Genomic DNA, 42392 nt, shown 5'->3' on the forward strand with positions numbered 1-42392 from the left:
TATTAAATTATTTATAATTTATTTTATCTTATTAAATATTAATATAAATTATAAATAATAAATATTTTAATAAATATTTTATTATTTTATTATTTAATATTATTTTATTATATAATTATAATTTTATTTTATAATAATTATAATTTTATATTTTTTTGAATAAAAATTGAATTATCATGAATTATTTTATATAATTCATCTATAAATTTTTTAAAATTTTCTGAATAACCTAAAATTTCTTTTAAATCATTAAAATTATTAATAATTTTTTCCCATCTTTTAGATTGAATAATATTAATATTATTTCTTTTTTTAAATTTACCTATATTTTTAGAAACATTACTTCTTTCATATAATAAAGATATTATATTTTCATCTATTTCATCAATTTGATATCTAAATAAATCTAAAATTTTATATTTTTTTTCTTGATTTAATTCTATTTTCAATAATTCAACTATTTCTGAAACTTTTTCTGGAATAATTTGTTGATTAGCATCACTTAAAGCTTTAGAAGGATTACAATGGCTTTCTATCATTAAACCATTAAAACCAAAATCAATAATAGCTTTTTTTGATAATTCATATATATATTTTTTATTTCCAGAAATATGAGAAGGATCACAAATAATAGGAATGTTAGGAAGATTTTTTTTAAATTCTAAAGCTATTTTCCAATAAGGATTATTTCTATATTTTGATTTTCCAAAATTAGAAAAACCTCTATGTATAACACCTATATTATTAATATTTTTATTAATTAATCTTTCTAAAGAACCTATCCATAATTCTAAATCAGGATTAATTGGATTTTTTACTAAAACAATTTTATCAGTACCAGATAAAGATTCTGCTATTTCTTGAACAGTAAATGGATTAACTGTACTTCTTGCTCCTATCCAAAAAATATCTACAACATTATGTTTTAAAGCTATTTCAACATGTTTTGAATTAGCAATTTCAATTGCTATTAAAAATTTAAATTTTTCTTTAACTTTTTTTAACCAATTAAAACCAATTTCTCCAATTCCTTCAAAATTATTTGGCCTTGTTCTAGGTTTCCAAATTCCTGATCTAAATACTTGAACATATTTTTTATCAATTCTTTTTGCAGTTTCTAAAACTTGTTTTTCATTTTCAGCACTACAAGGTCCAGAAATAATTAATAAATTATTAAATTTTTTTATCCAAGATTGTGATTTTGTATATAATAAATTTTTTTTCATAAAAATATTTTAATAATAATTATAATATTTTAATAATAATTATAAATAAAGTTTTAATAATAATTATAATTTTTAATAATAAAAAATATTATAATTTTTAAATTTTGTTAAAAATACTTTAATAAAAATACTTTAATATAATAAATAAAAAATATGATAAATAAAATAATAAAACTAAAAAAAATAATTAAGTATTTATCTTTACATAATAAAGAAGATTTATATTTTTTTAAAATTAAATATTTAGGAAAAAAAGGAATATTAAATTCTTTATTTAAAGATTTTAAAAAAATACATTCTAAATATGAAAAAAAAAAAATAGGAAAAATTTTAAATGAATTAAAAAAAAATATTTTAGAAAAAATTAATAATAATAAAAAAATTAATAAAAGTAATAATACAGATATTAATTTTAATACAGATATTACTTTACCTGGAAAAAAAATTAATTATGGATCTATACATCCAATTTCTATAATAGAAAAAAAAATTTTAAAAATATTTAATAATATAGGATTTAATTTTATTTCAGGACAAGAAATTGAAGATGATTGGCATAATTTTACAGCATTAAATTTTGAAAAAGATCATCCATCTAGAGATATGCAGGATACATTTTTTTTTAAAAAAAATAATTCTTTTTTATTAAGAACTCATACATCTTCAGTTCAAATAAGATATATGAAAAAAAATACACCTCCTATTAGAATTATTTCTTCAGGAAAAGTTTATAGAAATGAAACAATTTCAGCAAAATCAAATTGTATGTTTCATCAAATTGAAGGTCTTTGTGTAGATAAAAAAATTTCATTTTTAGATTTAAAAAAAAATATAGAATATTTTATAAAAAATTTATTTGGTAATAAAAAAATTAGAATAAGACCATCTTATTTTCCATTTACAGAACCTAGTTTAGAAATTGATGTTTTATTAGGAAAAAAAAAAAAAAATCATATAAAAATGACAAAAGGTACTGGATGGTTAGAAATTATGGGTTGTGGTATGGTAGATCCAAATGTTTTAAAAAATGTAAACATAGATCCAAATATTTATTCTGGATATGCTTTTGGTTTAGGAATAGAAAGAATAGCTATTTTATATTATGAAATAGATGATATTCGTATGTTTTTAGAAAATGATTTACGTTTTTTAAAACAATTTAATTTTTTAAATTATTAATTTTTTTATTTTAATCTTTGTTTATAAATTTCATATAAAACAATTCCACAAGTAACAGATACATTTAAAGATAATATTTTATTATTTATAGGAATTCTAATTTTATTATCTGATAATAATAAATAATCATTTAATATACCTTTTTCTTCATTTCCTAATATAATAGCCATTGGACATTTAAAATTTTCTTTATAAAGTAAAGTATTTCCTTTTTCTGTTATAGAAAAAATTTTTATTCCATAATTTTTTAAAAATAAAATAGTTTTTAATAAATTATTTTCTTTACAAATTGGAATGTGAAATATTGCACCGCAAGAACTTTTTACAATTTCTGAATTAATAGATGCAATATTTTTTTTAGGAATTATTATAGAATCTACATTATTACAAACAGATGTTCTAATAATTGCTCCAAAATTTTTTATATCAGTTATACTATCTAAAATTAATAAAAGAGGAATTTTACCTTTTTCATAAATTAAAGGAATTATATTTTCAATTTTATAAAAATTAATATTAGAAATAAAAGCAATAAATCCTTGATGATTTTTTTTTGTAAAGTAATTAATCTTTTTTAAAGAAACAAAAAAAAGTGGAATTTTTTTTTTTTTTGCAAGTAAAATTAATTTATTTTTATTTTTTTTTTTAGAGTAATTTTTATTAATAAATATTTTATAAATTTTTTTTCCAGATTTTATTCCTTCAATAATAGGATGAATTCCATAAATATAAAAAAATTTTTTTTTCATTAATTTTTTTTATTCGTTATAAAATTTTTTTTGTTAGTTATAAAATATAAAATAAATTTTATACTAGGATAAGTTTTTTTAAAAATTTTTTTTATGTTTTTTTTATATATCCAACATATTTTTTCAATATTTTCTTCTTTTTGTGGAATAAATTTATTAAATTTATTTTTCATTATCATTTTATACCATATAACATCTTTTAATATATAATTTTTTTTATTTTTATATAAATAATAAATATTATTAATTTTTTTTATAATTTTAATATTTTTTTTTATTATTCCACATTCTTCTATAATTTCTCTTATAGCTGCTTTTTTTGAAGTTTCATTTTTTTCAATTTTTCCTTTTGGAAAATCCCATTTATTATTTCTATAAATAAATAATATATATTCTTCTTTTTTATCAAAAATAATTCCTCCAGAAGATCTTATAATTTTATAATTTTTAAAAATTAAAAACCATATTTTTTTTATATTTTTATGATATATATTAATAATTTTTTTTTTATAATTCCATAATTCATTAATAATATAATTAATATTAATATGTGAAATATGGTAATAATTATTTTTTATAATTGGATAATTACTAAATAAAATTACACCATTATTTACAAAAATTGGTATAATCATTATATTTAAATTAAATAATATATATTTTTATTTTATAATATTTTTTATAAAATATTTAATATAAATAAATTTTATATTTTATAATAAATTATTTTTTTTTCAAAAAAAAATTAATAGGAAATAAATCGTATATATAAAATACTTTTATATTTTTTTTATTAAAATTTTTTAATTCATTTTTTAAATTTCCTCCTTTAAAAGAAAAAATACCATTTTTAAAAACATTTTTAGATTTTAATATAAATTTATTTTTAACTAATTTAACTAATAAAGGCATTTTCATCACAAATCTATTAATAATAAAATCAAATTTATATTCTATATTTTCAGCTCTTATAGAATAAGCATATACATTTTTTAAATTTAATTCATTTATAATTTCTTTAACAATAGAAATTTTTTTTTTAATAGAATCAATTAAAAAAAAATAACTTTTTTCAAAAAAAATAGATAAAGGAATCCCAGGAAATCCTCCTCCAGTACCTAAATCCATTATTATTGTTTTTGGTACGAATGTAATAATTTTTGCTATACTTAAAGAATGTAAAACATGTATAATATAAAAATTATTTAAAGATTTTTTAGAAATTATATTTATTTTATTATTCCAAAAATTATATATTTCTTTCATTAAAGAAAATTTTTCTATTTGATTTTTTGTTAAATAAGGAAAAAATTCTTTTATTAAATGCATTTATTAAAGTTTTGGGTGGATGACCGGATTCGAACCGGCGACTATCAGAACCACAATCTGATGCTCTAACCTACTGAGCTACATCCACCATATTAAAATTAATAATTTAAATTAAAAAATTAATATGATATTTCATCTTTAATAATTTTTTTACAAAATATTATTAATTCGTTTTTTATAAATAATAAAATTTTTTTTTTTTCTGAATAAGGATATATAACATGAATGTTAGGTCCTGCATCTAATGTAAAATAAATTAATATATTATTTTTTTTTCTAAAATTCCATATTTTATAAATTATTTCTAATGTATTTGGTTTTATTAACATATAATATGGAATAGAACACATCATCATAGCATGTAAATTTAAAGCTTCATATTCAATAATATTTCCAAAATTTTTAAAATCTCCGTTTTCTAAAAATTTAAATAAATTATCTAAATTTTTATTAGATAATAAAAATTTAGTTTTTGAATAAGGATTTTTTTTCATTAAAATATGTCCTTCTGAACTAGATATAATTTTTTTTTTATTATCAATAATTAATATTGTATTTTGTAATTTTTTATATATATTATGTATTTTTTTATTATATGGAATAGCATAATAATTACTGCTATTTTTTATATTTTTTTTTTTACCCCAAATAACAAATCCTGGATAAATAGATCTACAAGCACTTCCAGATCCAATTCTAGATAATAAAGAAACTTTTTTTAAAAAAAAATTAGATTTTTTATAATTAATTCCTTTTATATTATATTCTAATTTTATTATGCATAAACAAATAGAACTAATTAATGAAGAAGAATATGCTAAACCAACTCCATATGGAAAATTAGTTTTTATATAAAAAAATAAATCGAATTTATTTAAATAATTACAATATGGTAAAATATCATTAATAAAACTTTTAATTGTATAATATAAATTATTATTTTTTTCTATTCCTTTTTCAAATACTTTAATAGAAATTTCTTCTTTATAATTTTTTCTTTTTTTATAAAATAATTTTGTTTTTGAATAACATTTCTTTAATCTAAAACTTATAGATGGATTAGAAGGCGTTTGTCTATAATTTTTTCCCCAATATTTTATTAAAGCAATATTAGGATTACTTATTGAAGTTATTAAATCCATACCATATAATTAATATTATTAATATTAAATAATTATAAATATTAAATATTATAAATAAATTAATAAATTAAATAAATATTATAAATAAATTAAATAAATATTATAAATAAATTAAATTTTTTTTTAAAAAAATGAAAAAATATATAATTACTGCTGCATTACCATATGCAAATGGTCCTATTCATATTGGTCATCTTTCTGGTGTTTATATTCCATCTGATATATATTCTAGATATTTAAGATGCATTGATAAAAATGTAGTTTTTATTTGTGGTTCTGATGAAAATGGAGCAGCTATATCTATAAAAGCAAAAAAAGAAAATACTACACCAAAAAAAATTATAAATAAATATCATTCAATTATAAAAAAAAGTTTTTTAAAATTTGGTATTTCTTTTGATAATTATTCTAGAACATCTTCTAAAATTCATCATAAAACTGCTTCTAATTTTTTTAAAAAATTATTAAAAAAAGACATTTTAATTAATGAAAAATCTAAACAATATTATGATGAGTATGCAAAACAATTTTTAGCTGATAGATATATTATAGGTACTTGCCCTTTTTGTAACAATGATAAATCATATGGTGATCAATGTGAAAAATGTGGTAGTTATTTAAATAATAAAGATTTAAAAAATGTAAAATCAATTATTAGTGATAAAAAACCTATTTTAAAAGAAACTAATAATTGGTTTATTAAATTATATAAATATAATAATTTTATAAAAAAATGGTTTTTTTCAAAAAAATGGAAAGATAATGTTTATGGACAAGTAAAATCTTGGATAAAAAAAGGATTAAAAAAAAGATCTATAACAAGAGATTTATATTGGGGAGTTCCTGTACCTAATGAAAAAAATAAAGTTTTATATGTTTGGTTTGAAGCACCTATAGGATATATATCTTCTACAATTGAATGGGCTAAAAAAAATAAAAAAAATTGGAAAGATTATTGGATGGTAGATAATACAGAATTAATTCATTTTATAGGAAAAGATAATATTGTTTTTCATTGTATTTTATTTCCAATTATGTTAAAAGCTCATGGAAATTTTATTATACCAAAAAAAATTATAGCAAATGAATTTATGAATTTAGAAAATAAAAAAATTTCTACATCTAAAAATTGGGCTATTTGGATTAATGATTTTATTAAATATTTTCCTAATAATATTGATTCTTTACGTTATTTTTTAATTATTAATATGCCAGAAAAAAAAGATAGTAATTTTACTTGGAAAAAATTTAAAAAACATAATAATAATGAATTAATAGCAATTTTAGGTAATTTTATATATAGAATTATGATTTTAACAAAAAAAAAATTTAACCAAAAAATTCCTAAACCAAATTTATTAAGAAAAAAAGATTATTATATAATTGATAAAATTAAATTTTTTCAAAAAGAAATTGAAAAAAATATTAAATTATTCAAATTTAAAAATGGAATGAAATTGATTATATATATTGCAAAAATTGGAAATAAATATTTAACTGAGGAAGAACCTTGGAAAAAAGAAAATTATTTAAAAAATATAATATATACTTCTTTTCAAATAATAGGATTAATAACTCATTTATTATATCCTTTTTTACCAAAAACATCTGAAAAATTATATAAATTTCTTAATATAAAAAAAATAAATTGGAAAAAAATAAAAAAAATAAAACATATAATTAAACCTGGACATTTAATAGGTAAACCCTTTTGTTTATTTAAAAAAATAGAAAATAAAGAATTAGAAAAAAAAATTAAAAAAATGAATAAAATTAAAAATGTTAATTTTTAATTTAATTTTTTTCTAAAAATAATTCCTTTTTCTTTAAAATAATCTAATAAAATAATACTATTTTTTTTAATTTCTTCTTTTAAAATTTTTTTAGATAATTTATTTATTATATCATTTTTAATATATCTTTTTATAGGACGTGCTCCAAAATAAGGATTATATCCTTTTTTTGCTAAATATTCAATTGAATCAATTGTATATTTCATTATAATTCCTTTTTTTTCTAAAAAATTTACTAAATTATTTAATTGTAATTTTACAATTTCTTTTATATCTTTTTTATTTAATGGTTTAAATAAAATTATATCATCAATTCTATTTAAAAATTCTGGTTTTAAAAAAGTTTTTAATAAATTAATTAATTTATTTTTTGTATTATTAATAATTATTTTTTCATCTTCAAATTCATTCATTTTATCAAAAAAATTTTGATTAATAATATTAAATCCAATATTAGATGTCATTATAATTATTGTATTTTTAAAATTAACAATTCTTCCTTTATTATCAGTTAATCTTCCATCATCTAATAATTGTAATAAAATATTAAAAATATCTTTATGAGCTTTTTCTATTTCATCTAATAAAATTACAGAATAAGGTTTTCTTCTTACTAATTCTGTTAATTGTCCTCCTTCATCATATCCAATATATCCAGGAGGAGATCCTATAAATTTACTTATTGAATTTTTTTCTTGATATTCACTCATATCTATACGAATAAGATTCTTTTCATTCTCAAATAAATATTCTGATAAAGATTTTGCTAATTCTGTTTTTCCAACACCTGTAGTACCCATAAATAAAAAAGAACCAATTATTTTTTTTTCATCTTGTAATCCAGCTCTAGATATTATTATAGAATCAGATATTGATTTAATTGCTTGTTTTTGTCCAATAACTTTTTTTCCTAATTCATTTTCTAAATTTAATATTTTTTTTTTTTCACTTTTAACCATTTTATTAACAGGAATTCCAGTCCATTTTGACACTATTTCAGCTATGTCATATTTATTTACCTCTTCTTTTATAATATTTTTTACTTTATTTTCATTTATTTTATTTTTTAACATTTTTAATTTATATTCTTCTTCTTTAATTATTCCATATCTTAATTCAGATACTTTACCATATTCTCCTAATATTTCTAATTTATATGATTTAATTTGTAAATCTTCTATTTTTTTCTTTGTTTTTTGTATTTTGTTATATATTTTTTTTTCAAATTTCCATCTTTTATTTAAATCATTTCTTTCCTTTATTTTTTTTAATAATTTTTTTTTTAATGATTTTATTTTATTATATTCAATTTGAATTTCTAATTTAATAATTTCCCTATCTAATTTTTCAATTAATTCTGGTTTATAATTTCTTTCAATTATAATTTTAGAAGCAGCTTCATCAATTAAATCAATGGCTTTATCAGGTAAAAATCTATCTGTAATATATCTATTAGAAAATTCTACAGATGATACAATAGCTTCATCTTTTATTTTAATGTTATGATATTTTTCATATTTTTTTTTTATACCTCTTAAAATATAAATAGAAGAAATAATATCTGGTTCAGAAATGTAAACTTTTTGAAATCTTCTTTCTAAAGCTTTATCTTTTTCGAAAAATTTTTGATATTCATTTAAAGTAGTTGCTCCTATAACTCTTACTTCTCCTTTTGATAAATAAGGTTTAAAAATATTTGATGCATCAATTGATCCTTCCCCACCACCTGCACCTACTAAAGTATGAATTTCATCAATAAATAATATAATTTTTCCTTTTAAAAAAATTATTTCTTGAATAATAGATTTTAATCTATCTTCAAATTCTCCTTTATATCTTGCACCTGCTATTACACTAGATAGTTCTAAAGACAAAATTTGTTTATTTTTCAAGTTTGTTGGTACATCTCCATTTATTATTCTATGTGCTAAACCTTCAGCAATAGCTGTTTTTCCTACTCCTGGTTCTCCTATTAATATTGGATTATTTTTATTTCTTCTAGATAAAATCTGTAAAACTCTTCTAATTTCTGAATTTCTTCCTATAATAGGATCTAAATTACCTTCATTAGCAAGGTGATTAAGATTTTTTGTATATTTTTCCAAAGCATTATAAATATTTTCGTATTTTTGATAAATAATATTTCCATTTATTTTTTTAAAAATATTAATAATTTTTTCTATTTCTTTATAATTAATTTTATATTTATTTTTTAATAAATTAGAAATTTTATTTTCTGTTTTAAACATTGATAAAAATATATGTTCAATTTAAATAAAATTATCATTAATATTTTTTTAATAAATATTTGCGTGTTTTAAAATGCAAATAATTTCATTACTAAGATGTTTATTAATTTTATTAACAAATTTTGGATAACTAAATATTATTTTTTTAATTTCTTCTATAATAACTTTAATTTTTATTTTTTTTTTCTAAAAAAAAAAATAAAATCATCTTTAATTTCTAATAATCCTAAAATTAAATGTCCTATTTCTATATATTGATTTTTATTTTTTTTAGAAATTTTTTTTGCTATTTTAATAGCTTTTTTAGATTTAATAGTAAAATTATTAAAATTTAAATTCATAATTAAAAAAAATTTATTTAAATATTTTTTTTTTGTTTAAATATTTTGTTAAAAAATTATCAATATTTCCATTAAGAAAATATTCTACATTAGATGTTTCCATTCCAGTTCTTAAATCTTTAATTAATTTATATGGATGCATTATATAATTTCTTATTTGTGATCCCCATTCATTTTTTTTCTTTTTTAATTCAATTTCATTTTTTTTTTCATTTTTTTTTTTAATTTCTTTTTCATATAATTTACATTTTAAAATTTTTAAAGCTTTTTCTTTATTTTTTATTTGAGAACGAGATTCTGTATTTTCTACAATAATTCCAGTTTTTTTATGATATAATCTTACTCCTGTTTCTACTTTATTAACATGTTGTCCTCCAGAACCACCTGATCTAAAAGTTTGCCAATAAATATCAGATTGATTAATATTAATTTTAATATTATCATCTATTAAAGGATAAACATATACTGATACAAATGAAGTATGTCTTTTAGAATTATTATCAAAAGGAGAAATACGAACTAATCTATGAATTCCATTTTCTCCTTTTAAAAATCCAAAAACATATTTTCCTTTTATTTCTAAAATAATAGATTTAATTCCTGTAATTTCGCCATAAGTACAATGAATTTTTTTTACTTTATATTTTTTTTTTTCAGCCCACATTAAATACATTCTCATTATAATACTAGCCCAATCACAACTATCAGTTCCTCCAGAACCAGCATTAATTTGAATCATAGCATTCATTTCATCTTCTTTTTGTAAGAAAAGATTTTTTTCTTCAATATAAGAAATTTTTTTTTTAAATTTATTTAAATAATATTTTATTTCTTTTTCTGATATTGTTTTTTCATTACAAAAATGAAGTAAAATATTTAAATCTTCAATATAAGATATAATATATTCATATTCTTTAATTTTTTTTTTCTTTTTTTTTAAATTTATTAAAAATTTTTTATATTTTTTTTTATTATTCCAAAAAGATGATAATAAAAGTTTTTCTTCATATAAAAAAACTTTTTTTTTTTCTTTATCAAAATTAAAATTTTTATAAATTAAATTATAACGTTTAATTATTTTTTTAATTTCATTTTTTATATTTTTCATATTTAATTAAAATTAATTAAAATAATAATTATTTGTATATTTGTATTTTTTGTAAAAATGTATTTTTGTAGTGTTGTAGTTATGTATTTGTAATAAATGAATAAATGTTTGTTTATTTAGGTTATTTATATATATGGATGGATTAACATTATATATAACATGCATATATATGGACTACATATAATATTTACTACATATAATAATCATACATAAAATAATATAATAATAAAAATGTTCATTTATATTAATTAATTGTTATTTATAACTGTTTATATTATATATTTTATTTTTAATAAAATGAAAAAACTAAAAAAAATATTAAAATTTTCTTCTTATACATTAGGGTGTAAATTAAATTTTTCTGAAACATCTACTATAATAAGAAAAGTATCTAAATTAAAAAATTTTAAAAAAGTTGATTTTAATAAATTTTCTGATTTATGTATAATAAATACATGTTCTGTTACAGAAAAACCTGAAAAAGAATTAATTAAAATAATTAATTCTTTAAAAAAAAAAAATTCTAAAATTTTTATTATTGTTATTGGTTGTTATGCTCAACTTCAACCAAAAAAAATATCTAAAATAAAAGAAGTAGATTTAATTTTAGGTAATAAAGAAAAATTTTATTTAGATAATTATATTAATAATTTTTTTTTAAAAAAAAAAAAAATTAATAAAAAATTTTTTTGTGACAAATATGAGTTTAAAAAATATGAAAATTCTTATTCTATAAATGATAGAACTAGATCTTTTTTAAAAATTCAAGATGGATGTAATTATAAATGTAGTTATTGTACTATTCCATTTGCTAGAGGCCTTTCTAGATCAGATAAAATTGAAAATGTTATTAATAATATTAAAAAAATAGTAAAAAATGGAGTTAAAGAAATTGTGCTAACAGGAATTAATATAGGAGATTATAATTACGTTGAAAATAAAATTAAATATAATTTTTTAGACTTAATAAATAAAATAGAAAATATTAAAGAAATAGTAAGGATAAGAGTTTCTTCTATTGAACCTAATTTATTTAGTGATGAAATAATTAATTTTTTTCATAAAAGTAAAAAATTTGTTCAACATTTTCATATTCCTTTACAATCTGGTAGTGATGAGATTCTTAAAAAAATGCAAAGAAGATATTTAAGCAAATTTTATTTTAAAAAAATAGAAAAAATAAAAAAATTGATGCCAAATTCATGTATTGGTGCTGATGTTATAGTAGGATTTCCAGGAGAAACAAAAGAAAATTTTTTAGAAACATATAATTTTATTAAAAATTTACCAATATCTTATTTACATGTTTTTTCTTTTTCTTACAGAAAAAAAACTAAAGCAGAAAAATTATATAATAATAATGTTAATAATGTTTTAGAAAAATATAAAAAAGAAAGAAGAAAAATGTTACAAATACTTTCAGAAAAAAAAAAAAGATTTTTTTATGAAAAACAATTAAATAAAATGCATAATGTTTTATTTGAAAAAGAAAATAAAAAAGGATGGATATATGGTTATACTGAAAATTTTATTAGAGTAAAAAGTATATGGAAAAAAGAAAAAGTTAATAAAATAAAATATAATATTAAATTAAATAAAATAGATAAAGATGGTATTATGATATTATAATAAATAAAATATTAATTATGTATATATATATAAATAAATTATATATATATAAATAAATTATATATGTATGTATATATAAATAAAAATTAAAATTATATTTTATTTATTAATTTTATCATAATAATATTTATTAATTTTATCATAATAATTAATTAAATTAATTATTTTTTATTTATTAATTATTTTATTATTAATTCTTTTATTTTTAAAAAATAAGTTAATTAAAGAAGTACATTTTTTTTCTAAAACACCTGATACAAAATTAATACTAAATTTTTTTTCTAATCCAAAATTAGAAAATCCATTTTTACTTTTTGAACCAAAAACTATTTTTTTTATTTTAGACAATACAATAGCCCCAAAACACATAATACAAGGTTCTAATGTTACAAAAACTATACAATTATTTAAATATTTATCATTTAAATATATAGATGCTTTATTTATTGCTTTAATTTCCGCATGTGCAGTACAATCATTTAATGTTTGTGTTAAATTATGTGCTTTTGATAAAATTTTTTTTTTATATAAAATAATTGAACCTATTGGAATTTCATTTTTTTTAAAAGCATATTTAGCTTCTTTTAAAGCTATATTCATCCATTTTTTATAATATTCATCCATTTTTTTAAAATTTTTAATAATTTTTAAGAAGTTGATTTATCTAAATTTTCTTCTTCTTTTAATTTTTCTTCTTGTTTCTTATATAAAGTAACAGATAAAATTGCAAGGTTATATGGATGTAATATTTTATATTCTTTTTTATTATAAATAATATCTTTAACTAAAAAACTATCTCCAATATCTAAATTAGATATATCTATTTTTATTGATTTAGGCATTTTTTTTGGAATAGATTCAATTCTTAATTTTTTTATAGTAAAATTAATTTTTCCTCCTTTAATAACTCCTATAGATTTTCCAATTATTTTTATTGGAATATCCAATATTATATTTTTTTTATAATCTATCTCATAAAAATCAATATGAATAATTTTATCTGAAACAGGATGATATTGAATTTCTTTTATAATAACATCAAAATTTTTTTTTAAAATATTTTTTGAATCAATTGAATCAATAAGTTCAATATTTATAAAAAAATTTTTTTTTTTAAAATTTATAATTATTTTATGAATTTCTTTAATAGATAAATAAAAAATTATATTTTTATTTTTTACACCATATAAAACACAAGGAATTTTATTTTTTTTTCTAATATAATTAGAATAATATTTTCCTTTTTTATTTCTAATTTTTCCTATTAAATTAATAATTTCCATTTTTATTAAATATTTTTAAATTTTTTAATTAATAATTTTTAATATTTTTAACAATTTTTAATTCTATATCTTTTTTTTGTAAATTAACTTTAATTAATTTTACATATACTTTTTTTCCAATAAAAAATTTTTTATTTTTATAAATTTTAACAAATCCATCAATTTTTAAAAATAATAATTCTACATAAACATATCTATCAGTTATCCATGAAATAATTCCTTTAAAAATATTTCCAATAAATTTTGATAAATAAATAATTTGTATAGACTTAATATAATTCCTTTCTGCTTCTAATAAAATTTTTTCTTTATTACTACAATGATTACTTTTTTTTTCATATCTAATTAAAGATTCTGATTTTTTATTCATAATAAATTTTTCTAATAATCTATGTGCTATAATATCTGGATATCTTCTAATTGGAGAAGTAAAATGTGTATAATAGGAAAAAGATAATCCATAATGACCAATATTTTCTGTAGAATATTTTGCTTTAGTCATCATTCTCATTAACAAATTATCTATTATATTTTTTTCTTTTTTTTTTTTAGAAATTTTTAATAAATTATTTATTTCTTTTTTATCAAATTTATTTATTTTATAACCTAATAATTTAATAAAACTTTTTACTTCTTTTATTTTTTTTAAACATGGTTTATCATGAATTCTATATATGTATGTAAAATTAGATGGTTTTCCATTTTTATTTAAACTAACAAATTCAGAAATTTTTTTATTAGTCAGTAACATAAATTCTTCTATTAAAAAATTAGAATTTTTTGAATCTTCTAATTTAATTTTTTTTGGATAATTTTTTTTATCTAAAAAAATTTTTAAATCATATGTATTCATAAGAATAGATCCATTTATTAATCTTTTTAATTTTAATTTTTTAGATAAATGATATAAAATTAATATTTCTTTACAAAAAGGACCTTTCTTTTTTTTTAAAATTTCTTGAACTTCTTCATAATTAAATCTTTTATCTGAACGAATAATAGTTTTTCCTATCCAAAAATCTAATATTTCTGCTTTTTTATTCATTTTAAAAATAACAGAAAAACTTAATCTTTCTTCATTAGGTACTAAAGAACAAAGGTTATTAGATAATTTTTCAGGTAACATTGGAATTACATCATTTACTAAATAAAGAGATGCTCCTCTTTTATATGCTTCTTTATCAATATAAGTACCTTCTTTAACATAATGAGTTACATCAGATATATGAATTCCTATTTCAAAAATATCATCATTAATTTCTTTTATTGAAATAGCATCATCAAAATCTTTAGCATTAAATGGATCTATAGTAATAGTTTTTACATATCTCATATCTTTTCTTTTAAAAATTTCTTTTTTATCAATTTTTATAGGAATTTTTTTTAATTCTTTTATTACTTTTTTAGAAAAAAAATTATTAATTTTATATTCTTCTATTATTGAATTTTTTTCTGTAATAGGATTTCCAGTTTTTCCTAAATTTTTTAAAATTTTTCCAATTGGATTAGATAAATTTTTTTTCCAATTTAATATTTTAATAAGAACTTTATCTTTAAAAGATATTTTTATTTTTTTATTAGATTTAGATATTATTATATGTATATCAACATGAAATTCATTTGTATTTACAATAATTTTATTTTTATTTATTTTTTTAACTATTCCAATTATATTATTATTTTTTTTTCTTTTAATTATTTTTTTTATTATTCCTATAATTTTATTATTTTCAATTTTTTTTATTTTAACAATTACTTCATCTCCATTTAAAGAATTTTTAGTATTTACTTTTGGAATAAAAATTTTTTTATAATTATTATTATTATTAATAAATACAAAACCATGTCCAAATTTGTTAATTTTAATTATTCCTTTTAATTTTTTTTTACTATTTTTACTAATTAATTGTTTTTTACTTTTTTTTAATTTTTTTTTAATTTTTTTTTTACTTTGTTTTTTACTAAAAAAATACATTTTTAATTAATTTTTAAAAATTTTTAAATTTAAAATTGTATAAAAATTTTAAAATTTATTAAAAATAATAAAATATAAAATTTATTAAAAATAATAAAATATAAAAATGAAATATTATACTTCTTTTCCTATAAAATATAGACCAAATACATTTGAAGATATAATTGGTCAAAAAAATATTATACAAAGTATTAAAAATTATATTAAAAATAAAAAATTACCTCATACTATACTTTTTTATGGACAAAAAGGAGTAGGAAAAACAACATTAGCAAGAATATTATCTAAAAAAATTAATTATAAAATTCATAATTATGAATTTAATATTCTAGAATTAGATGCTGCTTCTTATAATTCAGTTGAAAATATAAGAAATATTATTGATCAAGCTAAATATTCACCACCATTTGGATATAAAATTTATATAATAGATGAAGTACATATGTTATCTACATCTGCTTTTAATGCATTTTTAAAAATTTTGGAAGAACCACCTATACATGTTTATTTTATATTAATTACTACAGAAAAAAATAAAATTCCAGAAACTATTTTATCAAGATGTATAATTTATAAATTTAAAAAAATTTCTATTGAAGAAATACAATTTTTTTTAAAAAAAATTTCAATAAAAGAAAATATTAAATATGATGAAGAGTCTTTATTTATGATAGCAAAAAATTCGTATGGTTCTATAAGAGATGCATTATATTTATTTGATAAAATTTCTTCTTTATCAAATGGAAAAATTTATAAAAAAATAACAATGGAAGAAATAGGAATAATTGATGAATATTATTTGTATAAATTAATGAATTATATAATAAAAAAAGATATTTTTAAATCTTTTATTTTACTAGATTATATATTAAAAAAAAATGTATTTGATATAGAAAATTTTATAAATGAATTATCAATTTATATTAAAAATATGATTTTTATAAAAAATCCTATATCTTATAAATTTTTTTTAAAAAAAAAAAAAATAAAAATTAAAAATTTATATAAAAAACAAGAAAAATATGTTTCATTATCTTATTTACAAAAAGCGTTAGATATTTGTGGAAATACTATATTAAATTTAAATATTAATAATAATAAAAGATTAATTTTAGAAATAACAATTAATAAATTAATATTATTAAATTAATTATTTAAAAGTTATTTATTAAAATAGTTATTTATTAAAATAAAATTATTAATATTAATTAAAGTTTTATTTTTTTAAATAATTATTAAATTTTATAAATTAAATTATAAATATATGTCCAAATTTAATCAAGATGATATTAATATTGAAGAAGAAATTTATGATGAAAATTATTCAACAAAAACTCCTTTTTTAAATAATTTAGGAAAAGATTTAACATATCTTGCTCTTACAAATAAATTAGATCCTGTTATAGGAAGAGAAAAAGAAATAGAAAGAATATCACAAATATTAAGTAAAAGGAAAAAAAACAATCCAATATTAATAGGAGAACCAGGAGTAGGAAAATCTTCTATAGTAGAAGGTTTAGCCTATAGAATTGTTAATAAAAAAATTTATAGTAAATTATATAATAAAAGAATAATACTATTAGATATTTTAAATATTATTTCTGGAACAAAATATAGAGGACAATTTGAAGAAAAAATTAATTTATTAATAAATGAATTAAAAATAAATAAAGATATTATTATTTTTATAGATGAAATTCATACTATTATAGGTTCTGGAAATAATATTGGAGCTTTAGATATTTCTAATATTTTAAAGCCTTTTTTATCTAAAGGAGAAATTCAATGTATAGGTGCAACTACTTTAAATGAATATAAAAAATATATAGAAAAAGATGGAGCTTTAGATAGAAGATTTCAAAAAATAATTTTAGAACCTACTTCAGAAAAAGAAACAATTAATATTTTAAATAAAATAAAAAAAAAATATCAAGATTATCATGATGTTGTATATACGGATAAAGCTATTAAATCTTGTGTTTATTTATCATCAAGATATATAAATGATAAAAATTTACCAGATAAAGCAATAGATATTTTAGATGAAGCTGGATCTAGAGTAAATATTAAAAATGTTAAAATTCCATTTAAAATTAATTTATTAGAAAAAGAATTGAAAAAAATAAAAATTGAAAAATTTAAAATTTTAAATGAAAAATTAGAAAAATTTAAAAAATATGAAGAAGCTGATAAATTAAGAGAAAAGGAAAAAAAAATTAAAAAAGAATTAATAATAGAAAAAAAAAAAATTAAAGAAAATTTAAAATTTAATAAATCAATTGTATATGAAAAAAATATATCAGAAATAGTCTCTGTTATAACTGGTATTCCTATTAGGAATAATGATTTTTATTCAATATCAAAATTAAAAAATATAATTTTTAATATTAAAAAAAAGATTATTGGACAAGATTTAGCTATAGAAAAAGTAGTTAAATATATAAAATTAAATCTTTTAGGAATTAAAAATAATAAACCAATAGGTTCATTTATATTTATTGGAAATACAGGAGTAGGAAAAACTTTTTTATCAAAAATTATTACAAATGAATTTTTTATTAACGAATCATATTTATTAAGAATAAATATGAGTGAATATCAAGAAAAAAATTCAATAAATAAAATGATAGGATCTCCTCCTGGATATATTGGATATGATGAAGGAGGACAATTAACAGAATTTGTAAGAAGAAAACCTTATTCTGTAATTTTATTAGATGAAATAGAAAAAGCTCATAAAGATATTTTTAATATTTTATTACCAATATTAGACGATGGAACTATTACAGATAATACAGGAAAAATAATTAATTTTAGAAATACTTTAATTATATTAACATCTAATATAGGAACTAAAGAATTGTATTCTATAAATAATTCAATTGGTTTTGAAAAAGAAAAAAATATTGATTTAAAAGTTAAAAAATCTATTATAAAAAAAAATTTAGAAATAACTTTTTCACAAGAATTTTTAAATAGAATTGATGAAATTATTATTTTTAATAATTTAAATAAAGAAAATATTTCATCAATAATTAATATAGAATTAAAAATATTAAATAATAAGATTAAAAAATTAGGATATAATTTATTTTTTTTAGAATCTATTAAAAAATATATTTTAAATCATAAAAATTTTAATATAAAATATGGAGCTAGAAATATAAAGAAAATTATACAAAATAATTTATTAAATATAATTTATGAATATATTATTTCTGGAAAAATAAATAAAAATAAAAATATTCATTTTTATTATGAAAATAATAAAATAAAATTTTTAAATATAAATAATTAAATTATTTTATTAAATAATAAATATTTATTAAATAATAATTATAAATAATAATTAATTAAATAATTAAATAATTAAATAATTAAATAATAATTAATAATAATTAATTATTATTTAATTATTAATATTAATTATTAATTAATTATTAATTATTAATTATTAATTATTAATCATTTTTTTTAATAAAATCATTATTATCATTATCATTATCATTATCTTTTATTTTTATAGCTTTATTAAATTCTTTTAATCCTGTTCCTAATCCTTTCATAAATTCAGGAATTTTTTTACCACCAAATAATAAAAGAGCTAAAATAACTATAACAACTAATTCAGTTTTTGATAAATTTGAAAAAATATACTTCATTTTTATTTTTTTTTTTTATAATTTAAAAATATAATTTACATGTTATAAAAATTACATTAAAATAAAATTTACATGTTTAATAATGAATTTGAAAAATATGCTATAAAACATATTAATATTAATAGTTTATTTTTAAATAAATATATTTCATCTTTTAATTTTAATATTAAGAATATTACTCCATATATTACAGAAGAAAGAAAATTAAATGTTGTTCAAATGGATGTTTTTTCTAGATTAATGATGGAAAGAATTATTTTTATAGGTACTATTATAAATTCTCAAGTAGCTAATATTATACAAGCTCAATTATTATTTTTACAATATATTAATTCATCTGAAATAAGAATATATATTAATTCTCCTGGAGGGGATGTTTATTCTGGATTTGGTATTTATGATACAATGCAAATGGTAGAGCCTATTATTTCTACTACATGTACAGGAATTGCTGCATCAATGGCAGCAATTTTATTATGTGCTGGAAATAAAGGAAAAAGATATTGTTTAAAACATTCTAGAATAATGATACATCAACCAATTGGAGAAGTAAAAGGTCAAGCATCAGATATAGAAATTACAGCAATTGAAATAAAAAAAATAAGAAAAGAATTATATAAAATTCTTTCTAAACATACTGGACAATCATTTGAAAAAATATCAAAAGATTCAGATAGAGATTATTGGATGGAATCTAAAGAAGCTCTTGAATACGGAATGATTGATAAAATTTTAGGAGATAAAATTTTAGGAAGTAAAAAAAAAAAATTAAAAAAATAAATTATAAATAACAAAATGTATACAAAAAAATATATAAATAAAAATAAAATAAAATTTAATATTTACAATTAAATTAAAATAATATAATTTTTATAATTTTAATATTGTATTTAATATAATATTATATTTTTTTAAATTGTAAATATAAATAAAAATTAAATATAAATTAATAAATATAAAAATAATATATTAAAAATAATATATATTATGATAAAATCTAATTTTTTTAAAAAAAAACCTAAAGATATAAAAAAATATTTAGATCGATATATTATTGGACAAGAAGAAGCTAAAAGAATAATTTCCGTTGCTGTTTATAATCATTATAAAAGAATATTATATTTATTATCATCTAATAAAAATTTTAATAATAATTATTACTATTTATACGATTATAATAAATATTCATACTATTTTTTTAATAAAGACGATTCTAACGATGATTATTATGATGAGTATGATGATGATGATGATTATGATGATTATGATGAATATGATGAATATGATGAGTCTGATGATGAGGATGAGGATGATGATGAGTCTGATGATGAGGATGAGGATGATGATGAGTCTGATGATGAGGATGAGGATGATGATGAGTCTGATGATGAGGATGAGGATGATGATGAGTCTGATGATGAGGATGATGATGATGATGAGGATTATTATGATAAATATAAATCAAAAGAAAAATATTACGAATTATCAAAATCAAAATTAAAATCAAAATCAAAAAAAGAAAAAGATAAAGAAAAAGATAAAGAAAAAGATATAGAAATAGAAAAATCAAATATTATTATTATAGGTCCTACTGGTACTGGAAAAACTCTTATAGCAAGATCTATTGCTAAGTTTTTAAATTTACCATTTGCTATAATAGATGCTACTTCTTTAACAGAAACAGGATATGTTGGTGAAGATGTAGAAAGCATTTTAATAAGATTATTACAAGATTCAAATTATGATATTGATTTAGCAGAATTAGGAATAGTGTATATAGATGAAATTGATAAAATTGCAAATCCATTAAAATCAACAATAACAAGAGATATATCTGGAGAAGGTGTACAACAAGGTTTATTAAAAATATTAGAAGGATCTATTATTAACGTTCCAATTTTTATAAAAGATAATAAAAAATTAATTTCAATTAATACTAAAAATATTTTATTTATTGTTGGAGGTTCTTTTCAAGGATTAGAAAAGATTATTTTAAATAGAATAAATTACAAAAAAATAGGTTTTTTAGAACATAAAAAAGATAAAATAAATTATTATAATAATAATAATAATAATAATAATATTTTAAATTTAGTAACAGAACAAGATTTATTTGAATTTGGGTTTATACCAGAATTTATAGGAAGATTACCTATTATTACTTGTTTACATAAATTAAAAAAAGAAAATTTTAAAAATATTTTATTACATACTGAAAATTCTTTAATTAAACAATATAAAAAATTATTTGAATTAGATGGTATTAAATTACATTTTACTGAAGAAGCTATTGATGAAATAGTTAAAATATCTTTTGAAAAACAAATTGGAGCAAGAGGATTAAAAAGTATTTTAGAAAAAGTATTACAAGATTTTATGTTTTATTTAAAAGAAAATAAAAAAAATGAAAAGGAAAATGAAATAAATAAAATAATTATCAATAAACAATATATAATTAAAAAAATATATAATAATTATAATTATAAATAAATAAAATTATAAATAAAATTTATTAATTATCGGTATATAATTATCGTTTATTAGTAGCGGGAGTAGGACTCGAACCTACGACCTTCGGGTTATGAGCCCGACGAGCTACCACTGCTCTACCCCGCGATTTATTTATAATATAAATATTTTTTTATATAAAAAAAAAAAAAAATGCATTTTACTATACAAGAAAAAGAAAAATTATTAATTTATTTATCTGGAGAAGTTGCTAAAAAAAGATTAAAAAAAGGAATTAAATTAAATTATCCAGAAAGTGTTTCTTTAATATCAAATTATATAATGGATTATGCTAGAAGTGGAGAAAATATTTATAATATATTAAAATATTCTAAAAATATATTAACTTATGATCAAGTAATGGATGGTGTTCCAGAATTAATTGAAAAAATACAAATAGAAGCTACATTTCCAGATGGAACTAAATTAGTTACTATACATAATCCTATTAAAGGAAAATCTAAAATTATTCCTGGAGAATATAAATTGAAAAAAAATAATATATATTTTTTTTCAGAAAGAAAAAAAATTTTTAGAAAAATATTTAATAGTGGTGATAGAGTAATTCAAATAGGTTCACATTTTAATTTTTATAAAGTAAATAAATTTTTAAAATTTAATAGGAAAGGAACAAAAGGATATAAATTAAATATTCCTTCTGGAACTTGTATAAGAATTTATCCTAAAAAAAATAAAATAGTTGAATTAGTAGAAATTGGAGGAGAAAAAAAAATATATGGTTATTAAAAAAAACAAAATATGGAAAAAAAACAATATGTTAAATTATACGGACCTACAGTAGGAGATAAAATTAGATTAGGTGACACTTCTTTATTCATTGAAATAGAAAAAGATTATATTAATTATGGAGATGAATGTATGTTTGGAGCTGGAAAAACTATTAGAGATGGAATGGGACAAAATTCTACTTATAAAAATAATAAAAATATTTTAGATTTAGTTATAACAAATGCAATTATAATTGATACTTGGGGAATTATTAAAGCTGATATTGGAATTAAAAACGGAAAAATAGTTGGAATAGGAAAATCTGGAAATCCACATACAATGGATAATATAAATAAAAATATGATTATTGGTACAGAAACTGAAATAATTTCAGCAGAAAATAAAATAGTTACTGCAGGTTGTATAGATAGTCACGTTCATTATATTTGTCCTCAGTTATTATACTTAGCATTACAAAGTGGTACAACAACTGTTATTGGTGGTGGTTATGGTCCAACAACTTCTACTTTAGCTACTAATTGTACTTCAGGTAATATAAAAAATATGATTTTATCTACTGATAAATTTCCAATTAATATTATGTTTTTAGGATGTGGAAATAGTTCTTATAAAGAAATTTTAATTAATCAGTTAAATGAAGGTTGTGGTGGATTAAAAATACATGAAGATTTTGGTGTTACAAAATCTGTTATTAATACATCATTAGAAGTTTCTGAATTATTTGATATTCCAGTAAATATACATACAGATACTCTTAATGAATCAGGATATGTAGAAGATACAATTTCTATTTTTAAAAATAGAACTATTCATTCTTATCATACAGAAGGTGCAGGTGGTGGACATACTCCAGATTTATTAAAATTTTGTTCTTTTAATAATATATTACCATCTTCTACTACTCCAACTATTCCTTATTCAATTAATACATATGATGAACATATAGATATGATTATGTCATGTCATCATTTAAATTATGATCTTAAAGAAGATATAGAATTTGCTAAATCAAGAATTCGTAAAAATACAATTTCTGCTGAAGGAATATTACATGATATGGGAGCTATTAGCATGATTAATTCAGATTCTCAAGCTATGGGAAGAATAGGAGAAATTATTATAAAAACATGGCAATTAGCTGATAAAATGAAAAAAGAAATAGGTAAAATATATGATAATGAAAATAATAATAATGAAAAAGAAGATAATTTTAGAGTAAAAAGATATATAGCAAAATATACAATTAATCCTGCAATAGTACATGGAATTTCTAAATATGTAGGATCTATTGAAATTGGAAAAATAGCTGATATAGTTATATGGAATCCTAAATTTTTTGGTGTAAAACCAGAAATGGTTATAAAAAAAGGATGTATTATAATATGTAATATTGGTGATCCTAGTTCAAGTATATCTAGTTCACAACCAAATACATATAAAAATATGTTTAATAATTATAAAATAAGTTATTTATTTACTAATAAATATTCATTTGAAAATAAAAAATTAAATTATTTAAAATTAAAAAAAAATATTAAACCTGTAAAAAATTGTATAAAAATAAAAAAACATAATTTAATTTTAAATAACAATACTCCTAATATTGAAATTGATAAAAAAACATATGATGTATATATAAATGGAGTAAAATCTTATTATAAACCTTCAAAATCTTTACCTCTTTCACAAAAATATTTTTTATTTTAATTAAATTAATAAAAAATAAAATAAAAATAAAAATTATAAATTTTTCATTTTAAAAATAGTTTTTATTGGATTTGATGATAAAAAAATAGCATTTCCTGATATTAGTACATCAGCTCCTAATGAAAATAATTTATAACAATTTGATAAATTTACACCTCCATCAACTCCTATTAATATTTTTTTATTTTTTTTATCAATTATTTTTCTTGCTTTTTTTAATTTACTATATATATTATTAATAATTTTTTGACCACTAAAACCTGGATTTACTGACATAAGTAAAATAAAATCTATATAGTCAATTATTTCTTCTATTATATTTAATGGTGTATGTGGATTTAATACAATACCTGCATTTATTCCACTATTTTTAATAGTATAAATTAAATTAATTAAATTACTACTGCAAGATTCATAATGAATATGTAAATATTTAATATTTTTTCTTTTATATTTATCATGTATAATCTCATTAATATATTTTTCAGGATTAATAGTCATTAAATGTACATCTATTGGTTTTAATAAATATTTATTTAAAATTTTTAATATAAAAGTTCCAAATGAAATATTTGGTACAAATAATCCATCCATAATATCTACATGAATTAAATCAGCAACACTTTTATTAATTAATTTAATATCTTTTTCAAGATTTAAAAAATTTGCAGATAATATTGAAGGTGAAATAATTCTTTTTTTCATTTTAATAATTTAATAAAATTGTATGTATTATAAAATATTGTTATCTATAAAATATTTTTTTAAATCAATAGCCGCCATACACCCACTTCCTGCAGCTGTTACTGCTTGTTTATAAATAGGATCTTGTACATCACCAGAAGCAAATACTCCAGGTTTATTAGTTATAGTTGTTTTTTCTTTTGTTATAATATATCCATTTTTATCCATTTTAATTTGATTTTTAAAAATTTCAGTATTAGGTTTATTTCCTATAGAAATAAAAATACCATCTAAAACAATAATTAATTCTTTTTTATTTTTATTATTTATTATTTTTATTTTTTCTACTTTAGTATTTCCAATAATTTCTATTAATTCATAATTAAAATAAACTTTAATATTTTTTACATTTTTTATTTTTTTTTGTAAATATTCTGTACCTTTAAAATAATTTTTTCTTACTATTAAAAAAACTTTTTCACATATATCTGAAAGATATAATGCATCTTCTAAAGCTGTATCTCCACCTCCAATTATAGCAACGTTTTTTTTTTTAAAAAAAAAACCATCACAAATAGAACAATAAGATACACCTAAACCAATAAATCTATTTTCATCTTTAATTCCTAATTTTTTATAACTTGATCCTGTTGAAATAATTACACCATGTGTTTCTATAAATTTTCCATTTTCTAAAAAAATTATGTGTTTTTTTCCAATTTCTTTAGAAAAAAGAACTTTTTCAATAGATATATTATATATTTTAGTTCCAAATTTTTCAGATTGTTTTTTCATTTTTTCCATTAAAACTGGACCTAAAATTCCGTTGTTAAATCCTGGATAATTTTCAACATATTTTGTATTATTTAATTGTCCTCCAATATTAATACCAGTATATAATATTGGATTTAATCCAAATCTAGATATATATATTGCAGAAGTATATCCTGATGGACCAGAACCTATTATAACTACTTTTTTATACTCCATATTTTATTTATATTATAAAGTTATAATATATGTTTAATAATGAAATTATTAATAAAATTATTTTAATAAATAATAAAAAATATATTTTTTGTTTAATTAGAAAAAAATTTGTTAATTTTTCTTCAGAAGAATGGGTAAGACAAAATATTATTTACTATCTATTAAAAATTAAAAATTTAAATAAAGAAAATATTAAAGTAGAATATTATATTAAATATATTAAAAAAAGATTAGATATTATTATTTTTAAAAAAAAAAAACCTTTTATAATTATTGAATGTAAAAAAATAGATATTATTTTTAATAAAAAATTTTTTAATCAAATTATTTCTTATAATTTTTTTTTAAAATCTAAATATTTAATTATTACTAATGGTATTAAATTTTTCATTTATAAAGTAGATTATGAAAATAAAAAAATAATTTTAAAAAAATAATTTTATGTTTATATAGTTATTTATAGTTATTTTATGTTTATAGTTTATTTTATATATATGTTTATTATTTAAACATGTATTCAATAAAATTTACAAGTTTATATGAATAAGCAGTTTCATTATCATACCATGCTATTAATTTAAAAAAATATGGATTTAACATAATACTTGCATTAATATCAAAAATACATGTATTTTTATTTCCAGAAAAATCAGTAGAAACAACTTCTTCATTTGTATAATCTAATATTCCTTTTAATTCATTTTTAGAATATTTTTTAATACATTTTACTATATATGAATAGTTAGTTTTATTTTTAATTCGTACAGTAACATCTACAACTGAAACATTTACTACTGGTACACGAAATGCCATTCCTGTTATTTTTCCATTTAATTCTGGAATAATTTTTCCAACAGCTTTTGCTGCTCCAGTTGATGAAGGAATAATATTTACTAAAGATGATCTACCTGCTCTCCAATCTCTTATAGAAGGACCATCAACTACTTTTTGAGTAGCAGTAGATGCATGTATTGTAGTCATTAATCCTTCTATTAAAACAAAATTATCATGTATTACTTTTATTAGTGGAGCTAAACAATTAGTTGTACATGAAGCAGTAGAAACTATTTTTTGATTATTATAATTTTTATTATTTACTCCCATAACAAACATTGGAATACTATCATCTTTTGGTGGAGCAGATATAACTACTTTTTTTGTTCCATAACCATCACATAAATGTTTAGATGCTTGTTCTTTTGTTAAAAATAATCCTGTAGATTCTACAACACATTCTATATCTAATTTTTTCCAATTAATATCTGAAGGATTTTTTTTAGATAAAATTTTTATTTTTTTTCCATTTAAAATTAAATTATTATCTTCTATTTTAATTTCTTTAAATTTATTCTTATGAACTGAATCATATTTAATCATATATGCTATATAATTAATATCCATAAGATCATTAATTGCAACAACTTCTATTTTTTTATTAAAAAAAGCAGCTTTAAAAACTAATTTTCCAATTCTACCAAATCCATTTATTCCAATTTTTATTTTTTTTGAATACATATAAATTTTATTACTTTTTTATTATTATTTTAATTATTAATAATTAATATTTTAAATTTTTAATAAAATTATATACTTAATATAATTAAAATATAATTAAATTAATTATATAATTTTATTATAATTTTATTATAATTTTATTACTTATTAATAATATATAAAGATATATAATCTAAAAATATCTAAAAAAATAATATTTTAGATATTTTAATTAATTCTTCATCTATTTTATTTTTTTTTTTATTAAATTCTTTTAAAAGAGTATAAGAAATTTTATTTTCTTTACTTCCAACTATAAATCCATATTTACCATCTATTAAAGATTTAACACTAAAAAAACCTAATTTACTTGCTAATACTCTATCAAAACAAGTAGGATTTCCTCCACGTTGAATATGACCAAGTATAGATACTCTAATTTCATAATTAGGATATTTTTTTTTAGTAATTTTAGCTAAACTATATGCTTTTTGTATTTTTTTATCTTCAGAAACTATTATAATACTAGAAGATTTTCCTTCTTTATTTCCTTTATCAATTGATTTAAACAAATTATTAATATTATAATTTTTTTCTGGTAACATAATATTTAAAGCACCTGTTGCTATACCACTATTTAATGCTATAAAACCAGATTCTCTTCCCATTACTTCTATAAAAAATAATCTATTATGAGATGTAGCTGTATCTCTTATTTTATCTATTGCAACAATTACAGTATTTAAAGCTGTGTCATATCCTATAGTACAATCAGATCCATATATATCATTATCTATAGTTCCTGGAATTCCAATTATTGGAATATTATATTCTTCCTCAAAAATTTTAGCTCCTGTCAATGTTCCATTTCCACCAATAATAATTAATCCATCTAATTTTTTTTTTTTAAAATTTTTATATGCTTTTTTTCTTCCTTCTTTTGTTTCAAATTCTTTAGATCTAGCTGTTTTTAAAATAGTTCCACCACGATTAATAATATTTTTTACATCTATTGTACATAGATTAATAATATTTCCATTAATTAATCCTTTAAATCCAAATAATATTCCAAAACAATTAATTCTATAATAATAAGCAGTTTTTACTATAGAACGTATAGCTGCATTCATACCTGGTGAATCTCCTCCAGATGTTATTATTCCTATATTTTTCAGGTTCACTTTTTAAAAGAATTTTTTTAATTTTTTAAATAAAATAAATTTAAATAAAATAAAAAATAAATAAAAAATAAAAAAAATAATATTTAATTATTTTTTTTTATTAAATTCTTTTTCAAATTTAATAAAATTATTTATTAAATTATCATTTTTAATAAATTTTTCAGTTAAAAAAGTTATTAAAAAAATTGAAAAAGAAGAAACTATAAAACCTGGTATAATTGCATATATTTTTTTTGAAATAGGTAAAAAAATCCAAATTAATACTGTTAAAGTACCTGAAATAATTCCTGATATAGCTCCATAAAAATTAATATTTTTAAAATATAAACTATATAAAACTATAGGACCAAATGAAGATCCAAAACCTGCCCAAGCATATGATACTACGTCTAAAATATTTTTTTTTAGAAAAAAAGATAATATTAAAGAAAATAAAGTACTAAATAATACTAAAATACGTCCTATATTTAATAATTTTTTATCATTTTTTTTTTTACATTCACTTTTTTTAAAAAAAAAATTCTCATAAATTCCTTTTAATAAATTATTTGAATTAACTAATACTTGAGAAGAAGTAGAATTTATTATTGCAACAATCATACAAGATAAAAATAATCCTATAAAAATTGGATTAAATAATTTTCTATTTAATATAATGAAAATAGATTCTGTATTAATTTTTTTTTTATTAGTCTTAAAATAAGAAATGCTTATTAAGCCAATAATCATAGAACTTAACATTGAAATAATCATAGAAAAAATTCCTAAATTTCTTGATTTTTTTAAATCTTTAATAGAACGTATAGCCATAAAACGTGTTAATATATGTGGTTGTCCAAAATATCCTAATCCCCAAGATAAAAGTGAAATAATATATGATATATATTTTTTTTTAAAAAAAATTAATTTATTTTTTGGAATTGATTGAAAAATATTATAAAATCCTCCTAATTGATGCATAGAAACAAATGTAATAATCATTAAACTTAATAAAACGGTTAATCCTTGTATAACATCTATTGAACTTATTGATAAAAAACCACCAAAAAATGTATATAAAGCTATTATAATAGAAATAATTACTAAACCAAATTTATATCTTATTTGAAATGCACTATAAAGTAATTTTCCTCCTGCAATAATTCCTGAAGAAACATAAATAGAGAAAAAAATAAAAATTATTATAGAAGATAAAGTAGAAAGAAAATTATATTCGAATCTATTTTTTAGATAATCAGAAAAAGTAAAAGAATTTAATATTTTTGTATAAGTACTGAATCTAGGGGCTATAATGCTATAATTTAAAAAAGATCCAATAATTAATCCTAATATTATCCAAATACTTTTTATACCTATTAAATATACCATTCCTGGAAATCCCATTAATAACCATCCACTAAGATCTGAAGAAAAAACAGATAAAGCTGTTGATATAAAATTTAAAGAACGAGTTCCTAAAGTGTAACTTGAAATATCATTTAAACTTTTTTTATAAGAATAAATATTAATAAATATTATTAATAAAAAATAAAAAATAATAAAAAAAAATTCCATATATATAATATTTTAATTTTATTTAAATATATTATTATTTATTTTATTAATATATTATAATTAATATATTATATTATAATTATATATTTTTAAATTTTATATTTATATATTTATTTTTAAATATATTTATATATTTTATAATATATTTATATATTTTATTTTAATATTTTTATAATAAATAATTTAATATTTAATTTTATTTATTAATTATTTTTAAATTTTTTTTTATGTCAAAAATTTGTCAAATAACAGGAAAAAAAATGATGGTAGGAAATAAAATATCTAATTCTAATATAAAAACTAAAAGATTATTTAATATTAATTTTTTTAAAAAAAAATTTTTTATTCCTTCTAAAAAAAAATGGATAAAATTAAAAGTATCTTCTCACGGAATTAGAATAATTAATAAAATAGGAATAGAAAAAGCTTTAAAATATTATTATAAAAAAAATTTTTATGAAAAAAAAAAAAAAATCAAAAAAAAATAAAAAAAAAAATAGAAAACCTATTATTTTAGAGTGTATAGAACATAAAAAAATAGGATTACCAGGTATTTCTCGTTATTCTACTATAAAAAATAAAAAAACTACAAATAAGAGGATAGAAATAAAAAAGTATAATCGTATTTTGAAAAAACATACTATTCATAAAGAAATTAAATAAATGGAAAAAAAAGTTAAAGCTTTTAGATTAATTAAATCTAAAAAAAATAAAAAATATTATTCTTTTGAAGAAAAAATTATAAATATAAAAGATATTAATAATTTTTTTAAAAAAAATGATAAAAATAAAAAAAATGATAAAAAAAAATAAATAAAATAAATAATAAAATAATAAAAATAAATAATAAAAATAAATAATAAAAATAAAATATAAAATAAAAAAATTTTTTATAAAAAAAATATTTTTAAAATTTTTTAAAATATATTATAATTTTTAAAATATATTATAATTAAAATATATTATATATTAAAATATTATAAAAATATTTATTAAATATTAATTATAAAAATATTTTTTTTTTTATAAAAATATTATAAAAAAATTTTTTTAAATAAAAAAATAAATAAAAAATAAATAATTTATAAAAAAATAATTATAAAAATATTTAATAAAAATATTTAATAAATATTTAATATTTATAATATTTAATATTTATAATATTTAATATTATATTTATAATAATATATGAAAAATAATATTTCATTTATAAAAAAATTAAAAATAAATTTAATTTTTTTTTTTATAAACTTTTTTATAAAAAAAAAAATAATTTTTATGAAAAAATAGAAGAAATTTTAATTAAATATGGAGTAGGAATTAAAACAACAAATAAAATTGTTGACAATATTAAAAATAAAAATTTAGAAAATTCATATTCATACTTATCAGACTTAAATTCAATTAAAGAAATTATTAAAGAAGAATTTAATATAATTTTTAATAAAATTCCTATTTATAAAGAGGATTATTTAATTAAAGAAATTAATAATTTTCCATATGTTTTTAATATTATAGGAATTAATGGAGTAGGTAAAACAACTGTTATAGGAAAATTATTATATAGATTTAAAAAAAAATTTAATATATTAGTTAGTGCTGCAGACACTTTTAGAGCAGCTGCTATTTCTCAATTAGAGATTTTATGTAATAAATATAAAATTAATATATTTAAAGAATATGAATCTAATCCATCTTCCGTTGTTTATAATTCTATTAAATATGCTAAATCTAAAAAAATAGATATTGTTTTTATAGATACATCTGGACGTTTACATAATAATAAAAATTTATTAAATGAATTAAAAAAAATTAATAATATTACAAAAAAATTAACATATAATAATTCATTTAAAAATTTTTTAATATTAGATGGAACTAGTGGAAATATTGTATTTGATCAAATAAGAAACTTTTTAAATTATATTCCTATACATTTTATAATATTGACAAAATTTGATTTAACTAAAAAATGGGGAATAATAATTGGAATATATGATCAATTTAATATTCCTATAATATATATAAGTAATGGAGAAAATATAGAAGATTTATATGAATTTAATAAAGAAAATTTTTTCAATTTTTTTTAAAAATAAAATGAACTATATCTCCATCTTTTATGGAAGAATTTTTTCCTAAAAAAAAAATTTTACCTTTCTTTTTTAATAATTCTTCAGATTTATATTTTATATAATCTTTATAATGAATTACTTTTGCTTTAATAAAACCTTTTTTAAAATCAGTATGTATAATTTCTGCTGCTTGTAGTGTATTTGTTCCTTTTTTCATTATCCAAGAACGAATTTCTTTTTTAGAAACAGTAAAAAAATTTTCTAATTCTATAAAAGAATAAATTTTTCTAATAATATTATAAATATCTTTTTTATTTAAGTATTCTTTTTTTAATGTTAAAAACATTATTTTTTCTTTTTTTTGTAAATTATTTTTCAATTTATTAAAAATTAATTTATCTTTTTCTGTTATATATTTATCTATATTTATTAAGTAAATAACAGGTTTATTTGTTAATAAAGAAAGATTTTTCAATATTTTTCTTTCTTGTAAATAATCTGAAAAAAAATAAGAACGTAAATTTTTACCTGAATTTAATATTGATATAGTTTTATTTATAAAATTTATTTCTTTTTTATTATTATTATTTATTTTTTTTAAATACTTTTTTAAAGTTTCTATGTCTTTTAATTGTAATTCTGTTTCTACTATTTCTTTATCTCTTATAGGATCTATATTATTTTCTACATGAATAATATTATTATCTTTAAAAGACCTTAATATATGTATAATTACATTAGTTTCTCTTATTTTTGATAAAAATCTATTTCCTAAACCTTCTCCATTATGAGCACCTTTAATTATTCCTGCTATATCAATAAGTTTAATTGTAGAATAAATAATTTTTTTAGATTTTATTATTTTATTAATTATTTTTAATCTATTATCTATAACATTTATTATAGATATATTTGGATCTATTGTACAAAAAGGAAAATTTTTTACTTCTGCTTTATTTTTATTAGAAATAAAATTAAATAATGTAGATTTTCCAACATTAGGTAATCCTATTATTCCGCATTTCATATTAAATTTAAATTTATTTATTTATTTATTTATTTAATAAAAATTTTATAAAAATAAAAAATGAATACATATAACACAGAAAGTTTAAAATTATATTATAATAAAAATAATCAAAGTTTTTTAAGTCATTTACAAAATTTTAGAGAACATTTAATAAGATGTTTTTTATTTTTTTTAATTAATATTATTTTTCTTTTATTAATAAAAAAAAAAATTATTTTTGATTATATTATTTTTTTTCATTTTAAAAAAAATTTATTACTATGTAATGAAAATAATTTTTTAAAAGAAAAAAGTTTTTTTTTATTAGAAGATAAAATTTTATTACAAAATAGAGATTTTTTTGGTCAAATAAATACTTATTTTTTAGTTATTTTTTATTTAGGATTAATTTTATCTTTTCCATATTGTATATATGAAATTTGGAAATTTATTAAACCAGCATTAAAAAATAATGAGAAAATAACAATAAAAAATATTTTTATACTTTCTTTTATTTTATTTTTTATAGGTTCATTTTTCGGATACTTTTTATTATTTCCTATAACTATTAATTTTATTAATAATTTTAGTATTAGTAAATTTATATTTAATATTTTTGATTTATATAATTATATTTATTCTATGTTTTATTGTACTATAATGATGGGAATAATTTTTTTATTACCAATTTTTATTATTGTATTATTAAAATTAGAAATAATTTCACATTATATTTTACGTAAATATAAATTATATTTTTTATTTATAATTTTTGTTATAATATCAGCTATAACACCAGGAGATATATTAATTACTTTAATATCAATATTTCCCATTTTATTTTTATATGAAATTATATTATTTTTTTATTTTTATGATATAAAAAATAATATAAAAAAAATTTTAAATAAATAATATTTAAATAATTAATAAATTTTATAATAAATAAATATAATAAAATAAAAATATAATAAATATAATAAATTAATTTATTAATAAATATAATTAATAATAAATAATATATTTATGAATAATAATTGTGATAATAATTTTTATATAGGTGAAAAAATTTCTATTTTAGATAAAAGTATAAATGGAATTATAAAAAATTTTATTAATAATAATTTAGTTACTATAATTAATGATTTTGGATTTGAAGAAATTTATCCAATAAAAAAAATAGTAAAAAATATAGATATTAAAAATTATTTTAAAAATAATTATAAATATAAAAATGAATATAAATATAAAGATAATGATAATTTAAAGAAAAAATCTTTACTTATAATTGATTTACATTATAAAAATATACCAAAAATTTATATTAAAATAAAATCAAATATTGTAGAAAAACAAATTTATTTTGCTAAAAAAATAATTGAAAAATTTTTTTTTAAAAAAAATATAAAATTAATTTTAATTCATGGTAATGGAAAAGGAATTTTAAAAAAAAAACTTTTTAATTTATTAAATAATTATAAATATAAATATAATTATAATTTAAAATATTATAAATATAATAATGCATCTATAAAAATAGAATAATACAATATATAAATATAATATATATAATACAAAAATTAATACAAAAATACTAACAACTAATACATTACATACTACCTACATACTACTACACATACTACTACATTTACATACATTAATATAATATAATATAATATAATATAATATAATATAATATAATATATAAATAATATATATATATATTCATATCATCATAATATCATAATAAATCATATATATAAAAATATAAAAATATATTATAACAATATAAATATATCATAAATACAATTACATATATATATACATACATACACTATACATAACATATAACATAACATATACATACACTATACATAATACCATCAACAACATAAAACAAATACTAATACTAAATATCATATCCATATTATACATACATAATATCATATAATATCATATTATATCATATACATTCCATATAAATTAATTATCTCATCATAATAAATATCTATCATAAATTAAATATCTATTATCATACATCACTCACTCAACTCACATCAATAAATCAATCATATCCATATAAATTAATTATCTCATCATAATAAATATCTATCATAAATTAAATATCTATTATCATACATCACTCACTCAACTCACATCAATAAATCAATCATATCATATACATACATATCATTATCATATACATATAATAATATCCATAAAATATACTATACATACATAAAACATACATAAATACCTACCATAATACATAATACATAAATAAAAATATAATAAATATATATATAGAGATTAAATTAAATATATAATATTAAATTATACTATAAATATATAGTAATAATATTTATTTAAATAAATTATTAATTAAATATAAAAAATTATAATTTAAATTTATTATATAATTATATTTAAAATTTAAATTTATATAAAATTTTTTATATAAAATTTATAAATTTTATTTATTTAAATTTTCTTTATTTAAATTTTTTTTTTGTTTTAATTTATTTTTTTTATTTCTTAATTTTATAAAAATTATAAAAAATATTAAAATAATAAGAAATGCAAAAAAAAACCAAATTTTTTTCATAATTATTTTATTTATAATTAAATAAATATATAAATAATTTATTAAATAAATAAATTATTTTAATAAAATAATAAAATTTTTTAAAATAATAAAATTTTTATTATTAAATAAAATAATAAATATTATTATTTTTATTATTAATAATTAAAATAAATTAAAATAATTTTTAATAATTAAAATAATTTTTAAATAATTTTTAAGTAAATTTATTTAATTAAATTAAATAATAAAATTTATTATTTTTTTTTAAAATTTCTATTAAGAAAAATATTCAATTCTTTTTTTTTAATAGTTTCTCTTTTATCATATATTTTTTTACCTTTTACTAAACAAATATTTAATTTAACTAATCCAATTTTAGAAAAAAAAATTTTTTTTACAGCAATTGTTAATTTAAATTTTTTTATTTTTTTATAAATTTTAATTATTTCTTTCTTTTTTAATAAAAGTTTTCTTTTTCTTTTTGTACTTATAATAAAATTCTTATTAAAAGAATAATTTGGAATATGTAAATTAAAAACAAAAATTTCTCCATTTTGTATTTGACAAAAAGCTTCTGATATATTTGCTTTATTCAATCTTAAAGATTTTACTTCTGATCCAAATAATTTAATTCCAGATATATATTCTTCAATTAAATCATATTTATAATATATTTTTTTATTTTTTACAATAATTTTTTTATAAATATTTTTTTTATTTTTATAAATATTTTTTTTCATATTTTAAATTATTAAAATAAAAAAAATAATTATATTATATTATTATCATATTATTATTATTATATTATTATTATATTATTTATTTAATATTATTGGTTAAAATCAATTAGAACAAATTATTATCTTATTATTATCTTATTTCTTATTATTATCTTATTATTATATTATAATAATAATAAATTATAAATAAATTATATTTAAATTAAAATGAATAATATTTTTGAATTAAAAAATCTTTGTACTCAAGTAAGAAGAGATATATTAAGAATGATTTATTATGCTAATTCAGGTCATCCTGGTGGATCTTTAGGATGTACAGAATTTTTTGTTGCTTTATATAAAAAAATTATGAATTATACTTCTAATCCATTTAAAATAGAAGGAAAAAATGAAGATGTATTTTTTTTATCTAATGGACATATTTCTCCTGTTTATTATAGTATTTTATCTAGATCAGGTTTTTTTAATATAAAAGAGTTATATAGTTTTAGAAAAATAAATTCTAGATTACAAGGACATCCAACAAATCACGAAGGATTACCAGGAATAAGAATTTCTTCAGGATCTCTTGGACAAGGTATGTCTGTATCTATAGGATATGCAATATCAAAAAAATTAAATAATGATCCTTATTTAGTTTATAGTTTACATGGAGATGGAGAATTAAACGAAGGACAAATATGGGAAGCTATTTTATATGCAGGTGCAAAAAAAATAGATAATTATATAGCAACTATAGATTATAATAAAAAACAAATAGATGGATCTACAGATGATGTTTTACCTATGGGTAATTTAAAAAAAAAATTTGAATCTTTTGATTGGGAAGTATTAGAAGAATATGAAGGAAATAATATAGAAAAAGTTATAAATATTTTATTAAAAGCGAAAAAAAAAACTAAAAAAAATAAACCTGTTGTTATAATACTTCATACTAAAATGGGATATGGCGTTGATTTTATGTATGATAATCATATTTGGCATGGTAAACCAATAAATAAAGAACAATTATATAAATCTTTAGAAAAATTACCAGAAACAATAGGTGATTTTTAATAAAATGATATTATAATAAAATAAAAAATAACATAAATATTATTAATTATAAAAATAAATTTTAATTAAATAAATTATTTTAAATAAATTATTAAATTATTTAATAATTATTAAATTATTTAATAAAATTATTTAATTAATTATTTAATTATTAAATTAATTTTATAATATATATATAAAAATATATATAAAAATGATTTTTAATTACAAATATCAAGGATTAAAACAAACAAGATTAGGTTTTGGAGATGCATTAGTTAAAATAGGAGAAAATAATGATAAAATTATTGCTTTATGTGCTGATTTAACTGAATCTCTTTGTATGACTAATTTTTCTAAAAAATTTCCTAAAAGATTTTTTCAAATTGGAATTGCAGAATCAAATATGATTGGAATTGCTTCTGGTTTAAGTATTAATGGTTATATACCATATACTGGTACATTTGCTAATTTTTCTACATCTAGAGTTTATGATCAAATTAGACAATCTGTTTCTTATTCAAATAAAAATGTAAAAATTTGTGCATCTCATTCTGGAATTTCTTTAGGAGAAGATGGGGCAACACATCAAAGTTTAGAAGATATAGGATTAATGAAAATGCTTCCAGGAATGACTGTAATTAATACATGTGATTATAATCAAACATATGAAGCAACTATTGCTATTTCTAAATATAATGGACCTGTTTATTTAAGATTTGGAAGACCAGAAGTAGCTAATTTTACTAAAAAAAATTCATTTAAAATTGGAAAAGCTTTACTTTTAAAAGAAGGAAAAGATGTAACTATTATTTCTACAGGACATTTAGTTTGGGAATCTATTGAAGCTGCTAACTTTTTATTAAAAGAAGGAATTGATTGTGAAGTTATTAATATACATACTATTAAACCATTAGATGAAAAATTTATTTTAAAATCTGTACTAAAAACTCGTTGTTTAATAACAGCAGAAGAACATAATTATATTGGAGGTTTAGGTGAAAGTATTGCTGGTTTATTAAGTAAAAAATTACCTACATTACAATATTTTGTAGCAGTAAATGATATGTTTGGAGAAAGTGGTAAACCAAAAGAATTAATGAAAAAATATAAAATTACTACAAAAGATATTATTAAAAAAGTTAATAAAATTTTTAAAAAAAAAATAAATAAATAAAAAAAATATTAATAAATAAATAATTAAAAAAAATAAAAATATAATTAAAATAATTAATAAATAAAGTAAATTTATAAGCCGGATTCTGTAATATTTTAATAATATTTTTTAAATAATATTATAAAAAATAATCTTTATCATTTATCTAGGATATAAATTACTTTATATCTCAAACTGCCTACCCCCTAATATAAATTTGTATATGAGCAATATATTTTTAAAAAATTTATATATAGTATATTTGGCATTTCACCACATAGAAGTTTACATTATTCCACTACATCATGATTTAACAATATTATTGTAAACATTATTAATTTAAACATTAAATGATTTATAAATATAACATTAATGTAAAAATTAATGTGTTAAAATACATATGTACTTTATTTCTGTTGCACTAGTCATCGTTTTACAACGTACGGTAATTACCCGTTATGTTTGCTCTTGGTGTCCGGACTTTCCTCATTTTTTTTTAAAAAAACGCGATAAAGAAATTTACTTTATCATTAATTAATACATAACATAAATATTACATAATAACATAATATATTTACATATTATATTATAACATTATTACATACATACATACATACATACATACATACATACATACATACATACATACATCATTCATTAAATTACATAATAATAATCAATAAATTATTAATATTAATTAATCCATAAAATAATATGAATATTTTTTATCTGGATCAAAATTTTCTTTAATTGTTCTAATAGATGTCCATCTAAGTAAATTAATAAAAGATCCTGATTTATCATTTGTACCAGATAATCTTGATCCTCCAAAAGGTTGTTGTCCAACAATTGCTCCAGTAGGTTTATCATTAATATAAAAATTACCAGCACTATTTCTTAGAATATTAGATGCTTTTTCTATTATATATCTATTATTTGAAAAAATAGATCCAGTTAAAGCATATTTAGAAGTATTATTAATAATATTTAAACAATTTTCCCATTCTTTATCTTCATATATAAAAATAGTTAAAACTGGACCAAATATTTCTTCTATCATAATTTCACAATTAGGATCTTTTGTAATAAAAATAGTTGGATAAATAAAATATCCTATAGTTTTATCATAAACTCCTCCACATAAAAGTTTAATATCATTATTTTTTTTTGCTCTTTCTATATATCCTTTAATTCTTTCAAAAGAATTATTATCTATTACAGCATTTATAAAATTATTAAAATCTCTTGGAGATCCTAATTTAATCGTTTTTACTTCTTTTAATAATAAATGTTTAAATTTTTTCCATATACTACGTGGTAAATATGCTCTAGAAATTGCTGAACATTTTTGTCCTTGATATTCAAAAGCACCTCTAATAATAGCTGTAATTAATTCATTATAATTAATTGTATTATCAGACCAAATAAAATTTTTTCCACCTGTTTCTCCTACTATTCTTGGATAATTTTTATATAAATTAATATTACTTCCTATTTTTTTCCATAAATAATTAAAAACTTCAGTAGATCCTGTAAAATGAACACCAGAGAAATCAGGATGATTTAATACTATATCACTTATTGATTTTCCATCTATTAATACCATATTAATAACACCATCTGGTAATCCAGCTTTTTTAAAAATTTTCATTAAAATATTTGCTGAATAAATTTGTTTATTAGATGGTTTCCATATTACAACATTTCCCATCATAGCCATACATAATGGTAAATTACCTGATATAGCTGTAAAATTAAAAGGTGTAATTGCTAATAAAAAACCTTCTAATGGACGATATTCTAATCTATTCCATACTTTATCTGATGAATTTGGCTGATTTTTATAAATTAATTCCATATATTTTACATTAAATCTAATAAAATCTACCATTTCACCTATAGCATCAATTTCTGCTTGATAAATATTTTTAGATTGTCCAATCATAGTAGCAGCATTAATTTCATATCTATATGGTCCAGAAATTAAATCTGCTATTTTTAAAAAAATAGAAGCTCTATTTTCCCAAGATAATTTATTCCATTTTTTTTTAGCATTTAAACAGCTATCTATAGCATTTAATAAATCTTTTTTATTACCTTTATTCCAATAACCAACAATATTTTTATTATCATGTGGAGGTTTAATTTCAATTTTTTTTTCACTAAAAATTTCTTTTCCTCCTATATATTGTGGAATATCTATTTTTTTTTTATACATTTTATCATAACACTCTTCTAATAAAAATCTTTCTTTACTTAATGATTTATATGTTTTTATCTTTTCATTTTTTGGTGTAGGAAAAGAAAAAATTGAATTATTCATTGTATTTTTTTTAATTTTTTATTTTTGTTTTAATTTTTTTTTATATATAAAACATTTTTTAGATATAAAACCTAAAAATATTCCTATTAAAATTCCTGTTATATGAGATATATGTCCTACATTTAAATTTAATTTGAACAATAAATCAAATATACTTAAAAATAAAAAATATATTATAAATTTAGAGAATTTTATACAATATTTTTTTGAAAAAATTTTTATTTTATAAATAGGATAAAATACATATATTATTCCCAATAATCCATATATAGCACCTGATGCTCCTAAAATATAAAAATTATTAAAATCAGTATAATATAAAAATAAAATTTGAAATAAAGAAGAAAATATTCCAGTAAATAAATAATATAATAAAAATTTTAATTTTCCTATTTTATTTTCTATTATAAACCCAAATATAAATAAATAAAACATATTAAATAAAATATGTTTAAAATCTATATGAGAAAAAAAATTAGTAATAATTTGATAATTAGTAATAAGATTATAAAATGAAAATGAAATTTTTTTAGATGATAAAACAAAAAATTTTATTTTATTTGGGAATAAAAATAATATATAATAAATTATTATATTTATTAAAATTAATAAATAAGTAATAAATAAATTCTTATTTAAAATTTTTAAAATTAGTTCATTTATTTCATAATTTTTTTTTAAAATCTTTTTCTTTAAAGAAAGAAAAAATTTTTTTTCCATATGGACAAAAATTATTAATTTTATTTTTAAAAAAAATATTAATAATTTTTTTAAAATTATTATTAAAATTATTATTAATATTATAATTATTAAAATTATAATAATAATAAAAATTTTTAATAATTTTTTTAAAAAAAATAAATTACGATTTTTTAATACGATAAAACCTTTTATAATTTATAACAATTTTTTCTTAATTATATAATATTTAAAT

The 42392-nt window shown here is 16.7% G+C and carries 38 protein-coding genes, 2 tRNA genes and 1 pseudogene; 18 read left to right on the plus strand and 23 right to left on the minus strand.

The genetic code is table 11. The annotated features are described in order from the left end of the window. Positions 1 to 137: 137 nt before the first annotated feature. On the minus strand, positions 138 to 1226 hold the full coding sequence (locus KHQ18_RS00410) for a bifunctional 3-deoxy-7-phosphoheptulonate synthase/chorismate mutase type II (protein WP_212113181.1): 1089 nt from the start codon (positions 1224 to 1226) through the stop codon (positions 138 to 140). Between the two features lie 153 nt (positions 1227 to 1379). Between KHQ18_RS00410 and pheS the strand changes: the two genes are divergently transcribed. Continuing rightward, a complete protein-coding gene (gene pheS / locus KHQ18_RS00415) occupies positions 1380 to 2405 on the plus strand; it encodes a phenylalanine--tRNA ligase subunit alpha (protein ID WP_212113182.1) in 1026 nt (341 codons plus the stop codon). A gap of 5 nt (positions 2406 to 2410) precedes the next feature. Here pheS and rlmB read toward each other — a convergent pair whose 3' ends face one another. The 5 genes from rlmB to KHQ18_RS00440 all read right to left on the minus strand — a co-directional run bounded on the left by rlmB (position 2411) and on the right by KHQ18_RS00440 (position 5625). Continuing rightward, positions 2411 to 3154, minus strand: a complete 744-nt coding sequence (rlmB, locus tag KHQ18_RS00420; protein WP_212113183.1) for a 23S rRNA (guanosine(2251)-2'-O)-methyltransferase RlmB — start codon at positions 3152 to 3154, stop codon at positions 2411 to 2413. Beyond that, complete coding sequence (locus tag KHQ18_RS00425) at positions 3154 to 3789, minus strand: NUDIX domain-containing protein (RefSeq protein ID WP_212113184.1); 636 nt, start codon at positions 3787 to 3789, stop codon at positions 3154 to 3156. The genes rlmB and KHQ18_RS00425 overlap by 1 nt, the downstream gene beginning before the upstream one ends. An 88-nt stretch (positions 3790 to 3877) precedes the next feature. After that, a complete protein-coding gene (gene rsmG, locus KHQ18_RS00430) occupies positions 3878 to 4483 on the minus strand; it encodes a 16S rRNA (guanine(527)-N(7))-methyltransferase RsmG (protein WP_212113185.1) in 606 nt (201 codons plus the stop codon). Positions 4484 to 4497: 14 nt separating this feature from the next. Then, positions 4498 to 4571: transfer RNA gene (locus tag KHQ18_RS00435), tRNA-His, on the minus strand. Positions 4572 to 4602: 31 nt separating this feature from the next. Then, entirely contained in the window at positions 4603 to 5625 is a 1023-nt protein-coding gene (locus tag KHQ18_RS00440; protein WP_212113186.1) for a diphosphomevalonate decarboxylase, read from the minus strand. 131 nt (positions 5626 to 5756) lie between these two features. Here KHQ18_RS00440 and metG point away from each other — a divergent pair, with 131 nt between their 5' ends. Next, positions 5757 to 7418 (plus strand): methionine--tRNA ligase, encoded by a 1662-nt coding sequence (gene metG / locus KHQ18_RS00445; RefSeq protein WP_212113187.1) that lies wholly within the window; start codon positions 5757 to 5759, stop codon positions 7416 to 7418. On the opposite strand, the pseudogene KHQ18_RS00450 reads toward metG, so the two are convergent. Together KHQ18_RS00450 and prfB are read right to left on the minus strand one after the other, a co-directional pair. Then, a pseudogene (locus KHQ18_RS00450) lies at positions 7415 to 10008 on the minus strand (ATP-dependent Clp protease ATP-binding subunit). The gene metG and the pseudogene KHQ18_RS00450 sit on opposite strands and share 4 nt — an antisense overlap. A 13-nt stretch (positions 10009 to 10021) precedes the next feature. Continuing rightward, the gene (gene prfB, locus KHQ18_RS00460; protein WP_212113190.1) at positions 10022 to 11116 is read right to left on the minus strand and encodes a peptide chain release factor 2; all 1095 of its coding nucleotides are present in this window, start codon (positions 11114 to 11116) and stop codon (positions 10022 to 10024) included. Positions 11117 to 11413: 297 nt separating this feature from the next. Between prfB and mtaB the strand changes: the two genes are divergently transcribed. After that, on the plus strand, positions 11414 to 12745 hold the full coding sequence (gene mtaB, locus KHQ18_RS00465) for a tRNA (N(6)-L-threonylcarbamoyladenosine(37)-C(2))-methylthiotransferase MtaB (protein WP_212113191.1): 1332 nt from the start codon (positions 11414 to 11416) through the stop codon (positions 12743 to 12745). Positions 12746 to 12913: 168 nt separating this feature from the next. Here the strand turns inward: mtaB and KHQ18_RS00470 are convergent, their stop codons facing one another. Genes KHQ18_RS00470 through KHQ18_RS00480 form a run of 3 tightly spaced genes read right to left on the minus strand, consistent with a single transcriptional unit; the run spans position 12914 to position 16003 of the window. Continuing rightward, positions 12914 to 13369: a nucleoside deaminase gene (locus KHQ18_RS00470; protein ID WP_212113192.1), complete on the minus strand. Its 456-nt coding sequence runs from the start codon at positions 13367 to 13369 to the stop codon at positions 12914 to 12916. A gap of 23 nt (positions 13370 to 13392) precedes the next feature. Beyond that, positions 13393 to 14028, minus strand: coding sequence for a 50S ribosomal protein L25 (locus tag KHQ18_RS00475; protein WP_212113193.1), 636 nt, complete (start codon positions 14026 to 14028; stop codon positions 13393 to 13395). Between the two features lie 28 nt (positions 14029 to 14056). Beyond that, positions 14057 to 16003: a ribonuclease R family protein gene (locus KHQ18_RS00480; RefSeq protein WP_212113194.1), complete on the minus strand. Its 1947-nt coding sequence runs from the start codon at positions 16001 to 16003 to the stop codon at positions 14057 to 14059. Positions 16004 to 16109: 106 nt separating this feature from the next. Between KHQ18_RS00480 and dnaX the strand changes: the two genes are divergently transcribed. Together dnaX and KHQ18_RS00490 are read left to right on the plus strand one after the other, a co-directional pair. Beyond that, positions 16110 to 17153 carry a DNA polymerase III subunit gamma/tau gene (gene dnaX / locus KHQ18_RS00485; protein ID WP_212113195.1) on the plus strand — a complete coding sequence of 348 codons (1044 nt, stop codon included), beginning with the start codon at positions 16110 to 16112 and terminating at the stop codon, positions 17151 to 17153. Positions 17154 to 17267: 114 nt separating this feature from the next. Continuing rightward, positions 17268 to 19301 (plus strand): AAA family ATPase, encoded by a 2034-nt coding sequence (locus KHQ18_RS00490; RefSeq protein WP_212113196.1) that lies wholly within the window; start codon positions 17268 to 17270, stop codon positions 19299 to 19301. A gap of 163 nt (positions 19302 to 19464) precedes the next feature. On the opposite strand, the gene KHQ18_RS00495 is transcribed toward KHQ18_RS00490, so the two are convergent. Further along, positions 19465 to 19665 (minus strand): Sec-independent protein translocase subunit TatA/TatB, encoded by a 201-nt coding sequence (locus KHQ18_RS00495; RefSeq protein WP_212113197.1) that lies wholly within the window; start codon positions 19663 to 19665, stop codon positions 19465 to 19467. 72 nt (positions 19666 to 19737) lie between these two features. On the opposite strand from KHQ18_RS00495, the gene KHQ18_RS00500 reads away from it, so the two are divergent. Together KHQ18_RS00500 and clpX are read left to right on the plus strand one after the other, a co-directional pair. Next, positions 19738 to 20445: an ATP-dependent Clp protease proteolytic subunit gene (locus KHQ18_RS00500; protein WP_212113198.1), complete on the plus strand. Its 708-nt coding sequence runs from the start codon at positions 19738 to 19740 to the stop codon at positions 20443 to 20445. A 207-nt stretch (positions 20446 to 20652) separates the two neighbouring features. After that, positions 20653 to 22155: an ATP-dependent Clp protease ATP-binding subunit ClpX gene (clpX, locus tag KHQ18_RS00505; RefSeq protein WP_414646645.1), complete on the plus strand. Its 1503-nt coding sequence runs from the start codon at positions 20653 to 20655 to the stop codon at positions 22153 to 22155. A 54-nt stretch (positions 22156 to 22209) separates the two neighbouring features. On the opposite strand, the gene KHQ18_RS00510 is transcribed toward clpX, so the two are convergent. Continuing rightward, positions 22210 to 22281, minus strand: a tRNA-Met gene (locus tag KHQ18_RS00510). Between the two features lie 45 nt (positions 22282 to 22326). On the opposite strand from KHQ18_RS00510, the gene ureA reads away from it, so the two are divergent. Further along, the gene (gene ureA / locus KHQ18_RS01795) at positions 22327 to 22920 is read left to right on the plus strand and encodes an urease subunit gamma (RefSeq protein WP_212113199.1); all 594 of its coding nucleotides are present in this window, start codon (positions 22327 to 22329) and stop codon (positions 22918 to 22920) included. A 12-nt stretch (positions 22921 to 22932) separates the two neighbouring features. Further along, positions 22933 to 24630, plus strand: a complete 1698-nt coding sequence (gene ureC / locus KHQ18_RS00520; protein WP_212113200.1) for an urease subunit alpha — start codon at positions 22933 to 22935, stop codon at positions 24628 to 24630. 33 nt (positions 24631 to 24663) lie between these two features. On the opposite strand, the gene rpe is transcribed toward ureC, so the two are convergent. Continuing rightward, a complete protein-coding gene (gene rpe / locus KHQ18_RS00525; protein ID WP_212113201.1) occupies positions 24664 to 25335 on the minus strand; it encodes a ribulose-phosphate 3-epimerase in 672 nt (223 codons plus the stop codon). 27 nt (positions 25336 to 25362) lie between these two features. After that, the gene (gene trxB, locus KHQ18_RS00530; RefSeq protein WP_212113202.1) at positions 25363 to 26304 is read right to left on the minus strand and encodes a thioredoxin-disulfide reductase; all 942 of its coding nucleotides are present in this window, start codon (positions 26302 to 26304) and stop codon (positions 25363 to 25365) included. A 29-nt stretch (positions 26305 to 26333) separates the two neighbouring features. Between trxB and KHQ18_RS00535 the strand changes: the two genes are divergently transcribed. After that, the gene (locus KHQ18_RS00535; RefSeq protein WP_212113203.1) at positions 26334 to 26741 is read left to right on the plus strand and encodes a type I restriction enzyme HsdR N-terminal domain-containing protein; all 408 of its coding nucleotides are present in this window, start codon (positions 26334 to 26336) and stop codon (positions 26739 to 26741) included. 64 nt (positions 26742 to 26805) lie between these two features. Here the strand turns inward: KHQ18_RS00535 and gap are convergent, their stop codons facing one another. The 3 genes from gap to KHQ18_RS00550 all read right to left on the minus strand — a co-directional run bounded on the left by gap (position 26806) and on the right by KHQ18_RS00550 (position 30533). Next, positions 26806 to 27819: a type I glyceraldehyde-3-phosphate dehydrogenase gene (gap, locus tag KHQ18_RS00540; RefSeq protein ID WP_212113204.1), complete on the minus strand. Its 1014-nt coding sequence runs from the start codon at positions 27817 to 27819 to the stop codon at positions 26806 to 26808. A gap of 182 nt (positions 27820 to 28001) precedes the next feature. Then, complete coding sequence (pfkA, locus tag KHQ18_RS00545) at positions 28002 to 28973, minus strand: 6-phosphofructokinase (protein WP_212113220.1); 972 nt, start codon at positions 28971 to 28973, stop codon at positions 28002 to 28004. A 93-nt stretch (positions 28974 to 29066) separates the two neighbouring features. Next, positions 29067 to 30533 carry a sodium:solute symporter family transporter gene (locus KHQ18_RS00550; protein ID WP_212113205.1) on the minus strand — a complete coding sequence of 489 codons (1467 nt, stop codon included), beginning with the start codon at positions 30531 to 30533 and terminating at the stop codon, positions 29067 to 29069. Between the two features lie 227 nt (positions 30534 to 30760). On the opposite strand from KHQ18_RS00550, the gene rpmB reads away from it, so the two are divergent. The 4 genes from rpmB (at position 30761) to KHQ18_RS01780 (ending at position 32626) form a co-directional block, all read left to right on the plus strand. After that, positions 30761 to 31021 carry a 50S ribosomal protein L28 gene (gene rpmB / locus KHQ18_RS00555; RefSeq protein ID WP_212113206.1) on the plus strand — a complete coding sequence of 87 codons (261 nt, stop codon included), beginning with the start codon at positions 30761 to 30763 and terminating at the stop codon, positions 31019 to 31021. Next, positions 30990 to 31196 carry a 50S ribosomal protein L33 gene (rpmG, locus tag KHQ18_RS00560; RefSeq protein ID WP_212113207.1) on the plus strand — a complete coding sequence of 69 codons (207 nt, stop codon included), beginning with the start codon at positions 30990 to 30992 and terminating at the stop codon, positions 31194 to 31196. The genes rpmB and rpmG overlap by 32 nt, the downstream gene beginning before the upstream one ends. Beyond that, entirely contained in the window at positions 31197 to 31346 is a 150-nt protein-coding gene (locus KHQ18_RS00565; protein WP_212113208.1) for a DUF4295 domain-containing protein, read from the plus strand. Positions 31347 to 31750: 404 nt separating this feature from the next. After that, positions 31751 to 32626 carry a signal recognition particle receptor subunit alpha gene (locus KHQ18_RS01780; protein WP_414646646.1) on the plus strand — a complete coding sequence of 292 codons (876 nt, stop codon included), beginning with the start codon at positions 31751 to 31753 and terminating at the stop codon, positions 32624 to 32626. On the opposite strand, the gene ychF is transcribed toward KHQ18_RS01780, so the two are convergent. Then, positions 32613 to 33635: a redox-regulated ATPase YchF gene (gene ychF, locus KHQ18_RS00585; RefSeq protein WP_212113211.1), complete on the minus strand. Its 1023-nt coding sequence runs from the start codon at positions 33633 to 33635 to the stop codon at positions 32613 to 32615. The two genes, KHQ18_RS01780 and ychF, sit on opposite strands and share 14 nt — an antisense overlap. 60 nt (positions 33636 to 33695) lie before the next feature. Here ychF and tatC point away from each other — a divergent pair, with 60 nt between their 5' ends. Both tatC and KHQ18_RS00595 read left to right on the plus strand, forming a co-directional pair. Further along, on the plus strand, positions 33696 to 34532 hold the full coding sequence (gene tatC / locus KHQ18_RS00590; RefSeq protein ID WP_212113212.1) for a twin-arginine translocase subunit TatC: 837 nt from the start codon (positions 33696 to 33698) through the stop codon (positions 34530 to 34532). A gap of 111 nt (positions 34533 to 34643) precedes the next feature. Further along, complete coding sequence (locus KHQ18_RS00595; RefSeq protein WP_212113213.1) at positions 34644 to 35162, plus strand: hypothetical protein; 519 nt, start codon at positions 34644 to 34646, stop codon at positions 35160 to 35162. 928 nt (positions 35163 to 36090) lie between these two features. On the opposite strand, the gene KHQ18_RS01735 is transcribed toward KHQ18_RS00595, so the two are convergent. After that, entirely contained in the window at positions 36091 to 36222 is a 132-nt protein-coding gene (locus KHQ18_RS01735; RefSeq protein WP_262896632.1) for a hypothetical protein, read from the minus strand. A 236-nt stretch (positions 36223 to 36458) separates the two neighbouring features. Next, the gene (gene smpB / locus KHQ18_RS00600; protein ID WP_212113214.1) at positions 36459 to 36944 is read right to left on the minus strand and encodes an SsrA-binding protein SmpB; all 486 of its coding nucleotides are present in this window, start codon (positions 36942 to 36944) and stop codon (positions 36459 to 36461) included. A gap of 207 nt (positions 36945 to 37151) precedes the next feature. Between smpB and KHQ18_RS00605 the strand changes: the two genes are divergently transcribed. Both KHQ18_RS00605 and KHQ18_RS00610 read left to right on the plus strand, forming a co-directional pair. Beyond that, entirely contained in the window at positions 37152 to 38000 is an 849-nt protein-coding gene (locus KHQ18_RS00605; RefSeq protein WP_212113215.1) for a transketolase, read from the plus strand. A gap of 193 nt (positions 38001 to 38193) precedes the next feature. After that, positions 38194 to 39156, plus strand: a complete 963-nt coding sequence (locus tag KHQ18_RS00610) for a transketolase family protein (RefSeq protein ID WP_212113216.1) — start codon at positions 38194 to 38196, stop codon at positions 39154 to 39156. A 676-nt stretch (positions 39157 to 39832) separates the two neighbouring features. Here the strand turns inward: KHQ18_RS00610 and pruA are convergent. Then, positions 39833 to 41458, minus strand: coding sequence for an L-glutamate gamma-semialdehyde dehydrogenase (gene pruA, locus KHQ18_RS00615; protein WP_212113217.1), 1626 nt, complete (start codon positions 41456 to 41458; stop codon positions 39833 to 39835). Between the two features lie 18 nt (positions 41459 to 41476). Further along, positions 41477 to 42178 carry a rhomboid family intramembrane serine protease gene (locus KHQ18_RS00620; protein ID WP_212113218.1) on the minus strand — a complete coding sequence of 234 codons (702 nt, stop codon included), beginning with the start codon at positions 42176 to 42178 and terminating at the stop codon, positions 41477 to 41479. Between the last annotated feature and the right edge of the window lie 214 nt (positions 42179 to 42392).

The sequence above is a fragment of the Candidatus Shikimatogenerans silvanidophilus genome (genome assembly GCF_018200315.1).
In the GTDB taxonomy this organism is placed as follows: Bacteria; Bacteroidota; Bacteroidia; order Flavobacteriales; family Blattabacteriaceae; genus Shikimatogenerans_A; species Shikimatogenerans_A silvanidophilus.

Coding starts and splice junctions, on each gene's coding strand:
- KHQ18_RS00410 (WP_212113181.1), bottom strand. CDS start 1,226: ATGAAAAAAAATTTATTATATACAAAATCACAATCTTGGATAAAAAAA.
- pheS (WP_212113182.1), top strand. CDS start 1,380: ATGATAAATAAAATAATAAAACTAAAAAAAATAATTAAGTATTTATCT.
- rlmB (WP_212113183.1), bottom strand. CDS start 3,154: ATGAAAAAAAAATTTTTTTATATTTATGGAATTCATCCTATTATTGAA.
- KHQ18_RS00425 (WP_212113184.1), bottom strand. CDS start 3,789: ATGATTATACCAATTTTTGTAAATAATGGTGTAATTTTATTTAGTAAT.
- rsmG (WP_212113185.1), bottom strand. CDS start 4,483: ATGCATTTAATAAAAGAATTTTTTCCTTATTTAACAAAAAATCAAATA.
- KHQ18_RS00440 (WP_212113186.1), bottom strand. CDS start 5,625: ATGGATTTAATAACTTCAATAAGTAATCCTAATATTGCTTTAATAAAA.
- metG (WP_212113187.1), top strand. CDS start 5,757: ATGAAAAAATATATAATTACTGCTGCATTACCATATGCAAATGGTCCT.
- prfB (WP_212113190.1), bottom strand. CDS start 11,116: ATGAAAAATATAAAAAATGAAATTAAAAAAATAATTAAACGTTATAAT.
- mtaB (WP_212113191.1), top strand. CDS start 11,414: ATGAAAAAACTAAAAAAAATATTAAAATTTTCTTCTTATACATTAGGG.
- KHQ18_RS00470 (WP_212113192.1), bottom strand. CDS start 13,369: ATGGATGAATATTATAAAAAATGGATGAATATAGCTTTAAAAGAAGCT.
- KHQ18_RS00475 (WP_212113193.1), bottom strand. CDS start 14,028: ATGGAAATTATTAATTTAATAGGAAAAATTAGAAATAAAAAAGGAAAA.
- KHQ18_RS00480 (WP_212113194.1), bottom strand. CDS start 16,003: ATGTATTTTTTTAGTAAAAAACAAAGTAAAAAAAAAATTAAAAAAAAA.
- dnaX (WP_212113195.1), top strand. CDS start 16,110: ATGAAATATTATACTTCTTTTCCTATAAAATATAGACCAAATACATTT.
- KHQ18_RS00490 (WP_212113196.1), top strand. CDS start 17,268: ATGTCCAAATTTAATCAAGATGATATTAATATTGAAGAAGAAATTTAT.
- KHQ18_RS00495 (WP_212113197.1), bottom strand. CDS start 19,665: ATGAAGTATATTTTTTCAAATTTATCAAAAACTGAATTAGTTGTTATA.
- KHQ18_RS00500 (WP_212113198.1), top strand. CDS start 19,738: ATGTTTAATAATGAATTTGAAAAATATGCTATAAAACATATTAATATT.
- clpX (WP_414646645.1), top strand. CDS start 20,653: ATGATAAAATCTAATTTTTTTAAAAAAAAACCTAAAGATATAAAAAAA.
- ureA (WP_212113199.1), top strand. CDS start 22,327: ATGCATTTTACTATACAAGAAAAAGAAAAATTATTAATTTATTTATCT.
- ureC (WP_212113200.1), top strand. CDS start 22,933: ATGGAAAAAAAACAATATGTTAAATTATACGGACCTACAGTAGGAGAT.
- rpe (WP_212113201.1), bottom strand. CDS start 25,335: ATGAAAAAAAGAATTATTTCACCTTCAATATTATCTGCAAATTTTTTA.
- trxB (WP_212113202.1), bottom strand. CDS start 26,304: ATGGAGTATAAAAAAGTAGTTATAATAGGTTCTGGTCCATCAGGATAT.
- KHQ18_RS00535 (WP_212113203.1), top strand. CDS start 26,334: ATGTTTAATAATGAAATTATTAATAAAATTATTTTAATAAATAATAAA.
- gap (WP_212113204.1), bottom strand. CDS start 27,819: ATGTATTCAAAAAAAATAAAAATTGGAATAAATGGATTTGGTAGAATT.
- KHQ18_RS00550 (WP_212113205.1), bottom strand. CDS start 30,533: ATGGAATTTTTTTTTATTATTTTTTATTTTTTATTAATAATATTTATT.
- rpmB (WP_212113206.1), top strand. CDS start 30,761: ATGTCAAAAATTTGTCAAATAACAGGAAAAAAAATGATGGTAGGAAAT.
- rpmG (WP_212113207.1), top strand. CDS start 30,990: ATGAAAAAAAAAAAAAAATCAAAAAAAAATAAAAAAAAAAATAGAAAA.
- KHQ18_RS00565 (WP_212113208.1), top strand. CDS start 31,197: ATGGAAAAAAAAGTTAAAGCTTTTAGATTAATTAAATCTAAAAAAAAT.
- ychF (WP_212113211.1), bottom strand. CDS start 33,635: ATGAAATGCGGAATAATAGGATTACCTAATGTTGGAAAATCTACATTA.
- tatC (WP_212113212.1), top strand. CDS start 33,696: ATGAATACATATAACACAGAAAGTTTAAAATTATATTATAATAAAAAT.
- KHQ18_RS00595 (WP_212113213.1), top strand. CDS start 34,644: ATGAATAATAATTGTGATAATAATTTTTATATAGGTGAAAAAATTTCT.
- KHQ18_RS01735 (WP_262896632.1), bottom strand. CDS start 36,222: ATGAAAAAAATTTGGTTTTTTTTTGCATTTCTTATTATTTTAATATTT.
- smpB (WP_212113214.1), bottom strand. CDS start 36,944: ATGAAAAAAAATATTTATAAAAATAAAAAAAATATTTATAAAAAAATT.
- KHQ18_RS00605 (WP_212113215.1), top strand. CDS start 37,152: ATGAATAATATTTTTGAATTAAAAAATCTTTGTACTCAAGTAAGAAGA.
- KHQ18_RS00610 (WP_212113216.1), top strand. CDS start 38,194: ATGATTTTTAATTACAAATATCAAGGATTAAAACAAACAAGATTAGGT.
- pruA (WP_212113217.1), bottom strand. CDS start 41,458: ATGAATAATTCAATTTTTTCTTTTCCTACACCAAAAAATGAAAAGATA.
- KHQ18_RS00620 (WP_212113218.1), bottom strand. CDS start 42,178: ATGGAAAAAAAATTTTTTCTTTCTTTAAAGAAAAAGATTTTAAAAAAA.